The sequence below is a fragment of the Rhodopseudomonas sp. genome (genome assembly GCF_036404135.1).
Taxonomy (GTDB): Bacteria; Pseudomonadota; Alphaproteobacteria; order Rhizobiales; family Xanthobacteraceae; genus Rhodopseudomonas_A.
The window spans coordinates 1-52,892 of record NZ_DASWPE010000094.1; the positions used below are offsets into that span (position 1 = coordinate 1).

A 52,892-nucleotide genomic window follows, 5' to 3' on the forward strand; every position below is an offset into this window, starting at 1 on the left:
ACGTGCGGGCTGACAAGCCGCGGCGGCAGTCCGGCGGCGCCGGCGAGTTCTTTCAGCTCGCGGGCAAAGTGCTGCCGGGTGAGGTGGCCGCTTTCGCCGAACGAGGGAAACAGCCATTTCGAGGCGCCGGCGTTGCTGGCCTTGCTTTTCCGCAGCTCGTCGAGTGCTCCGAGGTAGCCGGCCATCGCCAGCTTGGAGGACTCGTTCAGCGGCACCAGCCGCTCCTTGTTGCCCTTGCCGCGCACCACGATCATCCTGGCGTCGCGGCGCGCCGCCGACAAAGGCAGCGACACCAGTTCGGAGACCCGCAGCCCGGTCGCGTACAAGACTTCCAGCAGGCAATACAGCCGCGCCGCGCGCAGCCGCTGCTGTGCATTGGCCTGCGGCGCGTCGATCAGGCCTCTGGCATGCTCCAGCAGCCGGTCGACGTCGGCGATCGACAGCACTTTCGGCAGCCCGCGGCCGCGCTTCGGGCCGGACAGGATCGCCGCCGGATCGTCGGAGCGAATCCGCTCGGTCAGCAGGAAGCGGAACAGATGCCGGAACGCCGACAATTTGCGCGCCACGCTGGTCGATTTGAAGCCGCGCTGGTCGAGATCGGCGAGATAGCCGCGCAGCACCTCGGTGTCGGCGGCGACGAAGCTTGATTTGGCGTGGCCGAGGAAATCCGACAGGTCGCACAAGTCGCTGCGATAGGCGTCGAGCGTGTTCTTGCCGGCGCCCTGTTCGGCGGCGATCATGTCGAGGAACAGCTCGATCAGCCGGGGGTCTGAGTTCTTCCCGGACGGCATGCCGGAGCCACCCTATTTCTTGAGAAACTTGTCGGCCTGGATCGTGACGGTCATTTCCCGCGGCTTCGGGGTGACCAGATTGGCCAGCGCGAAGATCGCACCGTAAATCAGCCCGCCGATCACCGCGACAATGGTCAGAAAGCGGAACAGACTGGGCATCAACGGTCTCGGGCGCGGGGGCAGCAAGAGCGGTGGTCGGGCGCCGGGTGACGATGACCATGTTCGTAACCCGGTTGCAAGAGTCTCTGGCAACCGCCTTGGCTGCGGGAGTATAGGTGGGCCGGAGCGGCGCCGGCGCGCCAACGGCTTCATTTGATTGCAGGTTCGTGGAATTAATGTCCGAGACAGTGTCCCCCGCCAGCCTTCCGACCGCCGCCGAGGCCGAGATCGTCGCGGCGCTGGGGCGGCGTCCGATCGTGCTGGTCGGCATGATGGGCGCCGGCAAGTCCACCGTCGGACGCCGGCTGGCCACCCGGCTGCACATGCCGTTTGTCGATGCCGATACCGAGATCGAGGCGGCGGCCGGGATGACCATCGCGGACATCTTCGCCAACCATGGCGAGGCGTATTTTCGCGACGGCGAGGCGCGGGTGATCGCCCGGCTGTTGGAGAACGGCGCCCACGTGCTGGCGACCGGCGGCGGCGCCTTCATGCGCGCGGAAACCCGGCAGCGGATCGCCGCCCAGGCGGTGTCGCTGTGGCTGCACGCCGAGGCCGACGTCATCCTGCGCCGGATCAAGCGCCGCGCCGACCGGCCGCTGCTGAAGACCGCCGATCCCGCCGCCACCATCGACCGGCTGATCGCCGAGCGCTACCCGGTGTATCAGGCCGCCGATCTCATCATCGCCTCGCGCGACGTGCCGCACGAAAAGATCGTCGACGAATGCGTCGAGGCGCTGCACGCCCATCTCGGCCGCGGCGCCGTCGCCGCTTCAACCCTGAGTCAATCATCATGACCGCGCCGCTCAACCATTCCGCCCCGATCAATGTCGAGGTCGCGCTCGGCGACCGCGGCTACGACATCGTGATCGGCCGCGACGTGCTGGGTTCGCTCGGCCGCCGCGTCGCCGCGCTGCGTCCCGGCGCGCGGACCGCGATCGTCACCGACCGCACCGTGGCCGAGCACTGGCTGGCGCGGACTCAAGAATCGCTCGACGATGTCGGCATCGTCTCGTTCCCGATCGTGGTTGAGGGCGGCGAGGGCTCGAAATCCTATGCCGGGCTGCAGCAGGTCTGCGAGGCGCTGATCGCGGCAAAGATCGAGCGCAACGACCTGGTGATCGCGCTCGGCGGCGGCGTGGTCGGCGATCTCGCCGGCTTTGCCGCCTCGATCGTGCGCCGCGGGCTGGATTTCGTGCAGCTGCCGACCTCGCTATTGGCGCAGGTGGATTCCTCGGTCGGCGGCAAGACCGGGATCAATTCGCCGCACGGCAAGAACCTGGTCGGCGCGTTTCATCAGCCGGTCCTGGTGATCGCCGACACCGCGGTGCTCGACACGCTGTCGCCGCGCCAGTTCCGCGCCGGCTATGCCGAAGTGGCGAAATATGGCGCGCTCGGCGATGAGGCGTTCTTCGCCTGGCTGGAGGCCAACCACGCCGAGATCGTGCGCGGCGGCAGCGCCCGCGAACACGCCATCGCCACCTCGTGCCGTGCCAAGGCGGCGATCGTGGCGCGCGACGAGCGCGAGACCGGCGAGCGCGCGCTGCTCAATCTCGGCCACACTTTCGGCCACGCGCTGGAGGCGGCGACCGGCTTCTCCGAGCGGCTGTTTCACGGCGAGGGCGTCGCCATCGGCATGGTGCTGGCGGCGGAATTTTCCGCCGAACGCGGCATGCTGGCGCCGGACGCCGCAACCCGGCTGTCGCATCACCTCGCCGAGGTGGGATTGCCGACGCGGCTGCAGGACATCGCCGGGTTCAAGCAGGAAGGCCTCGCCGATGCCGACGCCTTGATGGCGCTGATGGCGCAGGACAAGAAGGTCAAACGCGGCCGGCTCACCTTCATTCTGTTGGAAGCGATCGGCCGGGCGGTGATCGCCAACGACGTCGAGCCGCAGCCGGTTCGCGATTTTCTGGCGCGCAAGCTCGCGGACAAATCCTGAGCGCGCCAAACCAGAGCAGTAACTGAAGATGGAATGGATCACATTCGGCATCGTGCTGGCCTGCCTGGTCGGCTCGGCGTTCTTCTCCGCTTCCGAAACCGCGCTGACCGGCTCGTCGCGCGCCAGCATGATGCGGCTCGCCAGCCAGGGCAGCCGCGAGGCCGGCGTGGTCGGCGAATTGTTCGGCATGCGCGAGCGGATGATCGGCGCGCTGTTGCTCGGCAACAACATCTTCAACATCGGCGCTTCGGCGCTGGCGACCGGGCTGTTCACCGCCTGGTTCGGCGAACTCGGCGTGCTCTACGCCACCGGGGTGATGACCGTGGTGGTGGTGATCTTCGCCGAAGTGCTGCCGAAGACCATCGCGATCAACGCCCCGGACCGGGTGTCTCTCCTGGTGGCGCGGCCGATGCGGCTGATGGTGCTGGTGCTGGCGCCGCTCTTGCGGGTGATCGAGGCCATCGTGCGGATGCTGATGAATCTGCTCGGCATCCGGATCGGCGCCAACCAGCCGCTGTTGTCGCCGACCGAGCGGTTGCGCGGCGCGGTCGAACTGATCCATCACGAGGGCGGCGTCGCCAAGCAGGACCGCGACATGCTGGGCGGCCTGCTCGACCTCAGCGAATTGCAGGTCTCCGACGTCATGGTGCATCGCACCGAGATGGTGATGATCAACGCCGACCTGCCGGCCGAGGAACTGGTGCGCGAGGTGCTGGCGACCGAATACACCCGGATTCCGCTGTGGCGCGACAAGCCGGAGAACATCATCGGCGTGCTGCACGCCAAGGATCTGCTGCGCGCGATCCGCGCCGCCAACGGCGAGACCGACCACATCGACGTCACCACCATCGCGCTGCCGCCGTGGTTCGTGCCGGAGATGCGTTCGGTGTCCGAACAGCTGAAGGCGTTCCGCAGCCGCAAGACGCATTTCGCGCTGGTGGTCGACGAATACGGCGAAGTCGAAGGCATGGTGACGCTGGAAGACATTCTGGAAGAGATCGTCGGCGACATCGCCGACGAGCACGACGTGGTGTTCGCCGGCGTCCGTGCCCAGCCCGACGGCTCGGTGGTGGTCGACGGCTCGGTGCCGATCCGCGATCTCAACCGGGCGATGGACTGGCACCTGCCCGACGAGGAGGCCACCACCGTCGCCGGCCTGGTGATCCACGAGGCGCGCTCGATTCCGGAGCGCGGCCAGAGCTTCACCTTCCACGGCTTCCGGTTCCGGGTGCTGCGCCGCGAGCGCAATCGCATCACCGCGCTGCGCATCGTGCCGGTGCTACGCGAGGCCGATGGCGACGACAAGCCGAAACGCCCCGGAACGGCGCCGTGATCGCACGCGCCGCCAAGCCCCACGCCGGCGGCGACGTTGCGAAAAAACCGCGATGACGCCGAGCGTCGGGTGACGTCAGGCGCCGGCTTCGCCGGGGGCGTGCGCCTTGATGGCGAGCGCGTGCAGCTGACCGGCGAGTTCCGCGGCCAGCGTGGCGTTGATCATGCGGTGACGCTCGATCCGGCTCTTGCCCGCAAACGCTGGCGACACGATGTTGACCCTGAAATGGGTCTCGCCGCCATGACGATGCCCGGAATGGCCCTCATGAAGATGTGATTCGTCGATCACGTCGAGACTGTGCGGAGCGAAAGCTTCGCTCAACTTCTTCGTAATATCGTCTTTTGCACTCATGTCGTCGCCTTACGTGGTGACCCGAGTTTCGTCAACCGCGTATCAACCTGTCAGGTATTCGCAATGTCAAGACTTGAAGCATTTCGCGTTGCGTTGTCATAGTCCGCCATGCCCATCGATTCCTCAAAATTTTTCGACAGCATCCGCATCAAGCCGAACAAGCTGAGCGCGAAGCAGCAGGCCCGCGCCCGCGAAGACGCCGTGATGTGCGAATGGCCCGAATGCACCAACAAGGGCCCGCATCGCGCGCCGAAGGGCCGCGCCAACGAGAAAGAGTACTGGCATTTCTGCCTCAACCACGTTCGCGAATACAACCAGGGCTACAATTTCTTCCAGGGCATGGCGCCGGATGCGGTGGCGCGCTATCAGAAGGATGCGCTGACCGGACATCGGCCGACCTGGAAAATGGGCGCCAACGGCAGCAAGGGCAAGAAGGCCGAGGCGGCGATCGACGACGCGGTCGATCCGTTCAGCATGTTCAGCGAATTGAACGGCCGCGCCTCGTGGCGGCCGGGTCCCGGTTCCGCCTCGAGCGAGCCCAAGGTCGAAACCCGCAAGGTGTTCAACGCCGAGCGCAAGGCGCTGCAGGTGATGGGGCTCGGTGCCGACGCCACGCTGGAGACCGTCAAGGCCAAGTACAAGGCGCTGGTGAAGCAGCATCACCCCGACGCCAATGGCGGCGACCGCTCCACCGAGGATCGGCTGATCGAGATCATCAAGGCCTACAACTACCTCAAGACCGTGGTCCGCGGCGCGAGCTGATTTATCTTCGGCTGACCGCTGACAGGCCACACTCGTCGGCGTCATCCTGAGGAGCCGGGCTGAGCCCGAAGGGCGAAGCCGGGCGTCACGAAGGATCGCTGCAAGTACTTGTCGCTGTCATCCTTCGAGGCTCGCCGCTGTCGCGGCTTCGCGCCTCAGGATGACGAATTTTGCGTGCGGCGTGGCAGCGCGAGTCCCGGCATCCTTAAGCATTACGTCCCGCGAGCCTGCCCTTCCTCCACCAGCGGATCGCCCAGGCCGCCAGCGCAAGCGTCGCGACCACGCCGGCCACGACCGGCAGCCAGTGATGCATCCGCATCCCGCCGGACTTCTCCAGTTCGGTCGCAGCCAGCACCCCGGGCAGCACATGCGCCGGCGCCCACAATAAAATCGCCGGAATGTTCACCGCAAAGAACCGCACCGGCGACAGCCCGAGCGCACCGGCGGTGACCGGCACGAAGGCGCGGATCGGCGGCACGAAGCGGGCGGCGAACACCGCCCACATGCCGTAGCGCTTGAAGAACGTCTCGCTGCGCGCCACCAGCTCCGGATAACGCGACATCGGCCAGGCGCCGAGGATCTGGCGCTGCTCGCGATGCCCGATCCAATAGGCGGCGCCGTCGCCGATCAGCGCGCCCACGGCCGCCGAGGCCAGCACCGGCACCAGATCGAGCTGCCCACCCGGCACCAGCGCGCTCAAGGCCAGGATGATGGTCGATCCCGGGATCAGCGAGCCGAGGATCGGCACCGCTTCCAGTAGGGCGGCGAGAAACAGCGTTAGATAGGCCCAGCCGGCATGGTGGCCGGCGAAAGCGATCAATTGATCGAGGAAGGCGCTCACATGACCCCCGTTTCGGCGATGGCGCCGGCCGTGTTGCGGCGCCGCGGCGGCATGCTGCGCGCGCAAGGAAAAGCCGCGGCCGCGGCTCCGGTTCCGGGCGGCACGGCCGGCAATCCTAAGGCTTTTCGCAAGGCTGCATGGCGAATTCCGCGCCGCGTGCCTATCTTAATGAAAATGCAGCGGAACTTTGATCGCCCGACGGGCTTCTGCCGGTCGCGGCTCTCTGCTAGGTTTGGCGAAGCACTCAACCGCAGCAACATGCTTATCCGGTCCCGGGCGCGTCCGGGACCACGGAGGATTGATGACCGCCGCCATGACGACTTCGCAGGAGCCCGCCGGATTGCCCGACATGAAGGTGTCGGTGCGGCAGGTGTTCGGCATCGATAGTGATCTTGAAGTCCCGGCCTATTCCGAAGTCGATGCCCACGTCCCGGATGTCGATGCGGATTACCGCTTCGACCGCGCCACCACGCTGGCGATTCTCGCCGGCTTCGCCAAGAACCGCCGCGTCATGGTGACCGGCTTCCACGGCACCGGCAAGTCGACCCATATCGAGCAGGTCGCGGCCCGGCTGAACTGGCCCTGCGTGCGCGTCAATCTCGACAGCCACATCAGCCGCATCGATCTGGTCGGCAAGGATTCCATCGTGGTGCGCGATGGCAAGCAGGTCACCGAATTCCGCGACGGCATCCTGCCCTGGGCGTTGCAGCACAACGTCGCCTTGGTGTTCGACGAATACGACGCCGGCCGCCCCGACGTGATGTTCGTGATCCAGCGCGTGCTCGAGGTCTCCGGCCGGCTGACGCTGCTCGATCAGAACAAGGTGATCAAGCCGCATCCGGCGTTCCGGTTGTTCTCCACCGCCAACACCATCGGCCTCGGCGACACCTCCGGCCTCTATCACGGCACCCAGCAGATCAACCAGGGCCAGATGGACCGCTGGTCGATCGTCACCACGCTGAACTATCTGCCGCATGACGAGGAAGTCGAGATCGTGCTGGCGAAAGCGGTGCACTACCGCAACCCGGAAGGCCGCGACATCACCAACAAGATGGTGCGGCTCGCCGATTTGACCCGCAACGCCTTTGCCAATGGCGATCTGTCGACGGTGATGAGCCCGCGCACCGTGATCACCTGGGCGGAAAACGCCGAGATCTTCGGCGATGTCGGCTTTGCCTTCCGCGTCACCTTCCTCAACAAATGCGACGAATTGGAACGGCCGTTGGTGGCGGAATTCTATCAGCGCTGCTTCAACGCCGAACTGCCGGAGAGTTCGGTCAACGTGGCGATGAGCTGAGACAATGACTTCACCTCTCCCCGCTTGCGGGGAGAGGTGGGAACGGAGTGAGCCGGGGAGGGCGTCTCCAAGGGAAAGACGCATCAGTGCTCCCTGGCGGGCAGAGAGAGGGGAGGAGGCAGCGATGACGACCAGTTCAAAAGTCCGCTCCGAACCGACCACGACGGCACGGCCCCACCATGAGGACGATCTTTACGGCTGGGTCGAGGATCAAATCCAGCTGCTGCGGGCGAACGAGGTCGGCTCGATCGATGCCTCACATATCACCCAGGAGTTGACCGACTTGGGACGGAGTGAGTTCAACAAGCTGGTCAGCACCGTTTGGATCATTTTGCTCCATCTGCTGAAATGGGACCATCAGTCCGAGTTCCGGTCGCGGAGTTGGGTGACGACCATTGCGGAGCATCGCGACCGGATCGAATATCAGCTCCGTGACACCCCCAGCCTACGGCCGCGTTTTCCGGACGTGATCCGCGAGGCCTATCGTTATGCACGGCGAGCGGCCGCGCGCGAGACGCGGCTTTCCGAGGAGACGTTTCCAGAAGCATGCCCTTACGATTGGGACGACATCACCCGGCGCCCCATGTGGGACGACTCCAACCCGCGCTGATCGCCAAGGCCGATGACCGCTGACACCGTCGACAAAGCCCCCGAACAACTGTCTCGACCCTACGAGACCGACTATTACGGCTGGCTCGAAGATCAGGTCGCACTGTTAAAGGCGGGTCGGCTGTCGGACATCGATAGCCAGAATATCGCGGAAGAAATCAAGGATATCGGAACCCGGCAGTACGACATGCTGGAAAACGCGGCGCGGGCGCTGATTTACAATCTGCTGAAATGGGATCTGCAGCCCGATCGCCGATCCAAGAGCATGGTGTTTTCGATCGAGGCGCACCGCGATCAGATCACGCGCCTGCTCGACCGAAATCCGAGTCTTGCTTCGAGGGTGCCGGAGGCGCTTGCCAACGCTTATCTCTACGCGACCTACGACATGATGCGCGATTCCGATCTACCCCAGTCGGTTTTCGCGTCCAGTTGTCCCTACGACTGGGATACGCTTCGCGAGCATCCGATCGAATTCCAAGGTGTTGAATCGCCCACCGGCAGCGAGCATCCATGACCACATCCAACAGCAAATTCCGCGGCAATTCCCGCGAGGCGCCGACCGAGCCGTTCAAGCGCGCGGTGACGGCGTGCCTGCGCGCGATCGCCAAGACCCCGGAGCTGGAAGTCAGCTTCGCCGCCGAGCGCCCCGGACTGTCGCCCGGCAAGGCCAGACTTCCCGAGCCCGCGCGAAAAATGAGCCGGCGCGACGCCGCGATCGTGCGCGGCCACGCCGATTCCATCGCGCTGAAGCTCGCCTGCCACGACGCCAAGCTGCATCGCAAGCTGATGCCGGGCAATCCGCAGGCCCGCGGCGTGTTCGAAGCCGTCGAGCAGGCCCGCGTCGAGGCGCTCGGCTCCCGCCGCATGGCCGGGGTGGCGAAGAACCTCAGCGCGATGCTCGACGACCATTTCCACCGCGGCAAGTTCGACGAGATCACCGACCGCGCCGACGCGCCGTTGTCGGACGCGCTGGCCATGCTGGTGCGCGAACGGCTGACCGGCCTGGCGCCGCCCGCCGCCGCGAAGAAGATGGTCGACCTGTGGCGCCCGGTGCTGGAAGACAAGATCGGCGCCCGGCTCGACCGGCTCGAGCGGTTTGCCGAGGACCAGACCAAATTCGGCGATGCGATCCACGATCTGCTGCAGGCGCTGGAGCTCGGCGACGACCGCAACGCCGACGCCGACGAGGACGAGACCGAAGAAGAAAACAAGCAGGGCGAGAACGATCAGTCCGGCGCCGAAGGTTCGCCGGACAGCGAAGCGTCGCAGGAGATGAGTGCCGACCAGGCCGAGGCGTCGTCCGAAGAGATGTCCGACAGCGCCATGGAAAGCGCGCAGGCTTCGATGAGCGACGCCTTCGACGACGGCGAACTCGGCGACGACGAGACCCCCGGCGAAGCGACGCGGCCGAATTCGCGCGGCGGCAACGAGCCGCGTGGCCCGGAATATCATGCGTTTGCGCCGAAATTCGACGAGGTGGTGGCCGCTGAAGACCTCTGCGACCACGACGAACTGGAACGGCTGCGCAGCTATCTCGACAAGCAATTGGCGCATCTGCAGGGCATCGTGGCAAGGCTCGCCAACCGGCTGCAAAGGCGGCTGATGGCACAGCAGAACCGCGCCTGGGATTTCGATCTGGAGGAGGGCGTGCTCGATCCGGCGCGGCTGTCGCGGGTGGTCACCGATCCGTTCCATCCGTTGTCATTCATGAGCGAGAAGGAGGCCACCTTCCGCGACACCGTGGTCACGCTGCTCTTGGACAATTCCGGCTCGATGCGCGGAAGGCCCATCACAGTCGCTGCGACCTGCGCCGACATTCTGGCGCGGACGCTGGAGCGTTGCGGCGTCAAGGTGGAGATTCTCGGCTTCACCACGCGGGCCTGGAAGGGCGGACAATCCCGCGAGGCCTGGCTCGCCGCCGGCAAGCCGACCGCGCCCGGCCGGCTCAACGATCTGCGCCACATCATCTACAAATCCGCCGACGCCCCGTGGCGCCGCGCGCGGAAAAATCTCGGGCTGATGATGCGCGAGGGGCTACTGAAGGAGAACATCGACGGCGAGGCGCTGGACTGGGCGCACAAGCGGCTGCTCGGCCGCAGCGAACAGCGCAAGATCCTGATGATGATTTCCGACGGCGCGCCGGTCGACGATTCCACGCTGTCGGTCAATCCCGGCAACTACCTCGAGCGTCACCTGCGCCACATCATCGAAGAGATCGAGACCCGCTCGCCGGTGGAATTGATCGCGATCGGCATCGGTCATGACGTGACACGCTACTATCGCCGCGCGGTGACCATCGTCGACGCCGAAGAACTCGGCGGCGCGATCACGGAAAAACTCGCCGAACTGTTCAGCGAGACCGCGGCGCCGCCCACGGCCCCGGGCCGGCCGCGCCGCCGCCGGCTGCATTCGTAAGCTTGCGGTCGGATGGGATGGCTGGGGCTGCGGCCCCCTTGCTCTGAGGAGCATCGCATTCGCCACCTCGGAAGCGCGCTCCCTCCCCCCTTGCGGGGGAGGGTTGGGAAGGGGGTTGTGCGAGACGAAGCGCCTATTGCGTCGACCCCCACCCCCGACCCCTCCCCGCAAGGGGGAGGGGAGATTACCCGCAGGGGCCTCGTTGCGGCGATTGGATCGGTGGTCGGATCGGCCGCCGCGTTCTTCGCATCAGGCGTGCCCGGTCATGCCCAGATCGTCACCGCCTCCCCGACGCAACGTGCCGCCAGCGAATACAGCACCGACGCGCCGGTCTCGATCGAGGTCAATGCAAGGCCGCTTTCCTCGTTCGACACCCGCGATCGCTCGCATCTGCGGTTCGGCGCGCTGGAATTCCGCAGCGGGCTGATCCTGACCTCGCCGTTTCGCGGCTTCGGCGGGCTGTCGGCGCTGCGGCTCGATCCGACCGGCGAGCGCTTCGTCGCGATCAGCGACAAGGCGACCTGGTTCACCGGCCGCATCGTCTATCGCGGCCGCGAGATGGCCGGGCTCGCCGACGTCGAAGCCGCGCCGATGCTCGGCGCCGATGGCCGGCCGATCACCGCGCGCGGCTGGTACGACAGCGAGTCGCTGGCGCTCGACGGCGGCACCGCCTATGTCGGCCTGGAGCGCGTGCATCAAATCCTGAAATTCGATTTCGGCCGCGACGGCATCCGCGCCAAGGGCGAGCTGCTGGTGACGCCGCCCGCCTTGCGCAAGCTGCCGAGCAACAAGGGGCTGGAATCGCTATTGCTGGTGCCGAAGCGCCAGCCGCTGGCGGGCACGCTGATCGCGATTTCCGAGCGCGGGCTCGACGCCGACGGCAATATCATCGGCTTTCTGATCGGCGGCAAAACTCCCGGTACGTTCGCGGTGCGCCGCCGCGACGATTTCGATATCAGCGACGCGACGCTGCTGCCCTCCGGAGAGCTGTTGCTGCTGGAGCGGAAATTCTCGCTGCTGAACGGGGTGGGCATCAGGATCAGGCGCGTCGAGCTGACCCGGCTGGCGCCCGGCGCGGTGATCGACGGCCCGTCGATCTTCGACGCCGATCTCGGCGACGAGATCGACAACATGGAAGGGCTCGATGTGCACCGCGACGCCGTCGGCGAGCTGGTGCTGACCATGGTCTCGGACGACAATTTCTCGATGATCCAGCGCACGCTGCTGCTGCAGTTCACGCTGCTCGAGGAATAGTCCGTGCGCCGCGGAAGCTATAGCGTTTTCGAGCGAAGTGGATCCCGGTTCGCGTGAAGAAAACGCGTCAAAATAAGAATCTGGAGCTCCGGCTCTGATTCGATCAGAACCGGAATAGCTCTAAGCCTGCTTGCGGTCCGGCTCGCTCGCGGCGGTCAGCGCCAGCCGCACCATGCGCGCGAGCTCGGTGCGGCGATACGGCTTGGTGAGCAGCATGATATCGGGGTCGAGCCGGTTGTTGTGGATCACGGCGTTTTCCGAATAGCCCGAGGTGTACAGCACCTTGAGCGACGGATGCCGGTTCGCCATCTCGGCGGCGAGCTGCACGCCATTCATCTTGCCGGGCATCACGATGTCGGTGAACAACAGGTCGAACGCGGCGCCCTCGGCGCTGAGTGCCAGCGCTGCCGCGGCGTTGGGGGCGGCCAAGGTGCGGTAACCGAGTCCCCTGAGCTGGGCGATGACGTAGTTGCGCACCATGGCGTCGTCCTCGACGATCAGGATGGTCTCGCTGCCGCCGACCTCGACGCCGTCGACCGCCGCCGGCGCGGCCAGCCGTGGCTCGGTCTTGGCGCGCGGCAGATAGATCCGGAACGTGGTGCCGTGGCCGACCTCGCTGTACAGCGTGATGTGACCGCCGGACTGCTTGATGAATCCATACACCATGCTGAGCCCCAGTCCGGTGCCCTTGCCGACCTCCTTGGTGGTGAAGAACGGATCGAACACCCGGCCGCGGATGGCTTCCGGGATCCCGCATCCTGAATCGCTGACCGTGATCATCACATAGGGCCCGGGCTCGCCCTCCGCATAGCGCCGGACATAATCCTGGTCGAGCACCACATTGGTGGTCTCCAGCGTCAACGTTCCACCGTCCGGCATGGCGTCGCGGGCGTTGACCGCCAGATTGACCAGCGCGGCGTCGAGCTGACCGCGGTCGACGAAGATCGGCCACACTCCTTCCTGCAGCACTTCGCGGATTTCGATCTGCTCGCCGAGCGTCGGCCGCAGCAAGTTCTGCAGATCGCTGAGCAGCGCGTTGGTGCCGGTCTCGCAGGGCTGCAACGGCTGTTTGCGCGCGAATGCCAGCAGATGCCGGGTCAGCTCCGCACCGCGGTCTGCGGCCTCGGAGATCAGCTTGGTGATCGCCGCGCATTCCGGTCGATCGGCCACGGCGGTGCTGAGGATATCGATGGTGCCGGTGATCACCGTCAACATGTTGTTGAAGTCGTGGGCGATGCCGCCGGTCAATTGACCGATCGATTCCATCTTCTGGGCCTGGCGCAATTGCTGCTCGGCGATGGTCTTTTCGGTGAGGTCGCGCATGAAGGCGTTGACCACATAGCCGCCGTTGCGATTCAGCGCCGTCAGCGCCGCCTCGATCTGGATCGCGGCGCCGTCGCGGCGGATCGCCTCGGTCTCGATGCGATAGCCGGTGCCGCCGAGATCGACCGAGTCGATGAACCTCTGGTAGCTCTCCTTGTTCTCGCTGATCTGATCGGGCGCGAAGATCAGCGTGCCGATATTCTTGCCCAGCGCCTCGCCCCGCGACCAGCCGAACAGCGTTTCGGCGTGCGGGCTCCATTCGATGATCGCTCCGCCGGGGTCGATCTGCACGAAGGCGTCGAGTGCGGTGTCGATGATGGCGCGCGCCATCCGCTCGCTCTCGCGCAATTCGTCCTGCGCCTTCTTGGTCAGGGTGACGTCGTGATAGACCATCACCGCGCCTTGCGGAATTCCGGCTTCGCTGAGGATGGGGCGGCCGTTGGCCACCAGATAGGATTTGCGGCCGGTTGCGAAGGGCCGGGCCACGAACTCGAAATTCTCGACGGTCTCGCCGCGGAACGCCCGCACCAGCGGCGATCGGTCCAGCGGCAGCGGCGTGACGCCGTCGGAATAGAAACGCTCGAACGTGCGCACCGCGTTGAAATTGCCGACGTCGGTCGGGCTGCCGAACAGCTTGCGCGCGGCGAGGTTGGTGAGGATGACGTGACCGTCGGCGCCGGCGATCAGCACTGGGTCCACCATGTTGTTCAGCGTGTTGTTGAGCACTTCGGCGATCCGGCTGCGCTCGGCGATTTCTTCGTTGAGTTCGGCGGTCTTGCGCTGCGATTCCGAGGTCATGCGGATGAATGCGTCGGCCAGCACGCCGATCTCGCTGCTGCCGGCCGGTGCGATCGCGATCATCTCGCCGCGGGAGAACCCCTCGACCGCCTTGGTGATCTGCACCAGCGGCTTGGTGAGCGACCGCGCCACCACCACCGCGAGCAGGATCGCGCACAGGATCGCGGTGCCGCCGCCGATCAGCGTCGAATTGCTCACCGCGGTCTGCACGCTGACCAGCGCGGCATAGGGAAACGCCTCGATCACCGCGACGCGCGGGCCGCCGGCGAGCTGCACCCATTGCCAGCCGACGCCGAAACGCTCGCCGTTGCGGTCCTGCATCACCCGCGGCCGGGCATCCGGTTCGTGCAGCGCCGCGGCGAATTCCGGGAAGTCGTCGGCGATTTGAAAACGCTTGCCGAGATCGAAGCCGAATTCCTTGGCGGGGTCGGGATTGACCAGGTAATCACCGCTGTCGTTGACCATGTAGACCAGCCCGCGGGGGTCGCTGCTGGAGCGGATCTCGGCGATCGCCGGCCGCAGGTCGACGTTGATGACGATGACGCCGAACAGCTCGCCGTCGGGGTCGTGCATCGGCGCCACCGCCCGCAGCGTCGGCACCACCGGCAGTTCGAGGCCGTCGACTTTCTTGTTCAGCTCGACTCGCGAGATATGAACCTGGTTCGGCGCCAGCTTGCTGCCTTCGATGAAGTAATCGCGGTCGCCGCGGCGGCTCAGTTCGTTGGCCGGCACGATGCGGATCGCGCCATTGGGGCCGGAGCGATCGACGCGGACCACTTCCATGCCGCCGTCGGCGATGCCGATCAGCCGCATCTGCGCGTAGGCCGGCCTGCCGGTCATTTCCGTCGCGAAGCGGTCGGCGAGCCGTTCCTTCCATTCGCGGTCGCGGAGTTCTGCATCGCGGCCCAACCGGCTGCGCAGATGCGCCATCATCAGCGCGCCGGAGGTCTGTGCGATGGAGGCATCGGTGCGCGCGCTGCGCAGCGAGGCGTCGAGCAACATCGCGGTGAGCCGGGCGTGAGTTTGAATCCGGTCGAGCGCCCGCGGCAGGATCAGCGACATCACGCTTCGATACGTCAGCACGCCGAGCGCGATGGTCGTGAACAACACCAGCGCGACCATGGCCGTCGCCATGCGTGTGGACAGTTTCATGACTGCGTCCTGCGCGTTTGTGCGAGACTCGCCGACGCGTCCTCGACCTCGGCAAACTACGCGATTCGTGTCGTCAATACGGCATCAATGCGACCTGGTAGTATTACGAGGTGAACCCATCGGCGCTCGCACCCGCAGCAAAAACGGCCGGGTCTTGCGACCCGGCCGTTGTCAATTCTGTTGGCTGAAGAAGCGGGCTCCGGCGGTGCGCCGGGCCGGCCGATTACGCCTGAGCGGCGAGTTCGGCGGTCAGTTTCTTCTTTTCGATCTGGCGCTTGATGTCGACCGCCTTCGGCGACAGCTCGGCGTCCTTGGCCTTGAGTAGGAAGCCGTCGAGGCCGCCGCGATGGTCGACCGACTTCAGCGCGTTGGTCGAGACCCGCAGCCGCACCGCGCGGCCGAGCGCGTCGGACAGGAAGGTCACGTTGACCAGGTTCGGCAGAAACCGACGCTTGGTCTTGATGTTCGAGTGGCTGACCTTGTGGCCAACTTGCGCACCCTTAGCGGTCAGTTCGCAGCGCCGAGACATGGCGAAAATCCTCTGTCATCCCCGGATCGCCCACAGGCGGCGCGGGGGTTGAAAAAACACGTCCATTTCAGGAACCGCGGACCTATAGGGGCAGAGCCGTCCATCGTCAAGCGCGCAGGGCCGGTAATGCCCCGCACGGGCTGTGCTCGCGGGTTCCCAAAGGCCAGCGGGCGGCTTGAAATTTCCTCGCCGGTGCAATCATATAAACGACGTATTCCGTCCCGAATAAAGCTGTTCGCGCCCGCTTATTGCGGCGGCTGCGAGGCGCCTCACGCAGGCCGGTCGGCGTTGGAGTTTTGGCCTATGGCGCAGCATCTCGTCCCGCAGGATCCTCGTTGGTGACCCGTTCGGCCGTGATTTCATCTGCCGCGATCGCAAGCCTTGCGTCCGCCGCGCGCGGCTTTTGCCGCGGGGTGCTGGTTCTGCTCGGCCTGATGGCGATGGCGCAGACCATGCCGGCGCGCGCCCAGGGCAGCCTCGACGCGCGCTATGAGGCGACGCTGGCCGGAATTCCGGTCGGCAAGGGCGTCTGGCGGATCGATATCGGCGACGATCAATACGCCGCCTCCGCCAGCGGCGGCTCGTCGGGATTGCTGAAGGCGTTCGCCGGCGGCGACGGCACCGGCGCCTCGCAGGGCCGGGTGATCAATGGTCAGCTGCAGCCGACCAGCTATAACGCCACCACCACGACCTCGCGCAAATCGGAATCGATCCGGATGACGCTGGCCGGTGGCGTGATCAAGGATTTTGCCATCGAGCCGGAGCCGCCGGTGGATGCCGACCGCATCCCGGTGACCGAGGCGCATCGCCGCGGCGTGTCCGATCCGATGACCGGCTCGCTGTTGCGGGCGGCCGGCAGCGGCGATCCGCTCGCCGCCGAATCCTGCCGCGCGACGACTGCGATTTTCGACGGCCGGATGCGCTACGACCTGCGGCTGGATTTCAAGCGCATGGATACGGTCAAGGCCGAGAAGGGCTATCGCGGCCCGGCGCTGGTCTGTGCGATCTATTTCTCGCCGATCTCCGGCTACATCGCCGATCGTGCGGCGATCAAATATCTGGTCGCGCAGCGCGACATGGAGGTCTGGCTGGTGCCGCTCGCCGGCACCCGCATCCTGGTGCCTTTCCGCCTGAAGATCCCGACCCCGCTCGGCAATGCGGTGCTCGAGGCCACGCAATTCATCACCGTGGCGACCGCGCCGCGCGCGGCCTCCAAGACCCAATAGCAGGCCCGGCAGGTCCCACAGCGACCCGGCAGGAGTTTGGTTTGCGCAAGCGTCGCCGCAGCGACGCTGCGGCCGGTTTGCCGAATCCTCAAGGAGGCACGGAATCATGTTGACTCCCGACGCGATCGCGAAATCGGTGCGGTTAAGACTTCGGCCGCGCGCGTGGCGCTGGCATCGTCACGCCGCACCCGATCTGGTATCGTCGAGCGGTGGTTTATCGAGATATTGACAGCCCGCCCGCCGCAACCCCGCGAGTCACCGATTCGGGCGCGATTCGTTCCGGACTCGTTCCAAAGCTTAAGGTTTGATCTGGCAGGCGTCGCATTGTGACACATCTATGAGCGCCTATCAGCGCCGCCCCCGTCATCGGTTCCGGAATAAGCAATCGCCATGGCATTTTTGACTTCAGGATCAGCATTTCCCAGCGAACGCGCCGCCGGCGCGGGCGTCACCGCGGTGCTCGGTCCGACCAATACCGGCAAGACCCATCTGGCGATCGAGCGGATGCTGGCGCATTCCTCTGGCGTCATCGGCTTGCCGCTGCGGCTGCTGGCGCGCGAGGTCTATAACAAGATCGTCGATCGCGCCGGGCCGGACGCGGTGGCGCTGATCACCGGCGAGGAGAAGATCAAGCCGCCGAAGCCGCGCTATTGGGTGTCCACCGTCGAGGCGATGCCGCGCGATCTCGACGTGTCGTTTCTCGCTGTCGACGAGATCCAGATCGCCGCCGATCTGGAACGCGGCCACGTCTTCACCGACCGCATCCTGCATCGCCGCGGCCGCGATGAGACGCTGCTGCTCGGCGCCGCGACAATGCGGCCGATCATCGAACGGCTGCTGCCGGGCGCCAGCATCGTCACCCGTCCGCGGCTCTCGCAACTGGAATTTTCCGGCGACCGCAAGATCACAAGACAGCCGCGGCGCACCGCGATCGTGGCATTCTCCGCCGACGAAGTTTACGCCATCGCCGAATTGATCCGCCGCCAGCACGGCGGCGCCGCGGTGGTGCTGGGATCGCTATCGCCACGCACCCGCAACGCCCAGGTGGCGATGTATCAGTCCGGCGACGTCGACTATCTGGTGGCGACCGATGCGGTCGGCATGGGGCTCAATCTCGACGTCGATCACGTCGCCTTCGCCTCCGACCGCAAATATGACGGCTATCAATTCCGCCGGCTCAATCCGTCGGAATTCGCTCAGATCGCCGGCCGCGCTGGTCGCGCGACCCGCAACGGCACCTTCGGCACCACCGGCCGCTGCGCTCCGTTCGAGCCGGAATTAGTCAACGCGCTGCAAAATCATACCTTTGACAGCGTCAAAACCCTGCAATGGCGCAATTCGCGGTTGGATTTTTCCTCACTCAGCGCGCTGCAGGTGTCGCTGTCGCTGACGCCCGGCCACGATGCGCTGACCCGCGCGCCGATCGCCGAGGACCTGGGGGTGCTCGATCATGCCGCGCGTGACGGCGAAGTTCGCGACATCGCCCATGGCGCTGCGGCCGTCGAACGTCTATGGGACGCCTGCCAGATTCCGGATTATCGGAAGATCGCGCCGGCGGCGCACGCCGAGCTTGTGACGACGTTGTTCGGCTATTTGATGCGGAAAGGCAGAATTCCGGATGCATGGTTTGCGACCCAGATCGCCCAGGCTGATCGAACCGATGGCGACATCGACACGTTATCCGGACGGATCGCACAAATCCGAACCTGGACCTTCGTGGCCAATCGTCCGGACTGGTTGGCCGACCCCGAGCACTGGCAGGGCATCTCGCGAGAACTCGAAAATAAATTGTCCGATGCGCTCCACGAACGGCTAACAGAACGTTTCGTTGATCGCCGTACCAGTGTATTGATGCGCCGCCTGCGGGAAAATACGATGTTGAACACCGAAATTGGGAAGACCGGCGAAGTGATCGTAGAGGGCCATGTGATCGGCCGTCTCGATGGATTCACCTTTGCGCCGGATGCCGCCGAGGCGGGCTCCGAGGCCAAGGCCTTGCAGGCCGCGGCGCTGAAAGCGCTGGCCGGCGAGATCGAGAGCCGCGCCGAGAAGTTGGCGGCGGCGCCAGACGATCAGTTCGTGCTGGCCTCCGACGGCACGGTGCGCTGGACCGGCGACGCGGTGGCCAAGCTGGTGGCGGCCGATGACGCGCTGCATCCGCGGCTGCGCATCGTCGCCGACGATCGGCTGGCGGGCGCCGCGCGCGAGGCGGTGCAGACCCGGCTCGAACTGTGGCTGAAGACCCATATCGAAAAACTGCTTGGACCGTTGTTCGACCTTTCCAAGGCCGAGGACGTCACCGGCATCGCCCGCGGCATCGCGTTTCAACTGATCGAAGCGCTCGGCGTGCTGGAGCGCGCCAAGATCGCCGCCGAGATGAAGGACCTCGACCAGACCTCGCGTGCGGTGCTGCGCAAATACGGCGTGCGGTTCGGCGCCTATCACATCTACCTGCCCTCGCTGTTGAAACCCGCGGCGCGCGCGCTGGCCTCGCTGCTGTGGGCGCAGAAGCGCGACCACGTCGATCTGTCGGCGTTGTCCGGCGCGCAGCATCTGGCCGGAAGCGGCCGCACGTCGTTTCCGGTCGACAAGCAGCTCGATCGCGACGCCTATCGCACGCTGGGCTACCGGCAATGCGGCGAGCGCGCGGTGCGCGTCGATATTCTGGAGCGGCTCGCCGATCTGATCCGGCCGGCGCTGTCATGGCGCGAGGCCTCGCCCGGCGAAAAACCCGCCGGCGCGTTCGACGGCCGCGGCTTTGTCGTGACCCAGGCGATGACCTCGCTGACCGGATCGGCCGGCGAAGATTTCGCCTCGATCCTGCGCGCGCTCGGCTACCGGATGGAAAAGAAGCCGCCATTGCCGCCGGCGCCGCCGAAGCCGGTCGCTGAGGCCGCGCCCATTGAAGCAACCACAGCCGCGGCGAGCGCCGCCGACGCGGCCGCGACGGACGTCGCGATTCTGGAGACAAGCGCGGCTGACGCCGCCCATAACGAACCAGGTGCGGCTGACGCCGCCCACAACGAATTAGGTGCGGCTGACGCCGCACTTGCCGACGCGGCGCACGCCGCCGCTGCCGACATCGGCGCGGCCGTGCAGGAGGCCGTCACCGAGGCGCCGCCGCTCGACCCGCAGCTCGTCGAAACCGCGAGCGCGCAACAGCCGGCGCCCGAAGCCGCTGCACAACCCCAGGCCGTCGCTGAGCCGGCGCTGGACGCCGCGGTGGCGACGCCGCCCGCGCTTGCGGCAGAGCCGGTCGTCGAAACCGCCGCCGGCCCGGTCGCCGACGCGGTCGCGCCCGAGCAGGGCGCGGCGACGGATGCCGCCCCGCCGGCGAGCGCCGAGGCCGATCCGGCCGTGGCCGCGGGCTCCGATCCCGCTTTGGCCGCCGACGCCGCGGTTGCGGTTCCGGAGTTGGTCGAGGTGTGGCGGCCCGGCGGCCGCTCCGACGATCATCGGCCGCGGCACGATCGCAACCGCTACCGCAATCCGGATCGCGCGGCTGGACAGCCGGCCAATGCCGGCGAAGCCGGGGCCGCGGCCGAGCCCGGCAAGGGCGAGCGTCCGCATCGCAGCCGCCGCGACCGCAAGCCGGATTTCCGTCCGCGCCGCGATGCGCCCGCCGAAGCGGCCACCGCCGCGCCGGCCGAGGGCGCCGCCGAGGCCAGACCCGCGCAACAGCCGCGGCCGCCGCGCGACCGTGAGCGCTTCCAGGGCAAGGGGGGGCGCGGCAAGGACAAGTTCCAGGGGCCCAAGGGTGGTCGGGACGGCCGCGAAGGTCGCGAGTCCGGCGACCGCGGGCCGCGGGTATTTTCCTCCAGCGCGCCGCGCGAGCGCGAACGGGTCGCCGATCCGAATTCACCATTCGCCAAGCTCGCCGCGCTGAAAGAGCAACTCACCGCCAACCGCAAGGATTGAACCCGGCCGGGTTCGGGTGAGCAACCGGCCGGCCGCTGTGACAGTGGTGTCGATTGGAGCGCCAGCGTCTCGACAAATGGCTGTGGCATGCGCGGGTGGTCAAAGCCCGCAGCAGCGCCGCTGCGCTGGTCGAAGCCGGTCACGTTCGCGTCAATGGCGGCCGGCAGACCTCGCCGGGGCATCCGCTCAAGCTCGGCGACGTGCTGACCGTCAGTCTCGACCGCACCGTGCGACTGCTCAAGGTGACGGCATTCTCCGAGCGTCGCGGCGACGCCGCGGCGGCTACTGGACTATATACCGACCCGCAAAAGCCCGAAGACTAGGCATCTACTCTTGCAGCAGCGCGGCGCCTGCGGTAGGCCAACACTCAAAATTGGACTGCTCCGGAGCGTTGGATGACTTACGTCGTCACTGAAGCCTGCATCAAATGCAAATACACCGACTGCGTCGAGGTCTGCCCCGTGGATTGCTTCTACGAGGGTGACAACATGCTGGTCATCCATCCCGACGAGTGCATCGACTGCGGCGTTTGCGAGCCCGAATGCCCCGCCGATGCGATCAAGCCGGACACCGAGCCGGGCCTTGAAAAGTGGCTCGAGGTCAACGCCGAATATTCCAAGACCTGGCCCAACATCACCCAGAAGAAGGATGCGCCGGCCGACGCCAAGGAATTCGAGAGCGTCGACGGCAAGTTCGACAAGTTCTTCTCGGCGGAGCCCGGAACCGGCGATTGATAATCGAGCCGGCGCCACTTTTGCGGTGCCATCGAACCATTATTATTCGACGAACTTAACCCTGTTCGATGATCCCGCCGACGGGTTGGCGGGACGATGTCATGATTTCGCATAAATCATTGATTTTTGCGAGAAATGTGCTATTTTAGGCACATTCATGAGCAGAACCCGGTCACGACCGTTTTTGTGCATCAGGAGTCCTGCGCAACATCGAACAGGGGCGTGGCCGTCCACGCGCAGGCTGTGTCACAGAAAACGCGTAAAAAGAGTGTTTCCAAGGGTGTGAAAAAAGCCGCTGCGGCCAGCCGTAGTGCGACGAAGACTCGTTCCCGGACTTCTGCCCGGGTCGCCGCCAAGGATTCGAACAAGGCTTCCGCCAAGGCTTCCAAGTCGTCAAGTTCCAAGACGGCGGCAGCCAAGTCCCCCAAAAACAAAAGAAGTGCAATGCCAAAAACGACTGCGAAAACCTCCGTGAAGCCGACCGCCGCCGCGGCCAAAACCGCCTCCAAGGCGGCCGCCAAGCCGGAGTCTGCCAAGCCGTCCGTCGTTGCCGCCAAGCCGGTTGCAGCCGCTGCGAAGCCGGCCGCCAAGCCGGCGGCTGCCGCCCCGCGCGTGGAGGAGGCCAAGAAGCCTTTGACGCAGCGTCAGGGTTTCAAGACCAACGAATTCGTGGTCTATCCGGCGCACGGCGTCGGTCAGATTCTGGCGATCGAGGAGCAGGAAATCGCAGGCGCCAAGCTTGAGCTGTTCGTGATCAACTTCATGAAGGACAAGATGACTTTGCGGGTGCCGACCGCCAAGGTCGGCAATGTCGGCATGCGCAAGCTGTCGGAGCCGGCACTGGTGAAGCGGGCGCTGGAGACGCTGAAGGGCCGCGCCCGGGTCAAGCGCACGATGTGGTCGCGCCGCGCCCAGGAATACGAAGCCAAGATCAATTCCGGCGATATCGTCGCGATCGCCGAGGTGGTGCGCGATCTGTATCGCTCCGATTCGCAGCCGGAGCAGTCCTACAGCGAACGCCAGCTCTATGAAGCGGCGCTGGACCGGCTGTCGCGCGAAATCGCCGTGGTGCAGCACGTCACCGAAACCGAGGCGGTCAAGGAAGTCGAAGGCCAGCTCGCCAAGAGCCCGCGCCGCGGCGCCAAGACCGAGGTGGAAGCCGACGCCGATGCGGAAGCCGAGACCGATGGCGACGACGTCGCCGCGGACGAGGCGGCATAAGCCCACGCTTCGGACGATCCGTTCAATCAGCAAAGCCCGACCGCAAGGCCGGGCTTTTTGCTGCGTGCGTCGTTGTTTGCTGCGTCGGTGGCGGTGTCGAACCGCTCAATCCACCACGATCTTGACGCGGTCGCGCACCTTGACCTCGGCATGGGCGTCGAGGCCGTTGAGTACGCGAAATCGCTCCACCGGCTTGTCGACGCCGGACATCCGGTGCGACAGCGATTCCACGGTGTCGCCGGGCTGTGCGGTGATGATCTTGATGCGCAGCGGCCGCGCCGCCTGGATTTCTTCCAGCGTCAGCCGGCGGAACGAGCCCACCGTCTCCCGCGCGTTGCGTTCGCTCTCGGTGGTCTTCTGCTTGGCGGCGAAGATGAAGCGGTAGACGTCGCTGCCGAACCGTAGCGCATAGACCCGGAATTGCCACTGATCGCCATGCGCGGTCGCCGCCGCCGCCGGCAGTCCGTTGATGGTCATCTCCTCGGTCGAGGCCTTCTCGACATTCTCCATCCAGCCGGAATTGAGATAGTCCGCCAGCGTCTGCTCGGAGGCGACCCGCACCACGTCGAAGCGCATCGCCTGGTTGCCGCCCTCGCGTACCCCGATCACCGCCTGCGCGGTGTTGTCGAGCGTGAACGCCTCCGGCGCAGTGAAGGTGAAGCCGAGCTTGGGATGCAGGAAGCGGCGGCCGCGCACGAAGCCCTCGCTGGGATCCTCGCCATAGACCATGCCGTCGATGGTGGCGAGATAGCTCTCGCGGTCGCGCTCGCCGCCGTCGGGCGAGGAATATTGCCGGGCATTGGCCTGCGCGTTCTGCACCCGCTCCGGCGTCGCCGGATGCGACGACAGAAAGTCCTGCGAGCGCGGGTCGGCCGCGGCGCGGCTCGCCTTCAGCGCGGCGTTGCGCTCCATCGCGGTGAGAAACCGCGCCGCGCCATAGGGATCGAATTGCGCCCGCGCCGAAATCCCGACGCCGATGCCGTCGGCCTCGAATTCCTGCGCCCGCGAGAAGCTCGCCATCGTCAGCTTGGTCTTGGCCAGCGCCAGCGCGGTGAGGTCGGGATCGTTGCCCATGTCGGTGACGACGCGGGTGACGATCGCGGCCTGCCGCGCTTGGTCCTCGCGGATCGAGGCGTGCTTGGCCAACACATGCGCCATCTCGTGCGACAGCACCGACGACAATTCCGAGGTGTCGCTGGCCAGCGCGATCAGGCCGCGGGTGACGTAGAGCTGGCCGGTCGGCAGCGCGAAGGCGTTGACCGCGCCGGAATTCAGGATCGTCACCTTGTAGGACAGGTCCGGGCGATCCGACGCCGCCACCAGCCGCTCCACCGTCTTGGTGATCAGAGCTTCCAGCTTGGGGTCGTCATAGGCGCCGCCATAAGACGACAGGATGCGCTCGTGCTCGCGCTCCGCGGCCGGATTTGGCTGGGCCGGCCGCGGCGGTTTGGCGGGGCTGCTCGGCTGCAGCGTCGCCGTCTGGAAGCGGCCGGCATCGCCGCAGCCGCTGAGCAGCAGCCCAGCGCACAGCACGGCCGACGCAGCCCAAAGGCCGCGGCTCAAGCCTGTTTTGCGCTGTCGCACAGCCGTCACGTCGTCTCTTTCTCCGGCAGCTTTCGTCGTTGAGCCCAGAGGCCCGCACCGCGCGAGTTTCGGAGCCGATCCGACCTCAGCAGATCTTAGAGTCCTCGCGGCATCGGCTTGGACAAGGTGTCGGCCAATCGCGAAACGCAAACCCACGCCTGAACCACCCGCTAGCCGTCGTCGCGCAGCTGGATTTGTCCCGCCCCGATCATCTCGATCCGCGGCCCGCGCCGCTTCTCGACCCAGCCGCGGACCAGAATTCGTCGCCCCTCGAACGACTTAGGCGGTGTCCCCAGCGTCTCCAAAGCGGCCGCCATGCGCCTTGAAATAGTCACGGCAAAGTCGCGTGTCCAGCGCTGCCCGAAATTCAGATAGATCATTGCCCCAGCGTCGCGGACCGACAGCACCCGGCCCTCGACCAGTGCGAAACGCCCCACGCCGGACAAGATATCGCCCGGATTTTCCGCGTTTTTTATGGCGGCGGGTTCCGCCCATAGCCCGCGCCTCGCGCGGCGGGCCTGCGCCTCGGCGAGGCTGAGCTCAGTGCGGCAGTCCGGATCGGCGATATCGCCGGCGCTGACCGCTTCGCCGGCCGCAAGTAATTGCGCCTGCAGCGAAACCGCCTCGCCCTCGCGAAACACCAGGGCCGGCTGCCGGCCGTAACGATCGGGCGAATCGCTGTCGCCGTGCAGCGTGATATCGCGCTGCGCGATCAACGCGGTGAGGGCCGCGACGGCGTGCTGCCGCCGCTCCGGAAAAACCTCGATGCCGGACAGCCGCACGTCGCGGCCGTCCTGCAGCCGCAAGCTGCGGGCGTCGATCACCGCGGCGACGCGGCCCTCGCCCTGCGGCGGCAACCGGCAGCCTTCGGCCAGCGCAAAATCCGCCCCGAAAAACATGCGGCAAACCAGTGGCAACACCCAACAGAGCTGACGACCCGCGCTCATCACCCGCCCGTTGTCCCTTTCGGAGTATCAAGACGCCGACCGCGCGACGCGGCGATCGATTCGTCCCCCGGGAGTCCTCGGCTCGGCATCGCCCGATCCTCAGCGCCCCTTGAAATGCGCCAGCCGCCGCTCCTCGGTGGCGCGCACGCCTTCGCGGAAATCCTCGGTGGCGCACAGCCTGGTCTGCTCGGCGAGTTCGTGATGGGTCGCCGCCAGCACCCGTTCGGCGAGACCTGCACGCATTGTCGCCCTGGTCGACAACAGTCCGAGCGGCGAGCATTCGGCGATCTCGCGCGCCAGCTTCAGCGCCGCGCCGCGCAATTCGTCGTGGGGCACCAGCATATTGGCCAGCCCCAAGGCGTAGGCCTCCTCGCCGGTGACGCGGCGGCTGGTGTAGAACATCAGCTCGGCATTGTTGCGGCCGATCAGTTCCGGCAACGTCACCGTCAGTCCGAAGCCGGGATGAAAACCGAGCTTGGTGAAGTTGGCGGAGAACCGCGCCTCCGGACAGGTGACGCGAAAATCCGCCGCCAGCGCCAGGCCGAGCCCGCCGCCGATCGCGGCGGCGTGCACCGCGGCGACGATCGGCTTCTTGTTGCGGAAAATCCGCACCGCCTCGATGTAGAGGTGGCCGATCTTGCCGAGCCCCGAGGCCGGGTCGGACTGCTCGCTGGCATCGATCGGGGTGCGCGACGGATCGCCGAAATTCGCGCCGGCGCAGAACGCCTTGCCCTGCGCCGCCAGCACCACGGCGCGGGCGTAGGGATCGTGGTCGATCTCGGTCAGCGCGTCGGCGATCTGGTCGATCAACGAGATGTCGAAGTAGTTCAACGGCGGCCGCTGCAATTCGATGATGGTGACGTGGCCGGCTTTTTCGACGCCGATGTCTGCATAGCTGGTCATGATGTCCTCGCTTGCTCTCGAATCACGGCCGCATCGAACGAGTAGCGGGCGCCGCGATGATTCCGCTTAAACCTCCGGTAGGTGCTTTGGTCGCGTCAGTTGTAGTACCAGTTTGGTCGGGAAACCGCGGCGTTCGTCAAGCCGGTGTAGTTCAAGACATCGGCACCGCGCACCGCGCCGCTTCGCAGTGGAATACGGCGCTGCGACAACAGACAGTCGGTTTTTCCGCGTCGCGGAGTTTGGCAAACTTGCTCCGGCGATGGGCCGCGGTAGGATGGGACGCGCTCGCGGTTAGCCGAGCGCGTAACGCGGGAGCACAGATGTCGAGCGACGGGTTGAATGTGATCGTGACGGGCTCGGCCTCGGGCCTCGGTGCGGCGACGGCGGGCATCCTGGCGAAAGCCGGCGCGCGCCTCGTCATCAACTACGCGTCGAGCCAGGGCGCCGCCGAAGCCACCGCCGAAGCCTGCCGCGCCGCCGGCGCCGCCGAGGTCGTGGTGGTGCAGGGCGACGTGGCGCGCGATGAGGATTGCAGGAAGATCGTGGCTGCGGCCGCGCCCTGGGGCCGGCTCGACGCGCTGATCAACAACGCCGGGACCACCAAGCACGTCTCACACGACAATCTCGACGGGCTGTCGGCGGAGGATTTTCAGCGGCTCTATGCGGTGAATACCATCGGGCCGTTCCAGATGATCCGCGCGGCGCGGGCCTTGCTGGAGGCCTCGGCTAAAGCGTCCGGGACGCCGGCGGCGGTGGTCAACGTGTCCTCGGTGGCCGGCCTCAGCGGCATCGGTTCGTCGGTCGCCTATGTCGCCAGCAAGGGCGCGCTGAATTCGATGACGCTGTCGCTGGCCCGCGCTTTGGCGCCGCTGATCCGCGTCAACACGGTGTGTCCGGGCTATATCGATACGCCCTGGTTCACCAAGGGCCGCGGCGCCGCCGCCGCGCAACAGGTGCGCGACATGGTCACGGCAAAGGTGCCGCTGAAGGTGGCCTCAACCGCGCAGGACGTCGCGGCGCTGGTGTGCTTTCTGGCCACGCCGCAGTCCTGCAACATGACCGGCGAATTAGTCCGGATGGACGCCGGGCTGCATCTGGTGAATTGAGCTCGCCGCGAGCGCGGCGATCTCACCGTCTCAGTTCTGACGATCCCAACGAATCCGACGACCGCCACGAAATCCGGCGCATGAGTTCGTCATTGCTTGCGAGCCGAGGGCGGCGCGGTGCGCCGACCGACAGCGAAGCAATCCAGGGGCTGCGCGTGGAGCCCTGGATTTGCTTCGTCGCAACAGCTCCTCGCAATGATGCTGTGAATGCCGCTGCGGGAACCGCGGTCGGGCGCGCGCCGCGGTGCTGCATTTTCCGCAGGTCCGCCTTCATCCGACCTCAACCATCCGCGACGTCAGGTGCCCTCGCGGCAGGCCCGGGCGGCGCCCGGGCGTTGACCGGCGGCCCGGCTTGCGGCCTTTATAGCGTTTTCGAGCGAAGTGGCTCCCGGTTCGCGTGAAGAAAACGCGTCAAAATAACAATCCAGGGCTCCTGGTTCTGATTCCATCAGAACCGGAATAGCTCTGGGAACCGGCGATCTGTGCTACCGTGCGAGCTCGCTCCCCGAGAGGACCAGATCGGAATGGCGCCGTCGGACAGCAAGATCTTAGCCTTTCTGGATATCGAGCGCGGCGTGCTTGCGGGTCTCGAAGCCGGCACGCCGCTGCAGCAGGCGTTGCGCGATCTGCTGCGCGGTGTCGAGCCGCTGTTCGGCTCGGGCTTCTGTTGCAGCCTCGGCCTCGCCGACCCGGCGAGCAAGCTTTTGCTGGTCGGGCTGGTCCCGGAAAGCTGTCCATTGGCGAAAGACGGCGCCGAGGTGGCGCGGCCACACGCGTTCTGCACGAGCGCGATCATCGGCGAGGGCGGCGCCGCGATCGGCTCGCTGGTGGTGAGCCATATTGGGCTGCGGCCGCCCAACACCGCTCAACTGGAGCTGGCGGCGCTGGCGGCGCGGACCGTCGCGCTGCTGATCGAGCGGCACAATGCGACGGGCGCGCTGCGCGAGCGCGAACACGAACTGACGCGGGTGCAGCATATCGCCAAGATCGGCGCCGTGGTGGTCGATCTGCGTCACGGCTTTCGCAACGAACGGCGCTCGGCGGAATATCGGGCGATCCACGGGCTGGCGCGTGATGCGCCCGACGGCCACGAGGATTGGCTTCGCCGGCTGCATCCACAGGATCGCGACCGCGCGCTGCGCGGCTTGCTCGAGGCGATCGAGGGCAGCGCCGAGCGCTATTCCGCCGAATATCGCATCATCCGGCCGAACGACGGTCAGATCCGCTGGATCGCCGCGGAAGCCCAGATCGAGCGCGGCCCGGACGGCCGTGCCGAGCGGCTGGTCGGCGCACACATCGACATCACCGATCGCACGCTGGCCAAGGAAACGCTGCGCGAGAGCGAGGAGCGCTTCCGGCTGATCGCCAACAGCGCCCCGGTGCCGATGTGGGTCAGCCGGCTCGACGGCAAGCGCGCCTTCGCCAACCAGGCCTATCTGGATTTTCTCGGCCTCGACTACGACGCCGCATTGGCGTTCGACTGGCGCAACGTGCTGCATCCGGACGATCTGCCGCGCATCCTGCGCGAGCAGATCGCCGGCGAAGCCTCGCTGAAGCCGTTCGTGCTGGAGGCGCGCTATCGCCGCGCCGACGGGCCGTGGCGCTGGATGCGCTCGGAATCGCAGCCGCGTTGGGACCCGACCGGCAAGCACATCGGCTTCATCGGCGTGGCGCATGACATCACCGCCTCCAAGGAGGCCGAGACCGAGCTGCGGCGGCTCAACGAAACGCTGGAACAACGGATCCGCGAACGCACCGCGCAATTGCAGGCCAACGAGGCGCAGATGCGCGCCATGTTCGAGACCAGCAATCAATATCAGGGCCTGCTCGATCTGAACGGCAACATCGTCCATGCCAACGCCACCGCCCTGGCCGGCATCCGCGCCGGCGTCGCCGATGTGCTCGGCACCCCGTTCTGGGATTCGCCGTGGTTCACCGGCACCGCGGGGATGCGCGACTGCGTGCGCAGCGCCTTCGCCGCGGCGCGCAAAGGCCAGACGGTGCGGACCGAATTGCTGCTGCATCTGCCGATCGGCGAGCGGTTCTTCGATTTCGCGATGCGGCCGATCTTGGACGAACATGGCCGGGTCTCGGCGGTGCTGCCGGAGGCGGTCGACATCACCGAGCGCCGCCGCAGCGAGGAGGCGTTGCGGCAGTCGCAGAAGATGGAGGCGGTGGGCCAGCTCACCGGCGGCGTGGCGCACGACTTCAACAACCTGTTGACCATCATCCGCTCGGCCACCGACTTCCTGCGCCGGCGCGACCTGCCGGAGGAGCGGCGCCGGCGCTACATCGACGCGATCTCCGAGACCGTCGACCGCGCCTCGACGCTGACCGGGCAATTGCTGGCGTTTGCGCGGCGGCAACCGCTGACGCCGCAGGTGTTCAATGTCGGCACCCAGGTCGAGAGCATCGCACAACTGATCCGCCCCTTGGTCGGCAGTCGCATCCAGATCGCGGTCAATGTGAACTGTCCGGACTGCTTTGCGATGGCCGACGTGGCGCAGTTCGAAACCGCGCTGGTCAATCTCGCCGTCAACGGCCGCGACGCGATGGACGGCGAGGGCAACCTGACCTTCGACGTGGTCAAGGTCCAGGCCATTCCGGCGCTGCGCGGCCATCCCGGCTGCAACGGCAGCTTCATCGCGGTGGCGGTGACCGATACCGGATCGGGCATCCCCGCCGATCGGCTCGAAGCCATCTTCGAGCCGTTCTACACCACCAAGGAGGTCGGCAAGGGCACCGGCCTCGGGCTCAGCCAGGCGTTCGGCTTCGCTAAGCAGTCTGGCGGCGAAATCGAAGTCATCAGTACCCCGGGCGCCGGATCGACCTTCACCATCTACCTGCCGCAGGCCGAGATCCCCGCCGAGCTCGCCGACGTCGTCGCGGTCCGCACCGAGGCCACCGCGAGCGGCCGCGGCCATCGCGTGCTGGTGGTGGAAGACAACGAGGATGTCGGGCGGTTTTCCACCGAACTGCTGGAGGATCTCGGCTACGCCATCCGCTGGGTCGGCAACGCCGTCGACGCGCTGGCGGCAATTGCCGAGGACGAGTTCGCCTTCGACCTGGTGTTTTCCGACGTCATCATGCCGGGCATGAACGGCGTCGAACTGGCGACGCTGATCCGCGAGCGCTATCCCGGCCTGCCGGTGGTGCTGACCAGCGGCTACAGCACGGTGCTCGCGGAAAACGCCCATCGCGGCTTCGAACTGATTCAGAAGCCGTATTCGGTCGAAGGGCTGTCGCGCACGCTGCGCCGCGCCATCTCCGAGCGTCGCTCCACGATGGCGTGATGTCACGCAGTTCGGTTTGGATCGAAGCATCCAACCCGAATTGAGCCGTCATTCCGGGGCTCGAGCAGCGCCCGCTGCGAGAGAACCCGGAATCTCGCCACACTCCTCCCGCGGGCGGAGCGAGAGTCCGGGTTCGCTCGTTCTGACGACCTCGCGCCTCGGAATGATATAGAATCTCTACTCCGCCGCCCCGGCGAGCAGCGGCGGCAGCAGCCCGCCGTGGCGGGCGAATTCGATGATCAAGTCGCTGACCTCGTGCGGCCGTTCCTCATGGGCGAGATGGCCGAGGCCGGGCATCGTCACCACCCGCGAGCCCGGCACCAGGGCGTGCACCCGCGCGGCGTCATGCGGCGCGATGGTCTTGTCGTTGCCGCCGCTCACCAGCACCAGCCGGGTCAACAGCCGCGGCAGCTCGGCTGCCAGCGGCCGCAGCTTCCAGTTTCCCATCATGCGCAGCGCCGAGGCGACGTGGCCCGGGCTGCAGGTCAGCCGGCGATAGAACTCGATGCCGGCGGGATCGAGCACCGAGCCGGTGTCGGCGATCATCCGCTCGACGAAACTGTCGCTCGAGGCGAAGCGCGCGAACAGCCGCGGCACCACGCGGCTGCCCGCCAGCAATTGCGCGAACGGCGTCATCAGCCGTCCGGCGAGACCACCGATCGGCAGCATCGCGCCGTTGAGGCCGAACAGCCCGTCAGGCGCGATCGCGCCGTCGAGGCACATCCGCGCCAGCACCGCGGCGCCCGCGGAATGCCCGGCCACCAGCACCGGCGCGAGATCGAGCACCCGCAACAACCCGGCGAGGTCCTCGGCCATGCCGTCGAGGCTGAGCCGCTTGGCGGGCGGCGTCTCGGTAAAGCCGTGGCCGGGCAGATCTGGCGCCACCACGGTGAAATGCTCCGCCAATAACGGCGCCAGCGCCCGCCACGAATGCGTCGCAGCGCCGGTGCCGTGCACCAGCAGCAGCAACGGGCCGCGGCCCATCTGCTGCACGTGCCAGCGCAACCCCGCGGCCTGTACGAAGCGGCTCGACTCCCGGTTCGGCCAGTCGCGCCCCTCATGGTCCCATCGCGGCTTCGCATGCAGCTCGGCGCGACGCGGCGCGGCCGCGGGCAGCTCGGTTGGGATCGGGCGCATGACGTCGTTCTCCTGCGGATGACAATTTGAAACCTCGGGGCGCTGCGGCTGGCTCATCGGCAGCCCTCGCTGGCATTGTTGGGGCTGGTCCAGGCGGTGTAGATCGCGCAGTCGCCGGCGGCGGGCGGACGATAGGCCTCGACCTTCTCCGGCACCGGCGGCAGCAGCCGCAGATAGGCGGTGAGCGCCATCACGTCTTCCTCGTCGAGATTGGAAAAGTGATCCCAGGGCATGCCCTGCCAATATAGCGGCCGGCCGTTGCGGCTGACGCCGCTGCGGATCGCGCGGCCGATCTCGGCGTCGGACCAGCGGCCGATGCCGGCGTCGGGGTCCGAGGAGATGTTGGCGGTGAACAGCGTGCCGGGCAGCCCGCTGAGTTTCAGCCCGCCGCCGCCGTTCGGCTGATGGCAGAACACGCAGGACGCATTGGTGAACAGATAGCGGCCGCGCTCGACCAAGGCGGCGCGCTCCGCCGGCAGCGCCGACAGATCCGGCCGCGGTACCGCGCCGAGCGCCTGCTGCGACAATAGCTCGGCGGGCAGCACACCGAGGATCGGGGTCGAGTAGATCACCAACCCGAAACTACAGCCGAGCACCCCGGTCCAGCTGCGGCGTCCGAGCGGCGCCCAGCGTTGCAGCGGCACCAGCCAGGACAACAGCGCCACCCACAGCGCCAGCACCATCCACTGCGCCGCGATCAGGGTGCCCTGGAGGCGGGCGAGGTCGGGGCCTTTGAGATTGGCGAAGCTGCCGGTGGCGTAGGTAATCGCGGGCGGCCGGCCGAGAAACAGGTCGCTCGCCCACAGCTTGCTGAAGAAGGTCTCGATCGCGCCGAAATGCAGCGGCGGCGGAATCTGGTTGTGCACCGCCGGCAGCGTCTTCAGGTAGCGCGCGATCGCGGTGGCGTCGGTCTGCGAGATGTTGTGCAGAAACACCCAGGGCATGCTGAACACGTTCAACAGCCGGCCGTCGTCGGTGCGGCCGTCGCGGATCGCCCGCACGATCTGCTGTTCGCTCCAGCGGCCAAGCCCGGTGTCCGGATCGGAGGTCAGGTTGCGGCTGACGAACACGCCCTGCGGATGCGCGCCGACCCGGGTGCCGCCGGCGAGATAGTGCTCGTCGCGATAGATCCCCTTGGCGCTGACCTCGGTGTGGCACAGCCCGCACATCCCGGCGCGCACCAGATAGCGGCCGCGGCTGAGCGCGTCCTGCGACTGGCCGGGACCGCCGAGCACGCCGCCGGGCTCGCCGGGCACGGCGCGCGCCCGCGATTCCAGGAACGCCACGAGGTCCCAGCGATCCGCCGCCGGCAGATCGGCGAACGACGGCATCGGCGACGCCCCGAGCCCGGTGGTGAGACGCAGAAACACGTCCTGCGGCCGCGCGCCGCCGCGAAAGCTCCACGGCGCGGTGAGGTCGCGGCTGGTGACCGGCTGACCGTAGGCATCGGTCAGCACCGCGCCGCCGCCCAGCTCGGCGCCGTGGCAGGTCGCGCAACCCTGCGCGCGATACAGCCCTTCGCCATGCGCCACGTTGGCCGACGTCACCGGCGGCCGCCGCGGCACCAGCAGCGGCGCCGCCCGCCGCGCCGGCACGCTGCGCAACGCTTCGACGTATCCGACCACGTCGTCGATCTCCGCCGCGGTCAGCATGTCGCGGAAAAACGGCATCGCGCTGGCCGTAAGTCCATCCGCCACCACCTTGCGCAGATCCGCGGTGGTCGGCGCCGCGCCCTGCGGCGTGCTCTTGTACTTGTATCCGGCGGTAGTGAGATCGCGCGGCCGCGGGCTCATCGACGGCGCCGCGGCGCCGTTGCCGCGGCCGTCCGGACCGTGACAGATCGCGCAGTTCTCGAGGTAGACGCGTTGCCCGTTGGAGGCGCCGGGCGGCACCATCGCGGTGGGCGGCCATTCGACGTCGCGGTACTGCGCCGGATCCGGCTGCCAGGTCGACACCGGCGCGGTGTAACCGAAATGCGCGATCAGCGAACGCGCCACATCCAGCGCAAGATACACAGTCAAGGCGACCACGCTCCACCACAACAGCGACCGCGGCATCCATCCCGCGACGCGAAGCTTCGGCGACGGGACGGTTTTCACAGTCGTCATAGTTGCTCGTTCCGCGCCACCCGGTTGGCGACCGCTTGTCGTTGCTGCGAAGGCGCGAGTGACATGTGCGGACGCGAGCTGCGTCAAAGGCAATCAGCTCAATTGCAAATGTGGTCGAGCCAGGAGAGTTCCCTGCTGGCCGGCGCGGCGCGGCAATTCTTCTCCTGGGCGGTACTAATATGTTGCACACGGAGACTAGCAGCAGCCAAAGCGCAGGCGATCGATAATCCGCGCGACGCGTTCACTTGCTGGTGACGCTGTGGACAACGCCAAGGCTTGCTACGTGGATTGGACATTTCGTCGGCGCTCGACGCCACGCGCGAATGACAGCTTCGGCAAAGCTGATCATGCTGCTTGACACCCGGGGTGTCAGTCTCGCGAGACAACGGCGCTGCCGAACTAACTAAGCGGATCGGCCGGAACAGAACGCTTGCATGCGGGTTCGAATCACCAGTACGTCAGACGGCCTCAGTCTTCGTCTTGGCAGCGCCGCTTAGTGCAGCGCCGCAGTGCAAAGTCACCCAGGACAAATACGTGGTGACGACGCAAAGCCAATGATGAGACGAGACGACAGCGAAGCGCGGCAGCGCTGTGCCGATGGCGGTCGATACGAGTTCGCTCGGCTAAAGCGTTTTCGAGCGAGAGCGTTTCGAGCGAAGTGGATCCCGGTTCGCGTGAAGACCCGGTTCGCGAAGAGACGCGTCAAAATAACAATCTAGAACTCTGCGGCCCATGGAGAAACGCGATGAAGATGTCTCATTTCGCCAACTTCCTGATCATCCTGCTCGGCGGTGCGGCGCAGGAAGTCGCCAACGCCGTGCGCCGCGGGCTGCGCGGTCGCGATGCATCGGCGGATTGACACGCTTAAAGCCAGCCAGGCCCAGCGATCGCGAACCAGCGCCGCGGCGGCCGATCGCGGCCCGGCGCCTTCGCGCGGCGGCGTTGCAGCGTGTGCGGAAAATTTGGCGATCCCGGGATGACTCGAACATCCGACCTACGGTTTAGGAAACCGCCGCTCTATCCGGCTGAGCTACGGGACCGAACGCCCGGCTGCCGGGCATGAAATCTCCATATCAGAGCCGCCGCCGGATCGCCACCCCGGCCGGGCGCCGTCGGCGACAAACCCCGCAGCCGCCGGACTGCGGGGTTTTCGCATCCACTTTAAGGTTTATTTAGCCGACCAGCCCTATCGTCCGCGGATTGGGAAACGCGGGCGTCGTGGCATGACACACCGTTTTTTTGCGCTGCTCGGCGCTTTCCGCCGAGACCGACACGGCAATATCGCCATCTTGTTCGCCATCACGCTGGTGCCGGTGCTGCTGGCTATCGGCTGCGCGGTCGATTACGCCCGGGCCTCGCAAATCCGCAGCAAGATGCAATCCGCGGCTGATGCCGCCAGCGTCGGCTCGGTGTCGAAGGCCTCGCCGGCCTTTGTCGCCGCCGGCGCGATGACCGGCGACGGCCTGATCGCCGTCGGCCAAACCGACGCCACAAGTATCTTCAACGGCAACATGGCCAACCAGTCCGGCTACACGCTGAACGCGCTCAATGCCGCGGTCAATAAATCCGGCGCGACCTTGACCGCGACGGTGACGTTCTCCGCCACGGTGGAGACCAGCTTCATGGCGATCATCGGCAAGACCAGGCTGGCGATCGGCGGGACCTCGGTGTCGACCTCCAGCATGCCGGTCTATATCGATTTCTATCTCTTGCTCGACAATTCGCCATCGATGGGCGTCGGCGCCACGCCGACCGACGTCGCCAAGATGGTCGACAAGACCGCGGACAAATGCGCCTTCGCCTGTCACGACCTCAACGACAAGAACAACTACTACAATCTCGCCAAGTCGCTCAAAGTCACCACCCGGATCGACGTGCTGCGCGACGCCACCCAGCAATTGATGGACACCGCGGCGGGCACCGCGACCTACGCCAGCCAGTATCGGATGGCGATCTACGATTTCGGCGCCTCGGCGCAGTCCGCCGGCCTGCGCCGGCTGTTCTCGCTGTCGTCGAGTCTCAGCAGTGCCAAGACCGCCGCCGGCGCCATCGATCTGATGACCGTCAGCGGACAGAACGACAATAACGACCAGGACACCAGCTATTCGAAGCTGCTGCCGGCGGTCGACAAGGAGATCACGACGCCGGGACCCGGCACCTCGGATGCGCCGCAAAAATATCTGCTGTTCGTGTCGGATGGCGTCGCCGACGAATACAATCCGGGCGGCTGCCTGAAAGCGACCACCGGCGGGCGCTGCCAGTCGCCGCTTGATCCGAAGCTGTGCAAGGCGCTGACCGGCCGCGGCGTCAAGGTCGCGGTGCTGTACACCACCTACCTCGCGCTGCCGACCAACGCCTGGTACAATAGCTGGATCGCGCCGTTCAACGTCGGCCCCTATGGCCCCTCGCCGAACAGCGAAATCGCCAACAACATGAAGGCCTGCGCCTCGCCGGGCTTCTACTTCGAGGTCAGCCCGACCGACGGCATCGCCGACGCCATGAATGCGATCTTCAAGAAGGCGGTCTCTGACGCGCGGATCAGCAGCTGATCGATATCGCCGGCAGATGATCTGCTGCACAGCGACAACGCGGCTGCACAATCGGCGGTCAAACCGCGGCGGCGCTCGCCTTGTAAACGTCATACCGCGTCGCTATGTCGGTTGTCGGCTGATGCCGACAGGGAGGTTGCGATGGGTTTGCTCGACGTACTCAACGGTATGCAGAATGGCCCGCGCGGGCCTTCGGACCCGCAGGCCAAGGGCGGCATGTCGCCGATCACCATGGCGATCCTGGCACTGTTGGCCTACAAGGCGGTGAAACACATTGGCGGCAACGATCAGCAGGCGCCGCAGCCGGCCCCCACGCGGACCTCGGTGCCGCCGGCCGGCAATACGGTGAATGCCGGGCTTCCCGGCAGCGGCGGCGGCGGTCTCGGCGATCTGTTGAAGGGCGGCCTTGGCGGGTTGCTCGCCGGCGGCGCCGCGGGCGGCATTCTCAGCGGCGGTCTTGGCGATCTGCTGCGGCAATTCCAGCAAAGCGGCCACGGCGATACCGCCAATTCCTGGGTCAGCCCCGGACCCAACCGGCAGATTTCCCCCAACGATCTGGCGACCGCGCTGGGAGCCGACCAGATCAATACGCTGACCTCGCAGACCGGGCTGTCGCGCGAGGATTTGTTGTCCGGGCTGAGCCAGCATCTGCCGCAGGTGGTCGATCAACTGACGCCGGACGGACGGCTGCCGACCGATGAGGAAGCCTCGCGCTGGATCTAATCGCCGCGCTGGAAGTTCATTGACATCGTCGTGTTCAGGAAAGGACGGCTGCCATGAGCGGCATTCTCTACATCATCTTGGTCGGCTTCGTCGCCGGCATCATCGCCCGGCTGATTTCGCCCGGCCCGAACAATCTCAGCGGCTTCATTCTGACCACCGTGCTCGGCATCGGCGGCGCCTTCCTCGCCACCTTCATCGGTCAGGCGATCGGGCATTACGGCCCGAACCAGGGCGCCGGTTTCATCACCGCCACGATCGGCGCGCTGCTGGTGCTGTTCATCTGGAACAGGCTGGTGGCGCGGCGCATGATCTCCGATCCCGGCGGGCGCTAGAGTTATTCCGGTTCTGATCGAATCAGAACCGGAGCTCTAGATTCTCATTTTGGCGCGTTTTCTTCACGCGAACCGGGAGCCACTTCGCTCGAAAACGCTATAAAGGCCGCAAGCCGGGCCGCCGGTCTACGCCCGGCGCCGCCCGGGCCTGCCGCGAGGGCACCTGACGTCGGGGATGGTTGAGGTCGGATGAAGGCGGATCGAGGAAAGTGGACCGAGCAATGTGGAGGTCGCGGCCGAGCGGGTTACGGTTCCCGTCATTGCGAGCCGAACGCGGCGCGCAGCGCCGCGTGAGATGCGAAGCAATCCAGGGGCTTCACGCGTAGCCCCTGGATTGCTTCGCTGTTCGGCCGGCGCTGCGCGCCGTCCTCGGCTCGCAGTGACGACCTCAATAGGATGTCGTCAATCGCTGTTTGAGAGAGACTTTGAGAGCCGGGTCAGCTCCACACCCCGCTGCGGCGATCCTCGACCCGCTTGGCCTTGTGGGTGGCGCGCGGCAGCGTATCCGGCGGCAGCACATTGACCTGCGCGGTGACCCCGGTGACCGCCTTCAGCGTCCGCACGAAGCGGTGCTGCAGATCGTCGTGCTGGCCGTTATAGCCGCGGACGTGCTCGACCTCGACGGTGAGGCGGTCGAGATGGTCGATCCGCTCGACGATCAGCCGATATTCGCCGGTCAGTTCGTGGTCCTTGCGCGCCACCGCCTCGACGTCGCTGGGAAACAAATTGACGCCCTTGATGATCAGCATGTCGTCGAGCCGGCCGTGCACGCCGTTGAGCCTAATCGCGGTGCGGCCGCAGCGGCACGGCTCCGGATTGAAGCTGACGATGTCGCCGGTGCGGAACCGGATCATCGGCCGCGCGCTCTTTTGCAGCGTGGTCAGCACCATCTCGCCGCGGTCGCCGGGCTTGACCGGCTCGCCGCTGTCCGGATCGATCACTTCGACCAGGATGTGATCCTCGGCCCAATGCAGCCCGCTCTTCTGTTCGCACATCCCGGCGCAGGAGCCGAAGATGTCCGACAGCCCGTAGTAATCATACACCGAGGCGCCCCAGAGCTGCTCGATCCGCTCGCGGGTCTCCAGGATCGAGCCGCCGGGCTCGCCGGCGACGAAGATCCGCTTGACGCTGAGGTCCTTGCGCAGGTCGTAGCCTTCCTTGACCGCGGTCTCGCCGAGATACCAGGCGTAGGACGGCGTGGTCCAGATGATGGTGGCCTGGAATTGCTTGAGGATCTGCAGCAGCCGTTCCGAAGGCAGCGTGCCGGCGTGAATGGTCAACGCGCCGAGCTTCTGCGCGCCGAGCACGCAGGGCCCGCCGATGAACAGCGACATGTTCAGCGAATGCGCGTAGCGATCGTGGGGGCGCATGCCGGACGACCAGAATTGCCGCGCCTCGTAATCGATCCAGGCGTCGAAATCCTGCGCGGTGAACGGCGAAGCGGTCGGCACCCCGGTCGAGCCCGACGACGCCGAGAGATAGACGATGTCGCGCTCGGGCACCGCGACCAGATCGCCGAGCGGCGGCACCGCGAGCTGGCGGTCGCGCAGCGTGCTCTTGGTGATGAACGGAAACCGACGGATGTCGTCGAGGCTTTTGACCTGATCGGGATGCACTTTGGCGGCGTCGAAGGCCGCGCGATAGGCCGGGGAGCCGGCATAGGCATGCGCCAGGTGCTTTTGCAGCAGCGACAATTTCAGCCGGTCCCAATCAGCGCGGCTCTGGGTTTCCAGTTTGGCGTCCCAATAGGGGCGGTCGTCGGTGGGGTGCGAAGTCATAGGACGTCCATTCATCGATTGCTGCGCGGCGCAACTTAGTCGGGTCGGAAAATGCGCGAGGCCGGCGAAGCTGCCGGCCCCGGTGTGAATCGAGCGCTCGGCTACCAGGTGGTGAGGATGGTGCCGTTGAACTTGTTCTCGACGAATTGCTTGACCTCCGGCGAGCGATAGATCTCGACGAACTTCTTCAGCGTCGGATTGTCCTTGTTCTTGGCGCGCACCGCGAACACCAGATTCCAGTTGCTGTCGGCGTCTTCCAGGATCAGCGCCTTCTTCGGGTCGAGCCCGGCGTTCAGCGCGTAGTTCAGATTGACCGCGGAGAAGTCGAGATCGTTCAGCGAGCGCGGCAATTGCGCGGCGTCGAGCTCGTTGAACTTCAGATGCTTGGGATTTTCCGCGATGTCGGCGACGGTGGCCTTGATGCCGGCGCCCGGCTTCAGCTTGATCAGCCCGGCCTTCTCGAACAGCTGCAGCGCGCGGGCGCCGTTCGACGGATCGTTGGGGATCGCGGTGGTGGCGCCGTCGCGGATCTGCTCGATCTTCGTCACCTTGTTGGAATACAGCCCGATCGGCACGATGATGCTTTTGGCGATCGGCACGATGTCGTAGCCGCGCTGCGCCACCTGATTGTCGAGATAGGGCTGGTGCTGGAAATTGTTGATGTCGAGATCGTCCTGCGCCAGCGCCGCGTTCGGCACGGTGTAGTCGGTGAACTCGACGATCTTGAGCTGGATGCCCTGTTTGGCGGCCAATTCGCCGGCATAGCGCAGGATGTCGGCGTAAGGGCCAGCGGTGACGCCGATCCGGATCAGCTGCGGATCGGCCGCCTTGGTGGGGCCGGCCGCGGCCAGCACGACTGCCGCGACAAAGGCCGCGATGCGGGTTAGTTTCATGGCGAGAACTCCTGGTGCTGGGCTTCGGCTGGCTTGCCGGCAAGCTAGCGGCGCGGAGGTTCCAGTCAATTTTGTATTTTCACGCCGAAAGAGAGGAAATTTCTTCAGTCTTGGATATTTTCAGAGATTTTATCCGAGGAGCGCCGCCGCAGTACCTTCAAGAAGATAAATGTTCTCTCAGAAACGCCGGTGCGGTGCGGCGCCGCGGGCCGGAGCCGGGACTTCGGGATAGTTTTTTATCCCGCATAGCCCCTGATCCGGAGAAGGAATTGCCCGCGCCGTGCAATCCTGCGATCATCGCCTTGCTTTGTGGTCAGCGTGCATTGCGGCAACGCCGGTTTCTGGATAATCGGTGACGACGAGCAGTTCGCAACAACCACGCTAGCGAGAATCCCGTCCGATGAATGCACCATGGCCCCAGCCAATCGGAGCGCCCGTGGAGTTGCCAGCTTCGACCGCGCCGAGCGGCATTTCGATCGAGAATGTCGCCAAGACCTATCCGGCGCGCCCCGGCAGCGCCGAGGTGGTGGCGCTCGACGACATCAATCTGAACGTGCCGGAGGGCAGCATCGTCGGCGTGATCGGCCGCAGCGGCGCCGGCAAATCCTCGCTGATCCGGCTGATCAACGGCCTCGAACGCCCGAGCCGGGGCCGGGTGATCGTCAACGGCACCGAGATCACCTCGCTCGACGAACCGGCGCTGCGCCGGCAGCGGCGCTCGATCGGCATGATCTTCCAGCATTCCAACCTGCTGTCATCGCGTACCGCGTTCGACAACATCGCGTTGCCGCTGGAGATCGCCGGCGTCGGCAAGCGCGAGATCGCCAACACCGTGCTGCCGCTGTTGGACATGGTCGGCCTCGCCGACAAGCGCGACCGCTACCCCGCCGAATTGTCCGGCGGCCAGAAGCAGCGGGTCGGCATTGCCCGGGCACTCGCCACCAGCCCGAAGGTGCTCTTATCGGACGAGGCCACCTCGGCGCTCGACCCGGAAACCACCGATCAAATTCTCGAACTGCTGAAGCGGATCAACGCCGAATTGCGGCTGACCGTGCTGTTCATCACCCACGAAATGGCGGTGGTGAAAGCGTTGGCCGACCGCGTCGCGGTGCTGGAGCGCGGCCACATCGTCGAGGAAGGCACCACCTACACGGTGTTCGCCTCGCCGCGGCACGAGGTCACCAAGCGCTTCGTCAGTTCGGTGACCGGCAGCCAGACGCCGGACTGGCTGCTGGCGCGGCTGAAGGCCGAGCGCGCGCCGCAGGACGAAGCGGTGCTGCACGTCTCGTTCCGCGGCAGCGACGCCGGCCAGCCGCTATTGTCGCAGATCGCCCGCTCGTTCGGCATCGACATCAACATTCTCTATGGCCAGGTCGAGATGATCGCCGGCCATCCGTTCGGCACGCTGATCGTGTCGATCCCCTCGGCGCCCGAGCTGGTCGGCCAGGTGTCGGATCAATTGAAGGCCGCCGGCAGCGCGGTGGAGCATCTTGGCTATGTCGCCTGAACTCATCGACATGATCTTCTGGTCGACGCTCGACACCCTGATGATGGTCGGGCTGTCGGGCTTGTTCGGCACCGCGCTGGGGCTGCCGCTCGGCATCTTTCTCGCCACCAGCCGCGCCAACGAATTGTTTCCGGCCCCGGTCGCCAACCGCATCGTCGGGCTGATCGTCAACGCCACCCGCTCGACGCCGTTCATCATCCTGGTGGTGGCGATCGTGCCGCTGACGCGCTTGATCGCCGGCACCTCGATCGGCACCGCGGCGGCAACCGTGCCGTTGACCATCGCGGCGGTGCCGTTCATCGCCCGTGTCATCGAGGCCGCGATCCGCGAGGTTGATCAGGGCCTGATCGAGGCGGCGCGGGCGTTCGGCGCGAGCCCCTTGCAGATCGTGCGCAAGGTGCTGCTGCCGGAAGCGATGCCGGCGGTGACGCTGGCGTTGACGCTGACCATCGTCAGCCTGCTCGGCTATTCGGCGATGGTCGGCGCGGTCGGCGGCGGCGGGCTCGGCGATCTCGGCATTCGTTACGGCTATCAGCGCTTCATGCCCGAGGTGATGCTCACCGTGGTGCTGGTGCTGATCGCGCTGGTGCAGGGCGTGCAGACGCTCGGCGACACGCTGGCGCGCCGGCTCGACAAGCGCTCGCGGCAGTCGTAAGCCGCAGATCTGACAGGAGAGAAGTTGTCATGCGTTTACTGACTGCGTCGCTGCTGGCGCTCGCCGCCCTGATCGGGACCGCGCAGGCCGAAACCATCCGGGTCGGCGTCACCGCCGGCCCGCACGCCGAAATCATCGACGTGGTGCGCAAGGTCGCCGCCGAGCGCGGCCTCGACATCAAGGTGGTCGAATTCACCGACTATGTGGTGCCGAACCAGGCGCTGGCGCAGAAGGACCTCGAGGCCAATTCGTTTCAGCACGAGCCCTACCTGAAGAACCAGCTCTCCAAGACCAATTGGAAGATCGTCAAGATCGCCGACACCATCATCTCGCCGCAGGGCGTCTATTCGATCAAATACAAGACGCTGGCCGATCTGCCGACCGGCGCCAAGGTGGCGATCGCCAACGATCCGTCGAACGGCGCGCGCGGGTTGTTGATCCTCGCCCAGAACGGCCTGATCAAGCTGAAGGACCCCAGCAACGCCGCGGCTTCGGTTGCCGATATCGCCGAGAACCCGAAGAAGCTGCGCTTCGTCGAACTCGACGCCGCGCAATTGCCGCGCTCGCTGCCGGACGTTGATCTGGTGTCGATCAACAACAATTACGCGGTGCAGGCCGGGCTCAACCCGGTCACCGACCCGATCGCGCACGAACCCCCCGGCGGCCCCTGGGTCAACATCCTCGCGGTGCGCGAGGAGGACAAGGACAAGCCCTGGGTCAAAGAGCTGATCGCGGCCTATCACTCCGAGCCGGTGCGGCAGTTCATCGAAACGCGCTTTAAGGGCACCTATCTGCCGGCGTGGTAGTCGCGCGCGGATGGTGACGACGATCAATGACGAGGCATCAGCCCCGTCATTGCGAGGAGCTTTCGCGACGAAGCAATCCAGGGCTCCGCGCGCGGCCGCTGGATTGCTTCGCTCTTCGCTCGGCGCTGCGCGCCGATCTCGGCTCGCAATGACGGTGTCGCCTCGCACTTTCAGAAAAAATCCAGCTCCTCCGCCCGGCCGCCGCGGGTGATCTGGGCATATTCGATCGCCAGAAACAGCCCGCCGGCGACGTAGATCCGGCCGCCGGTCGCGTCCGCCCAGGCGGTTGACTCGCGCACCGCCTCGGCGACGGTGGCGGCGATGCGAATGTCGGCTCGCGGATTGGCCGCGTGGGCGGCTTGCGCGATGGCCGCCGGATCGCCACCCTTGTGCTGCGCGCTGGAGCAGACGATGCGGTCGAAGGCCGGCGCCAGCGCCTGCACGATCTCGTCGGATTTCTTGTCGCGCGACACCCCCAGCACCAGGATCCAGTCCCGCGCGCCATGGATCGCGGCCAAGCTGGTCAGCGCCTGACGAATACCATCAGGCGTGTGGCCGACGTCGACCACGGTGAGCGGTTGCTGGCGGATCAGTTCGAGCCGGCCGCCCCAGCGGGTGTCGCGCAATCCCGCGCGCACCGCGGCCTCGATCGAGGCCGGCGCCGCATCAGGCCGGCGCTGCCGCAGCCAGCCCACGAACAGCGCGACCGCGATCGCCGCATTGTTGAACTGGAAGCTGCCGACGAGCTGGGTTTCCAGCTCCTGGAAGCGATGCTCGTCGAACGCCAGATCGAAGCGCTGCGCCGCCGCCGCAACCCGCTCGTTGCCGATCACGATCTCGTCGCGGACATAGACGCCGTCGACGCCGCGGTTGCGATTGTATTCGGCGAGATGATCGCGCAGCGCCCGGCAGTTCTCGCCATAGATCACCCGGCCGCCGGCGGCGCAGGCATCGGTCTTGTCGGAGGCGATCATCTGCAGCGAATCGCCGAGCAGTTGCACGTGCTCATAATCCACCGACGCCACGCAACTGACGCCGGCGCCGACCAGCCGCACCGGGTCGTAGCGGCCGCCGATGCCGGCTTCGAGCACGGCGAAATCGCAGGCCGCCTCCTGAAACCACAGGCAGGCCAGCGCGAACTGCGCTTCGAATGCGCCGAAGCGTTCGCCGCGGCGCTGCGCCACTTGCGCGATCGCGCCGGACACCGTCGCCATCAGCCGCGTCAAGGTCGCGTCGTCGATCGGCGTGGCGCCAATCTGAAACCGTTCGTTGAAGCGATACAGATGCGGCGAGCTGAACAGCCCGGTCTTCAAGCCATAGGCGCGGCCGATCGCGGCGCAGAACGCCGCGGTCGAGCCCTTGCCGTTCGATCCGGTGACCACCACCGAACCACGCTGCAGCCGCGCGCGGTCGATGCCGAGCACGTGAAGCAGGTCGGCGAGCCTCGCCAGGCACGGCCCCTCGCCATATTTCGGCAGGTCAAACATTGAGCAGTCCCATCGTCGTGAAGGTGTCGCGCCAGATCCGCAGGATCAGATCGGCGCGGTCGCAATCTTCCAGAGAGCGGATCGACGGATTGGCGTTTACCTCGATCACCCGGATCGCGCCGGGCACGGCTCCGATATTGACGAACAGATCCACCGCGCCGACCCGCAGCCCGAGCGCGCGCACCGCGGACAGCGCGATGGCCGCCTGCTCCGGTGCCGGCGCCTCGAGCACCATGCGGCCGCCGGCGCTGCGGTTCATCCGGCCGGGAATCGGCCACACCTCGCCGTCGCGCAGGATGGCGTCGAGCGCGGCGTCGTCCGGCAGCGCCGCGGAAATGCCATGCGGCTGCAGCGCCTGCTCGCGCGCCTGCAACAATTGGCGCAGGCTGCGCACCCCGTCACCGCGCAGCGCCGGCGGATGCTTTCGCGCGGCGTACAACACGGCGTCGCCGAGCACGAAGACGCGATGTTCGTCGCCGCTCACCACCGGCTGCAGCAGCACCGCGTCGTAATAGCGCGCCACCTCGTCGAGATAGCCGAGCAGCGCCACCTCGCCCTCGACGATCTGCGCGAAATCGCCGCGCGAGCCGTTCAGCGGCTTGGCGAAGCTTCGGCCTCCCAGGTGCTGAAGATAGCCGAGCGCGTCGGCGCGTTCATGGCCCGGCGGGCGGTGCGCGCGGTAGCGCTGATGCAGAAAGAAGTACTGTCCACCGAGCGTCGGCACGCCGGCATCGCCCAGCACCACATTGGCGAGATATTTGTCGTTGGCCAGCGTCGCCGCTGTGGCGTGGTTCTGCGGATAGAATGAACAGCGACCGCCGCCGAAGTAGATGGTCCGCCGCGCCGAGCCGACGCTGAACGCCAGCCCGGTGCCGCCGTCGAGATCGCGGTAGCTCAGCCCGAAGGCGCGCGCGGCAAATTCCGCATAGATCGACTGGTCGGCGCGACAATTCGGCTGCGACTGTCGGATCGAGTTTAGTAACGACATGAGTCACCGGCGATGGCGGGGCAAACGATGGAGCGGGGTCAGGAATCACAGGGAGTCCGTCGCAATCTCGGCAATTTTTCGCGACAAAGCCACCGGCGATTTGGGTTCGGCGCGGCCGTGGCCCCGGCGCTGCCGAGAGTACACCGCGGCGGCGAATTGCTGTAGGGTCGCGCCGCGCCACATCGCCGGCGCGACGCCTGATGATTCGATCGATCGACCTCGTAGTGCTGCGAGGGCGCGCCGGTCTCGGCGCGGATCGCCGCGGGGATTTCCATGGAAACATTGCTGCTGCCGTTTTCGCCGCGGTTCATTGCGCTGACGATCTGCGCCGCCGCCTCGCTGCTGCTGCTCGGCATCGGAATTGCCGACCCCAAGGCGTTCGATCTGGTGCTGCTGCCGCTGCTGTTGTTCGGCGCGCTGACGCTGCTCGGCATCCGCGACCTGATCCAGCAGAGCCACGCGGTGCTGCGCAACTACCCGATCTCGGCGCATCTGCGCTTCCTGCTGGAGGAAATCCGTCCGGAGATGCGGCAGTATTTCTTCGAGAGCGAGAAGGACGGCATGCCGTTCAGCCGCGACACCCGCGCGGTGATCTACCAGCGCGCCAAGCTGGTGCTGGACAAACGGCCGTTCGGCACCCAGGAGGACGTCTATCGCGAGGGCTATGAATGGATGCACCATTCGGTGGCGCCGCGGCCCAATGCCGAACAGCAATTCCGGCTCTCGGTCGGCGGCCCGGACTGCGCCAAGCCCTATTCGGCCTCGGTGTTCAACATCTCGGCGATGAGTTTCGGCGCGCTCAGCCCGAACGCGATCCGGGCCTTGAACGGCGGCGCGAAGAAGGGCGGCTTCGCCCACGACACCGGCGAAGGCGGCGTCAGCCCCTATCACCGCGAGCATCGCGGCGATCTGATCTGGGAGATCGGTTCCGGCTATTTCGGCTGCCGCAACCCGGACGGCTCGTTCAACCCGGAGGAATTCGCCAGGGTGGCGCGCGAAGACCAGATCAAGATGATCGAGCTCAAGGTCAGCCAGGGCGCCAAGCCCGGCCATGGCGGGGTGTTGCCGGCGGCGAAAGTCTCCGAGGAGATTTCCAGGATTCGCGGCGTCGGCATGGGCGAGGACTGCATCTCGCCGGCCTATCACAAGGCGTTCTCGACTCCGCTGGAGCTGATGGAGTTCATCGAGGAGATGCGGCGATTGTCCGGCGGCAAGCCGACCGGCTTCAAGCTGTGCATCGGCCACCCCTGGGAGTTTCTGGCGATCTGCAAGGCGATGCTGCAAACCGGCATCTATCCGGACTTCATCGTGGTCGACGGCACCGAGGGCGGCACCGGCGCCGCTCCGCTGGAATTCATGGACCACCTCGGCATGCCGATGCGCGAGGGCGTCAGCTTCGTGCACAACGCGCTGATCGGCATCAACGCCCGCGATCGCGTCAAGATCGGCGCCGCCGGCAAGATCGCCACCGCCTTCGACATGGCGCGCGCCATGGCGATCGGCGCCGACTGGTGCAACTCGGCGCGCGGCTTCATGTTCGCGCTCGGCTGCATCCAGTCGCTGAGCTGCCACACCGACCGCTGCCCGACCGGGGTCACCACCCAGGACCCGAGCCGCAATCGCGCGCTGGTGGTGCCGCACAAGATCGAGCGGGTGTATAATTATCATCAGGCGATGCTGCAGGCGCTGGCGGAACTGATTGCCGCCGCCGGGCTCGATCACCCGCAGGAGCTGCGGCCGATCCATTTCTCGCAGCGCACCTCGACGACGGAAGTGCGCTCGTTCGCGCGGCTGTATCCGCAGTTGCGCCCCGGCGAACTGATCGACGGCACCAGCGACATCCGGTTCCGCGACGCCTGGGCGCTGGCGCGCGCGGATTCCTTCGCCGCGGCGTTGTAGGTTCGTGCCGACGCGCTTCGGTGGGCCGGTCGACCTACGCCTGCGGCGCGTGGCCGAACGTGGCGAGGTCGAAGCGATCGACGTCGTCGAGCAATTCGCAGAAGGCGCGGGCGCCGTGCGCGATCAAGAGCCGTCCGGCCTCGGCGGAGGCTTTTGTCGCGTCGCCGACCGCGCCGCTGCGGTTGAGATCCTCGGCCTGCCACGCCAAGGGCGCCGGGCGCTGCGTCGACAGCCTCTGAAACTGCCGCTCGATCGCCAGACTGGCCGGCTGAAAATCCGCGATCTGGTCGCCGCGCACCAGCTCGGGGGCATGCGCCAGCATGATCGAGGTCTCGACCGCGCCGCCATGGATGCCGTGGCGCAGCTCGTCGGCGTCGAACAACCCCTCCGGCACGCCGAACCGCGACCACGAGGTGGTCACCGCCAGCATGCCGTGGCGGGCGCGTAGCGTCTGCGCGACCAGGCTCATCGCCGCGCTGTTGCCGCCATGGCTGGTGACGATCACCAGCTTGCGCAAGCCCGCTTGCGCCACGCTGTCGCCGATCGCGCTCCAGGCCGCGATCGCCAGTTCGGCCGGCAGCGTCAGGGTGCCCGGATAAGCGATGTGTTCGGTGGAAATCCCGACCGGCTGCAGCGGCAGGAAGCTCGCCGGAACCGACGCCGGCAGCAGCGCGCGGACCCGCGAAAGGTAGGCCTCGGCGATGCAAATATCGGTGCCGAGCGGCAGATGCGGGCCGTGCTGCTCGGTGGCGGCCAGCGGCAGCACGGCGATCCAGCGCGCCGCGTCGGTGTCGGTGAAATCCGGCCAGCGGATCGCCGTCCAGTCGCGAGGAGGGATGGCTGTCATCGGTCGCGATGCGTCTCCACCGGCGTTTGCGGGGCCGCCCGCCGGTCCTTACAATGTCCGCCCAGAGCCTGATTCCGCAAACCCATCGAGAGCTTCGGAAACCACCCACGCTCATACACCAGTCCGGCACCATCATGGGCCAAAACCACCGACGGAGTCCAATCATGAGCCGTGGGCATATGTCGCGAGCGTTCACCGCCGGCCTGGTGCTGCTGGCGCTGGCGGCGCCGGGCCGGGCCGAGGACCAGCTCGACAAGGTGTCGTTCGGCACCAACTGGGTGGCCGAGGCCGAGCATGGCGGGTTCTTCCAGGCCGCGGCCGACGGCACCTACAAGGCCTACGGGCTCGAGGTCAGCATCGTGCCGGGCGGCCCCAACATCAACAACCGCACGCTCTTGGTCGCCGGCAAGCTCGATTTCTTCATGAGCGCCAATACGCTGCAGTCTTTCGACGCGGTCGCCAACAACGTGCCGGTGGTGGCGGTGGCGGCGATGTTCCAGAAGGACCCGCAAGTGCTGTTGGCGCATCCGGAGGCCAAGGTCGGCAAGCTCGAAGACCTCAAGCCGCTGACGCTGTTCATCTCCAAGGAGGGCGTCGCCAGCTACTTCCAGTGGCTGAAATCCGAATACGGCTTCAGCGCCGCCAAGGTCAAACCCTACACCTTCAACCCGCAGCCGTTCCTGTTCGACCGCAAGAGCGCGATGCAGGGCTACGTCACCTCGGAGCCCTATGTGATCGAGAAGCAGGCCGCCTTCAAGCCGACGGTGCTGCTGCTCGCCGATTACGGCTTCAGCAGCTATTCGACGCTGATCGAGACCCGTCGCGAGCTGGTCGACAAGAAGCGTGACCTGGTGCAGCGTTTCGTCGACGCCTCGATCGTCGGCTGGTACAACTATCTGTACGGCGACAACGCGCCCGGCAACGCCAGGATCAAGAGCCTCAATCCGGAAATGACCGACGAGATGCTGGCCTATTCGGTGGCGACCATGAAGCAGTACGGCATCGTCGATTCAGGTGATTCGCTGAGCAACGGCATCGGCGCGATGTCGGACGAGCGGATCGCGGATTTCTTCGGCAAGATGGTGCGCGCCGGCGTGGTGCCGCGCGACCTCGATTTCCGCAAATCCTACACCCTGCAATTCGCCAACAAGGGCGTCGGTCTCGACCTGCGGACCAAGCGCTGAGACCAAGCCGATGCGCGACCCCGCCCTCCCGACCGCGACCGAGCCTGCGCCGCAAGGTGGCGTCGCGGTGCAGCTGCGCGGCGTCACCAAGCGCTATCGCAGCGGCGCGGCAGCGCTGGGGCCGCTCGACCTCGCCGTCGGCCGCGGCGAATTCGTCTCGCTGCTGGGGCCGTCGGGCTGCGGCAAATCCACCGCGCTGCGGCTGATCGCCGGGCTGGCGCAGCCGAGCGGCGGCACCGTTGAACTTGCCGCGCATCCGGCGGCACGGCGCGGCGAACACGCCATCGGCTTCGTGTTCCAGGAGCCCACCCTGATGCCGTGGTCGAGCGTGCGCGGCAACGTCGCGCTGCCGCTGCAACTGGCGCATGCCGGGCGCGCCGAGATCGCCGCGCGGGTCGACGATGCGCTGGCGCGGGTCGGCCTGCGCGACGCCGCCGAGGCGCTGCCGCGCCAACTCTCCGGCGGCATGAAGATGCGGGTGTCGCTGGCGCGTGCGTTGGTCACCGATCCGGATATTCTTCTGATGGACGAGCCGTTCGCCGCGCTCGACGAGATCACCCGGTTTCGCCTCAACGACGACCTCCTGACGCTGTGGCGCGAGCTGCGCAAGACCGTGGTGTTCGTCACCCATTCGGTGTTCGAAGCGGTGTATCTGTCGCAGCGGGTGATCGTGATGACGCCGAAGCCGGGCCGCATCGCCGCCGAATTTCGCGTCAGTGCCGAGGAGCCGCGCGGCGCGGCGTTTCGCAGCTCGGCGGCCTATGCCGCGCGATGCCGCGAGGTCTCCGACGCGCTGGCCCGCGCCACGGAGCCGGCATGAGCGGCGCTGGCGAATCCTCCGAGGGGCGCGGCGCCGCGGCGGCGCGGCTGTTGCAGGTCGCGCTGCCGATGGTGGTGCTGGCACTGGCGATTGCCGGCTGGCATCTCCTCGTGCGGCTCAACGACATCCCGCCCTATGTGCTGCCCGGCCCTGGATTGGTGCTGCACACGCTGATCGCGGATTGGCCGGTGCTGTCCGCCTCGCTCGTCACCACGCTGTGGACCACGCTGGAGGGGTTTCTCGCCGCGGCCGTGGGCGGCATCGCGCTGGCGATTCTGTTCAACCAGTCGCGCTATCTGGAATATTCGCTATTGCCCTATGCGATCGTGCTGCAGGTGACGCCGGTGATCGCGATCGCGCCGCTATTGTTGATCTATCTGCCGCAGGACACCGCGGTGATCGCCTGCGCCTTCATCGTGGCGTTCTTTCCGGTGCTGGCCAACACCACGCTCGGGTTGAACTCGGTCGACCGCAATCTCGCCGGGCTGTTCCAGCTCTACGGCGCGTCGCGCATGCAGACGCTTTGGCGGCTGAAGCTACCGGCGGCGCTGCCCACCATGCTGGGCGGCTTGCGCATCGCCGGCGGGCTGTCGCTGATCGGCGCGGTGGTCGCCGAGATCGCCGCGGGCTCCGCCGGCGCCGGCTCGGGACTTGCCTATCGCATCGCCGAGTCGAGCTATCGGCTCAACATTCCGCGGATGTTCGCGGCCTTGCTGTTGCTCTCGCTGGCCGGCATTGTCATCTATGGGCTGCTGGCGCTGGCCTCGCATCTGTTGCTGCGGCGCTGGCACGAAAGCGCGCTGGGAAAGGATGTTTGATGCCGAACGGGACCTCGCAGACCGTCGATCTGTTGCTCTACGGACCTGACAAGCCGCTGATCAATGAAGGCTTTCCGGATCGCTTCGGGTTGCATCAAGCGGTGCAGCTGGCCGACCTCGAGCGGCTCAGCCCCGCCGTCGTCGAGCGGATTCGCGGCGTCGCGGTCACCGGGCTGGTGCCGGCCTCCGGCGCGGTGCTGGCGCGGTTTCCCAAGCTGGAAATCGTCTCGTCGTTCGGCGTCGGCTACGACCACGTCGACGCGGCTTATGCGCGCGACCACGGCATCATCGTCACCAACACCCCGGACGTACTGACCGAAGAAGTCGCCGACGTGGCACTCGGCCTGTTGATCGCGACGCTGCGCGACTTCATCAATGCGGATCGCCACGTGCGAACCGGGGCGTGGCAGAGCCGGAATTTTCCGCTCAGCAAGGGCTCGTTGCGCGACCGCACGGTCGGCATCGTCGGCATGGGGCGGATCGGCCAGGCGATCGGCCGCAGGTTGGAAGCCTCAAAGGTGCCGGTGGTGTATCACTCCCGGCACGCCGCGGCCGGCGTCGGCTATCAGCACTATCCGAACCTGATCGAGATGGCGAAAGCCGTCGATACCTTGATCGTGATCATTCCCGGCGGCGCCGCCACCGCGAAACTGATCAACGCCGAGGTGCTGGCGGCGCTGGGGCCGCGCGGCGTCGTCATCAACGTGGCGCGCGGCTCGGTGATCGACGAAGCGGCGCTGATCGCGGCGTTGCAGGCGGGCACCATCCAGGCGGCGGGGCTCGACGTCTTCGCCAATGAGCCGCGGGTGCCGGACGACTTGCGCGCACTGCACAACGTGGTGCTGCTGCCGCATATCGGCTCGGCCTCGGTGGTGACGCGCGACGCGATGGATCAGTTGGTGGTCGACAATCTGAAAGCCTGGTTCGACGGCAAAAAGCCGCTGACGCCGATTGCGGAAACCCCGGTGAAGGATCGCTGACCATGGCGAACGCCGGATTTCTGCTGCGGCTCGGCTGCGGCATGGTTGTCGCGGCGCTCGCGGCATGGCTGTCCGGCGAAGCCCCGGCGTGGGCGCAGGATGCCGGCGCGCTGAAGAAGCAGATGCTCGGGCAGTGGGAGCTGTCGACCGCCGAGCGCAGCAAGACCTGCGTCGTCACCTTGAAGAACGAGGCCACCGCGCAAGGCTTCCGGCTCGAGCTGGAGCCGACCTGCGCCGCGGCGCTGCCGTTCACCAAGGAGATCGCCGGCTGGAGTCTCAAGGGCCTCGACATCGTGCGGCTGCAGGACGCGGCGGGGCAATCGGTGATCGACTTTACCGAGGTGGAAAGCGGCATTCTCGAAGGGCTGCGCTCGGGCGAGGGTATCTACATCCTGCAGAACCTGATCGCGGCGCGTTCGCTCGCCAAATCGATGGACCAGATGATCGGCGACTGGTCGATGGTGCGCGGCAATGGCCAATCGATCTGCGGATTGACGCTGACCAACACCGAGGCCGCGCCGGACAATTTCCAGGTGTTCCTGAAGCCGCGCTGCGATCCGGCGGTGGCGGCGTTCGCGCCGACGATGTGGCGGCTGGAACGCGGCGCCTTGCTGCTGATGTCGGCCAATGGCGAGGTCTGGCGGTTCGAGGCCGACGACAACGCGCAGTGGCGCCGCACCCCGGACAGCGTCGATCCGCTGATCCTGTTGCGGCAGTAAGTAGGCGCGTAGTGCGCGCTACAGCGAGGGGGGAGCCGTCATCCTTGTAACTTAAATTCTGCTGGGCGAGGCGGTAGGCTGTCTCGCGCGGTGGCGGACGAGAGACCGGGTCATCCGAGGGCTTTGAAGCCCGAACCTCAGCTTGGGCCTTCGTCCGTCGTTCCATCGAACCCG

The 52,892-nt window shown here is 66.4% G+C and carries 46 protein-coding genes and 1 tRNA gene; 29 read left to right on the top strand and 18 right to left on the bottom strand.

What is annotated here, in order from left to right:
• Both VGC77_RS10665 and VGC77_RS10670 read right to left on the bottom strand, forming a co-directional pair.
• Nucleotides 1-791, bottom strand: a 791-nt coding sequence (locus VGC77_RS10665) for a tyrosine-type recombinase/integrase (RefSeq protein ID WP_331171542.1), incomplete at its 3' end; no start/stop codon positions are given.
• A 12-nt stretch (nucleotides 792-803) separates the two neighbouring features.
• A complete protein-coding gene (locus VGC77_RS10670) occupies nucleotides 804-950 on the bottom strand; it encodes a histidine kinase (protein ID WP_331171543.1) in 147 nt (48 codons plus the stop codon).
• Between the two features lie 176 nt (nucleotides 951-1,126).
• On the opposite strand from VGC77_RS10670, the gene VGC77_RS10675 reads away from it, so the two are divergent.
• Genes VGC77_RS10675 through VGC77_RS10685 form a run of 3 tightly spaced genes read left to right on the top strand, consistent with a single transcriptional unit; the run spans nucleotide 1,127 to nucleotide 4,225 of the window.
• Nucleotides 1,127-1,747, top strand: a complete 621-nt coding sequence (locus VGC77_RS10675; RefSeq protein ID WP_331171544.1) for a shikimate kinase — start codon at nucleotides 1,127-1,129, stop codon at nucleotides 1,745-1,747.
• Nucleotides 1,744-2,892 (top strand): 3-dehydroquinate synthase, encoded by a 1,149-nt coding sequence (gene aroB / locus VGC77_RS10680; RefSeq protein WP_331171545.1) that lies wholly within the window; start codon nucleotides 1,744-1,746, stop codon nucleotides 2,890-2,892. The genes VGC77_RS10675 and aroB overlap by 4 nt, the downstream gene beginning before the upstream one ends.
• Before the next feature lie 28 nt (nucleotides 2,893-2,920).
• A complete protein-coding gene (locus VGC77_RS10685; RefSeq protein WP_331171546.1) occupies nucleotides 2,921-4,225 on the top strand; it encodes an HlyC/CorC family transporter in 1,305 nt (434 codons plus the stop codon).
• A gap of 75 nt (nucleotides 4,226-4,300) precedes the next feature.
• On the opposite strand, the gene VGC77_RS10690 is transcribed toward VGC77_RS10685, so the two are convergent.
• On the bottom strand, nucleotides 4,301-4,576 hold the full coding sequence (locus VGC77_RS10690; RefSeq protein WP_331171547.1) for a BolA family protein: 276 nt from the start codon (nucleotides 4,574-4,576) through the stop codon (nucleotides 4,301-4,303).
• Nucleotides 4,577-4,684: 108 nt separating this feature from the next.
• On the opposite strand from VGC77_RS10690, the gene VGC77_RS10695 reads away from it, so the two are divergent.
• Nucleotides 4,685-5,338, top strand: coding sequence for a J domain-containing protein (locus VGC77_RS10695; protein ID WP_331171548.1), 654 nt, complete (start codon nucleotides 4,685-4,687; stop codon nucleotides 5,336-5,338).
• Nucleotides 5,339-5,543: 205 nt separating this feature from the next.
• Here the strand turns inward: VGC77_RS10695 and VGC77_RS10700 are convergent, their stop codons facing one another.
• On the bottom strand, nucleotides 5,544-6,179 hold the full coding sequence (locus VGC77_RS10700; protein ID WP_331171549.1) for a DedA family protein: 636 nt from the start codon (nucleotides 6,177-6,179) through the stop codon (nucleotides 5,544-5,546).
• Between the two features lie 301 nt (nucleotides 6,180-6,480).
• On the opposite strand from VGC77_RS10700, the gene cobS reads away from it, so the two are divergent.
• The 5 genes from cobS to VGC77_RS10725 all read left to right on the top strand — a co-directional run bounded on the left by cobS (nucleotide 6,481) and on the right by VGC77_RS10725 (nucleotide 11,754).
• Entirely contained in the window at nucleotides 6,481-7,476 is a 996-nt protein-coding gene (gene cobS / locus VGC77_RS10705; protein ID WP_184257620.1) for a cobaltochelatase subunit CobS, read from the top strand.
• Between the two features lie 124 nt (nucleotides 7,477-7,600).
• Nucleotides 7,601-8,086 (top strand): DUF29 domain-containing protein, encoded by a 486-nt coding sequence (locus VGC77_RS10710; protein ID WP_331171550.1) that lies wholly within the window; start codon nucleotides 7,601-7,603, stop codon nucleotides 8,084-8,086.
• Nucleotides 8,087-8,098: 12 nt separating this feature from the next.
• Nucleotides 8,099-8,599: a DUF29 domain-containing protein gene (locus tag VGC77_RS10715; RefSeq protein ID WP_331171551.1), complete on the top strand. Its 501-nt coding sequence runs from the start codon at nucleotides 8,099-8,101 to the stop codon at nucleotides 8,597-8,599.
• Complete coding sequence (cobT, locus tag VGC77_RS10720) at nucleotides 8,596-10,500, top strand: cobaltochelatase subunit CobT (protein ID WP_331171552.1); 1,905 nt, start codon at nucleotides 8,596-8,598, stop codon at nucleotides 10,498-10,500. The genes VGC77_RS10715 and cobT overlap by 4 nt, the downstream gene beginning before the upstream one ends.
• Before the next feature lie 219 nt (nucleotides 10,501-10,719).
• A complete protein-coding gene (locus tag VGC77_RS10725; RefSeq protein WP_414709639.1) occupies nucleotides 10,720-11,754 on the top strand; it encodes an esterase-like activity of phytase family protein in 1,035 nt (344 codons plus the stop codon).
• Nucleotides 11,755-11,874: 120 nt separating this feature from the next.
• Here the strand turns inward: VGC77_RS10725 and VGC77_RS10730 are convergent, their stop codons facing one another.
• Together VGC77_RS10730 and rpmB are read right to left on the bottom strand one after the other, a co-directional pair.
• Complete coding sequence (locus tag VGC77_RS10730) at nucleotides 11,875-15,027, bottom strand: PAS domain S-box protein (RefSeq protein WP_331171553.1); 3,153 nt, start codon at nucleotides 15,025-15,027, stop codon at nucleotides 11,875-11,877.
• A 223-nt stretch (nucleotides 15,028-15,250) separates the two neighbouring features.
• On the bottom strand, nucleotides 15,251-15,556 hold the full coding sequence (rpmB, locus tag VGC77_RS10735; protein WP_331171554.1) for a 50S ribosomal protein L28: 306 nt from the start codon (nucleotides 15,554-15,556) through the stop codon (nucleotides 15,251-15,253).
• 338 nt (nucleotides 15,557-15,894) lie between these two features.
• Here rpmB and VGC77_RS10740 point away from each other — a divergent pair, with 338 nt between their 5' ends.
• The 4 genes from VGC77_RS10740 (at nucleotide 15,895) to fdxA (ending at nucleotide 21,434) form a co-directional block, all read left to right on the top strand.
• On the top strand, nucleotides 15,895-16,782 hold the full coding sequence (locus VGC77_RS10740) for a DUF3108 domain-containing protein (RefSeq protein WP_414709640.1): 888 nt from the start codon (nucleotides 15,895-15,897) through the stop codon (nucleotides 16,780-16,782).
• Nucleotides 16,783-17,172: 390 nt separating this feature from the next.
• Nucleotides 17,173-20,700 carry a helicase-related protein gene (locus VGC77_RS10745; RefSeq protein ID WP_331171555.1) on the top strand — a complete coding sequence of 1,176 codons (3,528 nt, stop codon included), beginning with the start codon at nucleotides 17,173-17,175 and terminating at the stop codon, nucleotides 20,698-20,700.
• 53 nt (nucleotides 20,701-20,753) lie between these two features.
• Complete coding sequence (locus tag VGC77_RS10750) at nucleotides 20,754-21,023, top strand: RNA-binding S4 domain-containing protein (protein WP_331171556.1); 270 nt, start codon at nucleotides 20,754-20,756, stop codon at nucleotides 21,021-21,023.
• Nucleotides 21,024-21,095: 72 nt separating this feature from the next.
• Nucleotides 21,096-21,434, top strand: a complete 339-nt coding sequence (fdxA, locus tag VGC77_RS10755) for a ferredoxin FdxA (protein WP_331171557.1) — start codon at nucleotides 21,096-21,098, stop codon at nucleotides 21,432-21,434.
• A 191-nt stretch (nucleotides 21,435-21,625) separates the two neighbouring features.
• Here the strand turns inward: fdxA and VGC77_RS23660 are convergent, their stop codons facing one another.
• Nucleotides 21,626-21,931: a hypothetical protein gene (locus tag VGC77_RS23660; protein WP_414709641.1), complete on the bottom strand. Its 306-nt coding sequence runs from the start codon at nucleotides 21,929-21,931 to the stop codon at nucleotides 21,626-21,628.
• On the opposite strand from VGC77_RS23660, the gene VGC77_RS10760 reads away from it, so the two are divergent.
• Nucleotides 21,906-22,655 carry a CarD family transcriptional regulator gene (locus VGC77_RS10760; protein ID WP_414709642.1) on the top strand — a complete coding sequence of 250 codons (750 nt, stop codon included), beginning with the start codon at nucleotides 21,906-21,908 and terminating at the stop codon, nucleotides 22,653-22,655. The genes VGC77_RS23660 and VGC77_RS10760 overlap by 26 nt on opposite strands.
• Nucleotides 22,656-22,760: 105 nt before the next feature.
• On the opposite strand, the gene VGC77_RS10765 is transcribed toward VGC77_RS10760, so the two are convergent.
• The 3 genes from VGC77_RS10765 to VGC77_RS10775 form a co-directional block, all read right to left on the bottom strand.
• Nucleotides 22,761-24,248, bottom strand: a complete 1,488-nt coding sequence (locus VGC77_RS10765) for a M48 family metalloprotease (RefSeq protein ID WP_331171558.1) — start codon at nucleotides 24,246-24,248, stop codon at nucleotides 22,761-22,763.
• Between the two features lie 161 nt (nucleotides 24,249-24,409).
• Nucleotides 24,410-25,138, bottom strand: a complete 729-nt coding sequence (locus tag VGC77_RS10770; protein WP_331171559.1) for a thermonuclease family protein — start codon at nucleotides 25,136-25,138, stop codon at nucleotides 24,410-24,412.
• A gap of 147 nt (nucleotides 25,139-25,285) precedes the next feature.
• Nucleotides 25,286-26,089, bottom strand: coding sequence for an enoyl-CoA hydratase/isomerase family protein (locus VGC77_RS10775; RefSeq protein WP_331171560.1), 804 nt, complete (start codon nucleotides 26,087-26,089; stop codon nucleotides 25,286-25,288).
• A gap of 320 nt (nucleotides 26,090-26,409) precedes the next feature.
• Between VGC77_RS10775 and VGC77_RS10780 the strand changes: the two genes are divergently transcribed.
• Nucleotides 26,410-27,195 carry an SDR family oxidoreductase gene (locus tag VGC77_RS10780; RefSeq protein WP_331171561.1) on the top strand — a complete coding sequence of 262 codons (786 nt, stop codon included), beginning with the start codon at nucleotides 26,410-26,412 and terminating at the stop codon, nucleotides 27,193-27,195.
• 524 nt (nucleotides 27,196-27,719) lie between these two features.
• Nucleotides 27,720-30,488 (top strand): PAS domain S-box protein, encoded by a 2,769-nt coding sequence (locus VGC77_RS10785; RefSeq protein WP_331171562.1) that lies wholly within the window; start codon nucleotides 27,720-27,722, stop codon nucleotides 30,486-30,488.
• A gap of 177 nt (nucleotides 30,489-30,665) precedes the next feature.
• On the opposite strand, the gene bchO is transcribed toward VGC77_RS10785, so the two are convergent.
• The 3 genes from bchO to VGC77_RS10800 all read right to left on the bottom strand — a co-directional run bounded on the left by bchO (nucleotide 30,666) and on the right by VGC77_RS10800 (nucleotide 34,773).
• A complete protein-coding gene (bchO, locus tag VGC77_RS10790; RefSeq protein WP_331171563.1) occupies nucleotides 30,666-31,625 on the bottom strand; it encodes an alpha/beta fold hydrolase BchO in 960 nt (319 codons plus the stop codon).
• A gap of 53 nt (nucleotides 31,626-31,678) precedes the next feature.
• A complete protein-coding gene (locus VGC77_RS10795) occupies nucleotides 31,679-33,733 on the bottom strand; it encodes a c-type cytochrome (RefSeq protein WP_331171564.1) in 2,055 nt (684 codons plus the stop codon).
• A 963-nt stretch (nucleotides 33,734-34,696) separates the two neighbouring features.
• Nucleotides 34,697-34,773: transfer RNA gene (locus VGC77_RS10800), tRNA-Arg, on the bottom strand.
• 183 nt (nucleotides 34,774-34,956) lie between these two features.
• Between VGC77_RS10800 and VGC77_RS10805 the strand changes: the two genes are divergently transcribed.
• The 3 genes from VGC77_RS10805 (at nucleotide 34,957) to VGC77_RS10815 (ending at nucleotide 37,337) form a co-directional block, all read left to right on the top strand.
• Nucleotides 34,957-36,282, top strand: a complete 1,326-nt coding sequence (locus VGC77_RS10805) for a TadE/TadG family type IV pilus assembly protein (RefSeq protein ID WP_331171565.1) — start codon at nucleotides 34,957-34,959, stop codon at nucleotides 36,280-36,282.
• Between the two features lie 141 nt (nucleotides 36,283-36,423).
• On the top strand, nucleotides 36,424-37,005 hold the full coding sequence (locus VGC77_RS10810; protein ID WP_331171566.1) for a YidB family protein: 582 nt from the start codon (nucleotides 36,424-36,426) through the stop codon (nucleotides 37,003-37,005).
• Between the two features lie 53 nt (nucleotides 37,006-37,058).
• Nucleotides 37,059-37,337, top strand: a complete 279-nt coding sequence (locus VGC77_RS10815; protein ID WP_331171567.1) for a GlsB/YeaQ/YmgE family stress response membrane protein — start codon at nucleotides 37,059-37,061, stop codon at nucleotides 37,335-37,337.
• Between the two features lie 437 nt (nucleotides 37,338-37,774).
• Here VGC77_RS10815 and VGC77_RS10820 read toward each other — a convergent pair whose 3' ends face one another.
• Together VGC77_RS10820 and VGC77_RS10825 are read right to left on the bottom strand one after the other, a co-directional pair.
• A complete protein-coding gene (locus tag VGC77_RS10820) occupies nucleotides 37,775-39,115 on the bottom strand; it encodes a phenylacetate--CoA ligase (RefSeq protein WP_331171568.1) in 1,341 nt (446 codons plus the stop codon).
• Nucleotides 39,116-39,216: 101 nt separating this feature from the next.
• Entirely contained in the window at nucleotides 39,217-40,008 is a 792-nt protein-coding gene (locus VGC77_RS10825; protein ID WP_331171569.1) for a MetQ/NlpA family ABC transporter substrate-binding protein, read from the bottom strand.
• Nucleotides 40,009-40,022: 14 nt separating this feature from the next.
• On the opposite strand from VGC77_RS10825, the gene VGC77_RS10830 reads away from it, so the two are divergent.
• The 4 genes from VGC77_RS10830 to VGC77_RS10845 are packed head-to-tail and all read left to right on the top strand — an operon-like array spanning nucleotide 40,023 to nucleotide 42,976.
• Nucleotides 40,023-40,364 carry a hypothetical protein gene (locus VGC77_RS10830; RefSeq protein WP_331171570.1) on the top strand — a complete coding sequence of 114 codons (342 nt, stop codon included), beginning with the start codon at nucleotides 40,023-40,025 and terminating at the stop codon, nucleotides 40,362-40,364.
• Between the two features lie 44 nt (nucleotides 40,365-40,408).
• The gene (locus VGC77_RS10835) at nucleotides 40,409-41,515 is read left to right on the top strand and encodes a methionine ABC transporter ATP-binding protein (RefSeq protein ID WP_331171571.1); all 1,107 of its coding nucleotides are present in this window, start codon (nucleotides 40,409-40,411) and stop codon (nucleotides 41,513-41,515) included.
• Complete coding sequence (locus VGC77_RS10840; protein WP_331171572.1) at nucleotides 41,505-42,170, top strand: methionine ABC transporter permease; 666 nt, start codon at nucleotides 41,505-41,507, stop codon at nucleotides 42,168-42,170. Before VGC77_RS10835 ends, VGC77_RS10840 begins: the two co-directional genes overlap by 11 nt.
• A 29-nt stretch (nucleotides 42,171-42,199) precedes the next feature.
• Complete coding sequence (locus VGC77_RS10845) at nucleotides 42,200-42,976, top strand: MetQ/NlpA family ABC transporter substrate-binding protein (protein ID WP_331171573.1); 777 nt, start codon at nucleotides 42,200-42,202, stop codon at nucleotides 42,974-42,976.
• 170 nt (nucleotides 42,977-43,146) lie between these two features.
• Here the strand turns inward: VGC77_RS10845 and VGC77_RS10850 are convergent, their stop codons facing one another.
• Together VGC77_RS10850 and VGC77_RS10855 are read right to left on the bottom strand one after the other, a co-directional pair.
• Nucleotides 43,147-44,463, bottom strand: a complete 1,317-nt coding sequence (locus VGC77_RS10850; RefSeq protein WP_331171574.1) for a bifunctional folylpolyglutamate synthase/dihydrofolate synthase — start codon at nucleotides 44,461-44,463, stop codon at nucleotides 43,147-43,149.
• Nucleotides 44,456-45,451, bottom strand: coding sequence for a hypothetical protein (locus VGC77_RS10855; protein WP_331171575.1), 996 nt, complete (start codon nucleotides 45,449-45,451; stop codon nucleotides 44,456-44,458). The genes VGC77_RS10850 and VGC77_RS10855 overlap by 8 nt, the downstream gene beginning before the upstream one ends.
• 273 nt (nucleotides 45,452-45,724) lie before the next feature.
• Between VGC77_RS10855 and VGC77_RS10860 the strand changes: the two genes are divergently transcribed.
• On the top strand, nucleotides 45,725-47,350 hold the full coding sequence (locus tag VGC77_RS10860) for an FMN-binding glutamate synthase family protein (RefSeq protein ID WP_331171576.1): 1,626 nt from the start codon (nucleotides 45,725-45,727) through the stop codon (nucleotides 47,348-47,350).
• Nucleotides 47,351-47,384: 34 nt separating this feature from the next.
• Here VGC77_RS10860 and VGC77_RS10865 read toward each other — a convergent pair whose 3' ends face one another.
• Nucleotides 47,385-48,197, bottom strand: a complete 813-nt coding sequence (locus tag VGC77_RS10865) for a creatininase family protein (RefSeq protein ID WP_331171577.1) — start codon at nucleotides 48,195-48,197, stop codon at nucleotides 47,385-47,387.
• 164 nt (nucleotides 48,198-48,361) lie between these two features.
• Between VGC77_RS10865 and VGC77_RS10870 the strand changes: the two genes are divergently transcribed.
• Genes VGC77_RS10870 through VGC77_RS10890 form a run of 5 tightly spaced genes read left to right on the top strand, consistent with a single transcriptional unit; the run spans nucleotide 48,362 to nucleotide 52,718 of the window.
• Nucleotides 48,362-49,381, top strand: coding sequence for an ABC transporter substrate-binding protein (locus VGC77_RS10870; RefSeq protein WP_331171578.1), 1,020 nt, complete (start codon nucleotides 48,362-48,364; stop codon nucleotides 49,379-49,381).
• Between the two features lie 10 nt (nucleotides 49,382-49,391).
• Entirely contained in the window at nucleotides 49,392-50,201 is an 810-nt protein-coding gene (locus VGC77_RS10875) for an ABC transporter ATP-binding protein (RefSeq protein ID WP_331171579.1), read from the top strand.
• Nucleotides 50,198-51,019 (top strand): ABC transporter permease, encoded by an 822-nt coding sequence (locus VGC77_RS10880; RefSeq protein ID WP_331171580.1) that lies wholly within the window; start codon nucleotides 50,198-50,200, stop codon nucleotides 51,017-51,019. The genes VGC77_RS10875 and VGC77_RS10880 overlap by 4 nt, the downstream gene beginning before the upstream one ends.
• Nucleotides 51,019-51,999: a 2-hydroxyacid dehydrogenase gene (locus VGC77_RS10885; protein ID WP_331171581.1), complete on the top strand. Its 981-nt coding sequence runs from the start codon at nucleotides 51,019-51,021 to the stop codon at nucleotides 51,997-51,999. Before VGC77_RS10880 ends, VGC77_RS10885 begins: the two co-directional genes overlap by 1 nt.
• A gap of 41 nt (nucleotides 52,000-52,040) precedes the next feature.
• The gene (locus tag VGC77_RS10890) at nucleotides 52,041-52,718 is read left to right on the top strand and encodes an AprI/Inh family metalloprotease inhibitor (protein ID WP_414709643.1); all 678 of its coding nucleotides are present in this window, start codon (nucleotides 52,041-52,043) and stop codon (nucleotides 52,716-52,718) included.
• Nucleotides 52,719-52,892 lie beyond the last annotated feature (174 nt).

Excerpts from the sequence above, each read along its gene's own strand:
- VGC77_RS10810 (WP_331171566.1), top strand. The coding sequence starts at position 36,424 with ATGGGTTTGCTCGACGTACTCAACGGTATGCAGAATGGCCCGCGCGGG.
- VGC77_RS10865 (WP_331171577.1), bottom strand. The coding sequence starts at position 48,197 with ATGACAGCCATCCCTCCTCGCGACTGGACGGCGATCCGCTGGCCGGAT.
- VGC77_RS10730 (WP_331171553.1), bottom strand. The coding sequence starts at position 15,027 with ATGAAACTGTCCACACGCATGGCGACGGCCATGGTCGCGCTGGTGTTG.
- VGC77_RS10820 (WP_331171568.1), bottom strand. The coding sequence starts at position 39,115 with ATGACTTCGCACCCCACCGACGACCGCCCCTATTGGGACGCCAAACTG.
- VGC77_RS10880 (WP_331171580.1), top strand. The coding sequence starts at position 50,198 with ATGAGCGGCGCTGGCGAATCCTCCGAGGGGCGCGGCGCCGCGGCGGCG.
- cobT (WP_331171552.1), top strand. The coding sequence starts at position 8,596 with ATGACCACATCCAACAGCAAATTCCGCGGCAATTCCCGCGAGGCGCCG.
- VGC77_RS10670 (WP_331171543.1), bottom strand. The coding sequence starts at position 950 with ATGCCCAGTCTGTTCCGCTTTCTGACCATTGTCGCGGTGATCGGCGGG.
- VGC77_RS10785 (WP_331171562.1), top strand. The coding sequence starts at position 27,720 with ATGGCGCCGTCGGACAGCAAGATCTTAGCCTTTCTGGATATCGAGCGC.
- VGC77_RS10815 (WP_331171567.1), top strand. The coding sequence starts at position 37,059 with ATGAGCGGCATTCTCTACATCATCTTGGTCGGCTTCGTCGCCGGCATC.
- VGC77_RS10685 (WP_331171546.1), top strand. The coding sequence starts at position 2,921 with ATGGAATGGATCACATTCGGCATCGTGCTGGCCTGCCTGGTCGGCTCG.
- VGC77_RS10875 (WP_331171579.1), top strand. The coding sequence starts at position 49,392 with ATGCGCGACCCCGCCCTCCCGACCGCGACCGAGCCTGCGCCGCAAGGT.
- VGC77_RS10850 (WP_331171574.1), bottom strand. The coding sequence starts at position 44,463 with ATGTTTGACCTGCCGAAATATGGCGAGGGGCCGTGCCTGGCGAGGCTC.
- VGC77_RS10870 (WP_331171578.1), top strand. The coding sequence starts at position 48,362 with ATGAGCCGTGGGCATATGTCGCGAGCGTTCACCGCCGGCCTGGTGCTG.
- VGC77_RS10855 (WP_331171575.1), bottom strand. The coding sequence starts at position 45,451 with ATGTCGTTACTAAACTCGATCCGACAGTCGCAGCCGAATTGTCGCGCC.
- VGC77_RS10840 (WP_331171572.1), top strand. The coding sequence starts at position 41,505 with ATGTCGCCTGAACTCATCGACATGATCTTCTGGTCGACGCTCGACACC.
- VGC77_RS10695 (WP_331171548.1), top strand. The coding sequence starts at position 4,685 with ATGCCCATCGATTCCTCAAAATTTTTCGACAGCATCCGCATCAAGCCG.
- VGC77_RS10845 (WP_331171573.1), top strand. The coding sequence starts at position 42,200 with ATGCGTTTACTGACTGCGTCGCTGCTGGCGCTCGCCGCCCTGATCGGG.
- VGC77_RS10780 (WP_331171561.1), top strand. The coding sequence starts at position 26,410 with ATGTCGAGCGACGGGTTGAATGTGATCGTGACGGGCTCGGCCTCGGGC.
- VGC77_RS10860 (WP_331171576.1), top strand. The coding sequence starts at position 45,725 with ATGGAAACATTGCTGCTGCCGTTTTCGCCGCGGTTCATTGCGCTGACG.
- rpmB (WP_331171554.1), bottom strand. The coding sequence starts at position 15,556 with ATGTCTCGGCGCTGCGAACTGACCGCTAAGGGTGCGCAAGTTGGCCAC.
- fdxA (WP_331171557.1), top strand. The coding sequence starts at position 21,096 with ATGACTTACGTCGTCACTGAAGCCTGCATCAAATGCAAATACACCGAC.
- aroB (WP_331171545.1), top strand. The coding sequence starts at position 1,744 with ATGACCGCGCCGCTCAACCATTCCGCCCCGATCAATGTCGAGGTCGCG.
- VGC77_RS10675 (WP_331171544.1), top strand. The coding sequence starts at position 1,127 with ATGTCCGAGACAGTGTCCCCCGCCAGCCTTCCGACCGCCGCCGAGGCC.
- VGC77_RS10715 (WP_331171551.1), top strand. The coding sequence starts at position 8,099 with ATGACCGCTGACACCGTCGACAAAGCCCCCGAACAACTGTCTCGACCC.
- VGC77_RS10885 (WP_331171581.1), top strand. The coding sequence starts at position 51,019 with ATGCCGAACGGGACCTCGCAGACCGTCGATCTGTTGCTCTACGGACCT.
- VGC77_RS10805 (WP_331171565.1), top strand. The coding sequence starts at position 34,957 with ATGACACACCGTTTTTTTGCGCTGCTCGGCGCTTTCCGCCGAGACCGA.
- VGC77_RS10835 (WP_331171571.1), top strand. The coding sequence starts at position 40,409 with ATGAATGCACCATGGCCCCAGCCAATCGGAGCGCCCGTGGAGTTGCCA.
- bchO (WP_331171563.1), bottom strand. The coding sequence starts at position 31,625 with ATGCGCCCGATCCCAACCGAGCTGCCCGCGGCCGCGCCGCGTCGCGCC.
- VGC77_RS10690 (WP_331171547.1), bottom strand. The coding sequence starts at position 4,576 with ATGAGTGCAAAAGACGATATTACGAAGAAGTTGAGCGAAGCTTTCGCT.
- VGC77_RS10825 (WP_331171569.1), bottom strand. The coding sequence starts at position 40,008 with ATGAAACTAACCCGCATCGCGGCCTTTGTCGCGGCAGTCGTGCTGGCC.
- VGC77_RS10770 (WP_331171559.1), bottom strand. The coding sequence starts at position 25,138 with ATGTTTTTCGGGGCGGATTTTGCGCTGGCCGAAGGCTGCCGGTTGCCG.
- VGC77_RS10795 (WP_331171564.1), bottom strand. The coding sequence starts at position 33,733 with ATGACGACTGTGAAAACCGTCCCGTCGCCGAAGCTTCGCGTCGCGGGA.
- cobS (WP_184257620.1), top strand. The coding sequence starts at position 6,481 with ATGACCGCCGCCATGACGACTTCGCAGGAGCCCGCCGGATTGCCCGAC.
- VGC77_RS10890 (WP_414709643.1), top strand. The coding sequence starts at position 52,041 with ATGGTTGTCGCGGCGCTCGCGGCATGGCTGTCCGGCGAAGCCCCGGCG.
- VGC77_RS10710 (WP_331171550.1), top strand. The coding sequence starts at position 7,601 with ATGACGACCAGTTCAAAAGTCCGCTCCGAACCGACCACGACGGCACGG.
- VGC77_RS10775 (WP_331171560.1), bottom strand. The coding sequence starts at position 26,089 with ATGACCAGCTATGCAGACATCGGCGTCGAAAAAGCCGGCCACGTCACC.
- VGC77_RS10745 (WP_331171555.1), top strand. The coding sequence starts at position 17,173 with ATGGCATTTTTGACTTCAGGATCAGCATTTCCCAGCGAACGCGCCGCC.